Consider the following 55,852-nt stretch of genomic DNA (forward strand, 5'->3'; position numbering starts at 1 on the left):
CTGCGGCAGCTCCTACACGGTCATGTAGGAGCTGCCGCAGGCTGCGATCTTTTGATCTTAACCGCGAGACTTTTCGATCAGCTCGATGTATTCCGGGGCATTGCGCTGATCGGCGATCAGCTCAACGAAGGTCTTGCCCTGCTCGTCTTTGCCATCAACGTCATAACCGGCCTCAACGAAGAAGCCCAGAAAGCGTTCGAAGTCGTCGATGCGCAGGCCACGGTATGCCTTGATCAGTTTGTGCAGCGACGGCGAAGTGGCGTCGACCGGCTCAAAATCGAGGAACAGCTTGATCTGCTCATCGCCGATCTCGTCACCAATCACTTGTTTCTTATCTTTACGCATTGCCGACTCCAGCTCGCAGACATTACACGGGGCCGGCAGTTTACCCCTGCCCGGCCGCCCGGCTCAACGCGATCGCACCGCCCCGGTGTGCAAATCGGCCCAGATATGGCCGTTGGCGTAACTGAGGAACTGCACATACACCGTGTCATTGCGCAGCAGATCAATGATCACGCGGTATTGGGCCTGTGGATAAAACAACGTCAAGGTTTTGCTCTTGTCGTCGTAGATCGGCTTTTTCAGGCTTTTGCTTTCGCCGTCGAAATTCACCAGCACTTGGGTGATGGTTGCGCCCTTGTTCAAGGATTTGCCCTTGAGGCGGATCAGCAGCGGCGAGGTGACCGGGATCGGTTGCTGGTTGGATTGGCGTTGCGCGCCGACGACCACGGAATAATCGGTGACCTGCAGCAGTTGCTGCTGTTCGGGCTCGGCATCGCGCACGGTCAGATCGTCCGGCGGCAGGAACTGGCTGTGCATCGGCGCGGCGGACAGGGGCATGCTGAGGGTCAGCAACAGGGCGGCAAAGCTGCGGATCAAGAGGCGCATGACAGGCTCCGGAGGCGGGGCCGAGCACTCTAGCATGGGATTAAAAGCAAAAGATCGCAGCGTTCCGCAGCTCCTACATTGAACCTGTAGGAGCTGCCGAAGGCTGCGATCTTTTGATCTTGCTTACATGCCTTTAACGGCAAAGATCCCGTTGGCGTTGCGCCAGTAGCCTTTGTAGTCCATGCCGTAACCGAAGATGTAGCGGTCGATGCACGGCAGGCCGACGAAATCGGCTTTCAGGTCAGGACGCGCCTTGCGGTCGTGATCCTTGTCGATCAGCACGGCGGTGTGCACTTTGCGCGCGCCGGCGTGTTTGCAGAAGTCGATGATCGCGCCGAGGGTGTGACCTTCGTCGAGGATGTCGTCGATGATCAGCACGTCGCGGTCGATGAACGAAACTTCCGGCTTGGCTTTCCAGAACAGATCGCCGCCGCTGGTTTCGTTGCGATAACGGGTCGCGTGCAGGTACGACGCTTCCAGCGGGAAGTGCAGATGAGTCAGCAGCTTGCCGGAGAAAATCAGGCCGCCGTTCATCACGCAGAACACCACCGGGTTGCTGTCAGCCAGTTGTTCGTTGATGTGTGCACCGACACGGGCGATGGCCGCTTCGACTTCAGCTTCGGTGTACAGGCAGTCAGCCTCTCGCATGACTTGACGGATATGCTCGAGATCAGCGGACATGGCGCTCTCCAGGGGTGGCGGAATTGGAAAAGCGGGCAAAGGTACGCATCCATTGAGGCCGAATCAAGCCTTTATGGACTAACGTACAGAATGTCCTATAGGACATCACCCTCGGATAGATTAATCTAGGCCGGTTTTTTTGCCCGCCGCCGGAGTTTTTCCATGCCCATCCTCGAGATCCGCCATCCGCTGATCCGTCATAAACTCGGCCTGATGCGCCGCGCCGATATCAGCACCAAGAATTTCCGTGAGCTCGCTCAGGAAGTCGGCGCCCTGTTGACCTATGAAGCTACAAAAGATTTGCCGCTGGAGTCCTACGATATTGCAGGCTGGTGCGGCACCGTGTCGGTCGAGAAGATCGCCGGCAAAAAGATCACCGTCGTGCCGATCCTGCGCGCCGGCATCGGCATGCTTGAAGGCGTGCTGAGCCTGATCCCGGGTGCCAAGGTTTCCGCTGTGGGCGTCGCCCGCAACGAAGAAACCCTGCAAGCGCACACTTATCTGGAAAAACTGGTTCCGGAAATCGACGAACGGTTGGCGATGATCATCGACCCGATGCTTGCCACTGGCAGTTCGATGGTTGCGACCATCGACCTGCTGAAGAAAGCCGGCTGCAAAGACATCCGCGCGATGGTGCTGGTTGCCGCGCCGGAAGGCATTGCTGCCGTAGAAAAAGCTCACCCGGACGTGACCATCTACACCGCGTCCATCGATGAGCGTTTGAACGAACACGGTTACATCATCCCTGGACTTGGCGACGCCGGTGACAAGATCTTCGGCACCAAGCAGAAGGACGCGTAACCATGCAGCAAGAGTTCAACGATCCGCTCTGGCGCACGGTGCTGTCCGGCGCCCAGATGCTGTTCGTGGCTTTCGGCGCTTTGGTGCTGATGCCGCTGATCACGGGCCTGGACCCGAACGTGGCACTGTTTACCGCAGGTCTTGGGACGATTCTGTTCCAGATCGTCACCGGGCGTCAGGTGCCGGTGTTTCTGGCGTCGAGCTTCGCTTTCATCACCCCGATCATTCTCGCCAAGGGCCAGTTCGGCCTCGCCGCGACCATGGGCGGCGTGATGGCAGCCGGTTTCGTCTATACCTTCCTCGGCCTTGCCGTGAAGATCAAAGGCACTGGCTTCATCGACCGTCTGCTGCCGCCGGTGGTGATTGGTCCGGTGATCATTTCCATCGGCCTGGCCATGGCGCCGATTGCCGCGAACATGGCGATGGGCAAGGCTGGCGATGGTTCGGAACTGATCCACTACCAGACCGCGATGCTGATCTCGATGCCGGCGCTGCTGACCACGTTGATCATGGCGGTGTTCGGCAAAGGCATCTTCCGCCTGGTGCCGATCATCTCCGGCGTGCTGGTCGGTTTTGCCATGTCGTTCTATTTCGGCGTAGTTGATACGGCGAAGATTGCCGCCGCACCCTGGTTTGCGATCCCGCATTTCACCGCGCCGGAATTCAACTGGCAGGCGATCCTGTTCATCGTTCCGGTGGCGCTGGCCCCGGCCATTGAACACATCGGCGGCGTGATTGCCGTGGGTAGCGTGACCGGTCGTGACTATCTGAAGAAGCCAGGTCTGCATCGCACCTTGCTCGGTGACGGCATTGCCACCACCGCAGCCGGTCTGTTCGGCGGTCCGCCGAACACCACCTACGCCGAAGTGACGGGCGCCGTGATGCTGACCAAGAACTACAACCCGAAAATCATGACCTGGGCGGCGGTTTTCGCCATCACCCTGGCATTCATCGGCAAGTTCGGCGCGCTGCTGCAGAGCATTCCGGTGCCGGTGATGGGCGGGATTCTGTGCCTGTTGTTCGGTTCGATTGCGGCGGTGGGGATGAACACCCTGATCCGTCACAAGATCGATCTGGGCGAAGCACGCAATCTGGTGATCGTCTCGGTGACATTGGTGTTCGGGATTGGCGGTGTGCTGGTCGGCACCGGCACCGGTCCAGACGACTTCGGCCTCAAAGGCATCGCGCTGTGCGCGGTGGTGGCGATTGCGCTGAACCTGATTCTGCCGGGCAATGATGGCTGGAAGAACAAGAAGGCGGATGAGCCGCTGATCTAAACCTTTAGATCGTCATCGCCGGACAGATAGCTATCGCGAGCAGGCTCACTCCTACAAGGTTAACGCAATGCCTGTAGGAGTGAGCCTGCTCGCAATTTGCTTTTAGAGGGCCAGCGGTGCCCGCTCGCAGAGGGTCGCCAGCGCCTTCGCCCATTGCGGGTCATCATTGAGGCACGGCACCAACACCAACTCCTCGCCCCCCGCTTCGCGGAACTGTTCCTTGCCGCGATCGCCAATCTCTTCCAGCGTCTCGATGCAGTCGGCAACAAACGCCGGGCACATCACCAGCAACTTCTTCACACCGCTTTTACCCAGCTCATCCAGCCGCGCTTCGGTGTACGGCTCGATCCACTTCGCCCGCCCCAGACGGGACTGAAACGATACCGACCATTTGCCCTCCGGCAGGCCCATGCGCTCAGCAAACAGCGCCGCCGTGCGCAGGCATTGCGCGCGATAACAGGTCGCCATGACCGCAGGCGAGGCGTTCTTGCAGCAGTCGTCATTCTTGAAGCAGTGATTGCCGGTCGGATCGAGTTTGGTCAGATGCCGCTCGGGCAAGCCGTGGAAGCTCAGCAACAAGTGATCGTAGTCCTGCTGCAGATGCGGTTTGGCGCTTTCGACCAGCGCGTCGAGGTATTCGGGCTGATCGTAGAACGGTTGCAGTACCGACAGGTTCACATCGAGTTTCTTCTCGCGAATCACCCGTTTGGCTTCTTCGATCACCGTGGTGGTGGTGCTGTCGGCGAACTGTGGATACAGCGGCGCCAGCGTGATGCGCTTGTGCCCCGCCGCGACCAGTTTCAGCAGGCAGGTTTCAATCGATGGCTCGCCGTAACGCATCGCCAGTTCCACCGGGCCTTGGGTCCACTGCATGGTCATCTGCTGTTGCAAGCGACGGCTGAGCACCACCAGCGGCGAGCCCTCCTCCCACCAGATCGACGCATAGGCGTGGGCCGACTGCTCCGGACGTTTGATCAGGATCAGCGACACCAGCAGACGCCGCACCGGCCACGGCAGGTCGATCACGTACGGGTCCATCAGGAATTGATTGAGGTAGCTGCGCACATCGGCCACCGAGGTGGAGGCCGGGGAACCCAGATTGACCAGAAGCAAAGCGTGATCGGTCATGCAACGTCCTATTTCAGAGGCGGCTGGAGAGGTCGTCCAGAGCCGCGCGTAAATCCGTGAACTGGAAAGTGAAACCCGCTTCCAGCAAGCGTGCCGGCAAAGCCTTCTGACCGCCGAGCAACAACAAAGACATCTCGCCGAGACCGACCTTCAGAGCCAGGGTCGGCATCGGCATGAACGCCGGACGGTGCAGAACACTGCCCAGCGTCTTGGCAAATTCGCGATTGCGCACCGGTTGCGGCGCGCACGCATTATAAGGACCACTGGCCTGCTCGCGGTGCAGAAGAAAATCAATCAGGGCGATTTGGTCGTTGATATGAATCCACGGCATCCACTGCCGGCCATTACCCAAAGGCCCGCCGAGCCCGAGCTTGAACGGCAGCAACAGCCGCGACAAAAAGCCGCCGTCGGCCGACAGCACCAACCCGGTTCGCACCAGCACCACGCGGATGCCCTGCGCTTCGGCTCGCTGCGCGGTTTCTTCCCAGGCGATGCACAACTGGCTGGCGAAATCGTCGATCACCGGCGGCGACTCTTCGGTCAGTTCGCGTTCACCGCCGTCGCCATACCAGCCAATCGCCGATCCGGAAATCAGCAACGCCGGTTTCTGTGATCGGGTGTCCAGCCACGCCAACAGGCTTTCCGTCAGCGTTATGCGGCTGCTCCACAACAGCGCTTTGCGTCGATGGGTCCACGGCCGATCGGCAATCGGAGCGCCCGCCAGGTTGATGATGGCGTCCAGCGGCTCGTCGCCCAGGTCTTCGAGACGTGCGATGCCACGTACCTGCGCACCGCAGATTTTCGCGACTTTCTCCGGCTTGCGACTCCACACCGTCAGGCGATGGCCCTGCCCCAACCAGTGTCGGCAGAGCTGACGTCCGATCAAACCAGTACCGCCGGTCAGCAATATGTGCATGACATCTTCCTCGCGTGGCGTTTAACCCGGATCACTAGTCTATTTTTAAAAGCAGGGATCTTTTCTATCGGGCAGGCTCTATTGTTTAACCATAGGCCAAGCTGTCAGAACGAGAACGCTAGAAGTTATACCAAAAAACAAAATTGTACAGGTTTCATCCACGGCGTAGTCTGTACAGAAAGGTAAACGAGGCCCCTATGACTGTACCTATCGCAATCATCGGCACCGGCATCGCCGGACTCTCCGCCGCCCAGGCTCTGACAGAGACCGGGCATACCGTGCAACTGTTCGATAAAAGCCGCGGCAGCGGTGGGCGCATGTCGAGCAAACGCAGCGACGCCGGTTCGCTGGACATGGGCGCGCAATATTTCACCGCCCGCGACCGCCGCTTCGTCACCGAAGTGCAGCGTTGGCAAAGCCAGGGCTGGGCCGCCGAGTGGACGCCGCAGCTCTACACCTATCAGGGCGGGCAACTGAACCTGTCGCCGGACGAGCAGACCCGCTGGGTCGGCGCGCCGCGCATGAGCGCCATCACCCGTGGCTTGCTCGATGGCCTGGAAGTGCATTTCGCCTGCCGCATCACCGAAGTGTTTCGCGGTGAAGAGCACTGGCATTTGCAGGATTCCGAGGGCTTCACCCACGGCCCCTTCAGCCATGTGGTGATCGCCACGCCGGCACCGCAAGCCACCGCATTGCTGGCTGCCGCACCGAAACTCGCCGGTGCCGCCGCCGGGGTGAAAATGGACCCGACCTGGGCCGTCGCTCTCGCCTTCGAAACACCACTGGATACGCCGATCGAAGGCTGCTTTGTGCAGGACAGCCCGCTCGACTGGCTGGCGCGCAACCGCAGCAAACCGGGGCGCGACACCACCCTCGACACTTGGGTGCTGCATGCGACCAGTGCGTGGAGCCGGCAACACATCGATCTGTCCAAGGAAGCGGTGATCGAGCAACTGCACGGCGCCTTCGCCGAACTGTTGCACAGCGCGATGCCAGCGCCGACGTTCAGCCTCGCCCATCGCTGGCTCTATGCACGCCCGGCGACGGGGCATGAATGGGGCACGCTGGCCGATGCCGATCTGGGCCTGTACGCCTGCGGCGACTGGTGCCTGTCGGGGCGTGTGGAGGGTGCGTGGTTGAGTGGTCAGGAGGCTGCGCGCCGCTTGCACGAGCACCTGCAATGAACCGCATCAATCCGCGCAAATTGCTGCTGTCGAAATGGACAGCAGCCCACCCGCAGAACCGTGAAAAGCATTTTCTGGTGACCGAGTTGTTCCGTGATGAGGAAGGCACGGTGCTGGAAGTTGAATTGCAGGCGGTGTTGACCCAGCGTGCTGAACGGCTTGATTGGCAGATTCTCAAGAACAGCGAGCATTGGTTATTGGGTTGGCAATAGACCCTGTAGGAGTGAGCCTGCTCGCGATAGCGGTGGGTCAGCCACATCTGTGCTCACTGACACAACGCTATCGCGAGCAGGCTCACTCCTACAGGGATCGCATTCCAATTCAAAAAGTTATACAAACAATTTGACTTGTACACCTTTGAATCTATGCTAAGTCAATGTTGTACAGAGATTGCACTCTGTACAGGTTTAGATTCGAGGTGCTTATGCTCGCCCTTCCCGCCGTCAAACCGAAAATCGCCATCAGCGCTTGCCTGCTGGGCGCAGAGGTGCGCTACAACGGCGGGCACAAGGAATCGCGCCTGTGCAGCCGCACCCTCACGGAATATTTCGATTTCGCCCCGGTATGCCCGGAAGTCGCGATTGGCCTGGGCATTCCGCGCGAACCCATCCGCCTCGTCGGTGATCCCGACCATCCGCAAGCCATCGGCACGGTCAATGCGTCGATCAACGTCACCCAGCCACTGGCCGCGTACGGCGAACAAATGGCCGGCGAACTTGATGACATCTGCGGCTATATCTTCATGCAGCAATCGCCGTCCTGCGGGCTGGAACGGGTCAAGGTCTACCACGCCAACGGCGCCCCGGTGAACGGTGGCGGGCGCGGTATTTACGCTCAAGCCTTCTGCGCACAACACCCGGATTTGCCGGTGGAAGAAGCCGGGCGCCTGAACGATCCGGTGCTGCGGGAAAACTTCATCACCCGCGTATTCGCCTACAGCGCCTGGCAGCAAGTGCTCGCCGATGGCCTCAGCCGCCGCGCCCTCACCGAATTCCACTCACGCTACAAATACCAACTGATGGCTCACAACCCGCTGCAATACAAAGCACTGGGCAAACTGCTGGGCAACATGGCCCATAGCGATCCCGCCGAACTCGGCCCGCGCTACTTCAGCGAGCTTATGGCGGCGCTGAAAAAATGCGCCACACGCGGCACGCACTGCAACGTGCTGCTGCACATCAGCGGTTACCTGAAACAAGTCCTCAGCGCCGAAGACAAACAGGAAATGGTCCACGTCATCGGCCAGTACCGCCAAGGCATCGTGCCGCTGGTGGTGCCGTTGACGCTGCTCAAACATCACTTTCGCCAACACCCCGATCCGTACATAGCGCAACAGGTTTACCTGCAACCGCACCCGGAAAACCTCAGCCTGCGAAACGCCATCTGATGAACGACAAACTCGACTCCAGCGCCCAGGAAGACCTCGGCGCCGACTTCAAGAAAGCCCTCGACGAAGGCTGGCTGCCGATCCGCGAAGTCGCGCGGCAGACCGGCGTCAACGCGATCACCCTGCGTGCGTGGGAACGCCGTTACGGGCTGATCGTGCCGCAACGCACACCCAAGGGCCACCGGCTGTATTCGGCGGAACATGTGCAGCGGATTCTGGCCATTCTCACTTGGCTCAACCGTGGCGTGGCGGTCAGTCAGGTCAAGCCGCTGCTCGACACCCCGCAAGCCTTCAACGAAATCGTGGAAAACGACTGGCAGCGCCTGCGCCAGACATTGCTCGCCGCCGTCAGCCAACTCAACGAGCGCAACCTCGACGACAGCGTCAACCAAGCGATGGCGCTCTACCCGCCGCGCACCCTGTGCGAGCAATTGCTCATGCCGCTGCTGGCCGATCTTGAGCAGCGCTGGCAGGGGCAATTCGGCGCGCAGATGGAGCGCACGTTCTTTTTTTCCTGGTTACGCAGCAAATTCGGTGCGCGCATCTACCATAACAATCGTCAGTTGCACGCTGCGCCCTTGTTATTGATCAACCATTCCGACCTGACACTGGAACCTCACCTGTGGCTGTGCGCGTGGCTGATCAGCAGCACCGATTGCCCGGTGCAAGTGTTCGACTGGCCGCTGCCGGCCGGTGAACTGGCGCTGACCGTCGAACACCTGCAAGCCCGTGGCGTACTGCTGTATTCCAGCAAAGCCATGAACCTTGCGCAGTTGCCAAAGTTATTGAGTGGCGTCACCTGTACGAAACTGATTGTCGGACCAACGGTATGCATCCACCACGCCGAGTTGTCCGTAAGAACTTCCGAGATCGCTGATGTTTACCTGGCCGAAGATCTGCTTTCAGCACACCAGGTACTCGTTCAGCGTGGGCTGATTTAATGATGGGTTCAAAGTCATGCAATTGATCTGGCTGCGCAGCGACTTGCGCCAACACGACAACACCGCCCTCGCGGCCGCCGCAGCACGCGGCCCGACCGTGGCCGTGTACCTGTTGAGCCCGCAGCAGTGGCTGGAACACGACGACGCCGCGTGCAAGGTCGACTTCTGGTTGCGCAATCTCAAAGAGCTGAGCGAAAGGCTCGGTGAACTGCACATTCCTTTGTTGATCCGCACTGCAACGCATTGGGACAAAGCCCCGGCGGAACTGCTCAAGCTGTGCCGGCAACTGAAGATCGAAGCGGTCCACGTCAACGAAGAGTACGGCGTCCACGAAAGCCGTCGCGATGCCGCAGTGGCCGAAACCCTGCAAGCTGAAGGCATCGACTTTCACAGCTACCTCGATCAGTTGCTGTTCAAACCGGGCACGGTGCTGACCAAGACTGACACCTACTTCAAAGTATTCAGCCAGTTCCGAAAGGTTTGCTACGAGCGCCTGCATCGTTCGATGCCGGCGTTGGTCAAAGCCCCCGGCAAACAGGCCAAACTCAAGCTCGACAGCGACCCGATTCCCAATTCCGTGAAAGGCTTCGCCACCCCGAGCGAATCCCTTCAAGCGCTTTGGCCGGCCGGTGAAAAAGAAGCCCGACGCCGCCTCGACACCTTCACCGACGTGCAAATCGATTACTACCAAAGCGAACGCGACTTCCCGGCCAAACCCGGCACCAGTCAGCTCTCGGCATATCTGGCAGCGGGCGTGATTTCGCCGCGCCAATGCCTGCACGCCGCATTGCAAAGCAATCAGGGTGAATTCGAAAGCGGCAAGGTCGGCGCCGTTACCTGGATCAACGAACTGCTGTGGCGCGAGTTCTACAAGCACATTCTGGTCGGCTATCCGCGGGTCTCGCGTCACCGAGCGTTCCGCCCGGAAACCGAAGCGCTGGCCTGGCGTGATGCACCGGACGATCTCGCTGCCTGGCAAGAGGCGCGCACCGGCCTGCCAATCATCGACGCCGCCATGCGTCAACTGCTCGACACCGGCTGGATGCATAACCGCCTGCGCATGGTGGTGGCAATGTTCCTGACCAAGAATTTGCTGATCGATTGGCGTGAAGGCGAGCGCTTTTTCATGCGTCACCTGATCGATGGCGACCTGGCCGCGAACAATGGCGGCTGGCAGTGGAGCTCTTCGACCGGCACCGACTCCGCGCCGTACTTCCGCATTTTCAACCCGCTAAGCCAGTCGGAGAAATTCGACAGCGAAGGCCTGTTCATCAAGCACTGGCTGCCGGAACTGGCCGGGCTGAACAAGAAGGAAATACACAACCCGGCCAAGCTCGGCGGGCTGTTCGGCGTCGCCGATTATCCGTCGCCGATCGTCAACCTCAGCGCCTCACGCGAACGGGCACTGGCCGCGTTCAAGAACCTGCCATCGCGCACCTCGATGGGAGGTGAAGATGAGTGAATTCCTGCGCCGCTTCGCCCGTCAATTCTGCGAGTTGAACAAAGACAACCTGCACCGACTGGGCGAGCTGTACAGCGATGACATTCACTTCACCGACCCGCTGCACGAGGTGCAAGGGCTGGGGCAATTGAACGACTATTTCAAAGAGCTGTACGCCAACGTCAGCGAGTTGCGCTTTGACTTTCACGGTTTCGACCAGATTAGCGACGGCGAAGGTTACCTGCGTTGGGTCATGAGTTGTCGCCATCCGCGCCTGGCGGGCGGCAAAGTGATTCGCGTCAGCGGTTGCTCGCATCTGCTCTGGCGCGACAAGGTTTATCGCCACCGGGATTACTTCGATGCCGGGGCGTTGTTGTATGAGCATTTACCCGTATTGGGCCGGGTGATCGCCTGGCTAAAAAGGAGAATGGGATGAGTCGTACACCTCCACGGCGCTATTGGTTGACCGGGGCCAGCAGTGGCATCGGCGCGGCGCTGGCTGAAGAGATTCTGAAATCCGGTGCGCATCTGGCGGTCAGTTCGCGCTCGGTTCCGGCGCTGAAAGTCTTGTCACAGCGTTATCCCGGCCAGGTATTGGTCGTGCCGGGTGATCTGACCAACAGCCAGACCGTCCGTGAAATCGGCGAACAGATTACCGAGCAATGGGGCTCGCTGGACTCGGTGATTCTCAACGCCGGCACCTGTGAATACGTTGATGCCAAGCAGTTCGATGCGTCGATCATCGAGCACGTGGTGCGCACCAATTTGCTCGCCAGCAGCTACTGCATCGAAGCCGCCCTGCCGTTGTTGCGCAAAGGCACCGCACCGCATCTGATCGGCGTGGCCAGTTCGGTGACCTACCTGCCGTTGCCACGGGCCGAAGCCTACGGTGCATCCAAGGCCGGGCTGCGCTACCTGTTCGAATCGCTGCGCATCGATCTGGCGGATGAAGGCATTGAAGTCACCATCGTCAGCCCCGGTTTCGTCGAAACACCGCTGACCGCCAAGAACGATTTTCCCATGCCGCTCAGTTGGCCTGTGGATAAAGCTGCGCGGCACATCTTCGCCAAACTCAAGGATCGTCCCCTGGAAATTGCCTTTCCGGCGCTGTTCATGGCGGCGTTGTGGCCGCTGTCGAAACTTCCCGCCAGTCTGCAACTGGCGATCGGCAAACGCATGGTGCGCAAGTCACCGCCGCTGCGGGATCCGGCATGAAAATCGCTATCGTCGGCAGCGGGATCGCCGGGCTCACCTGCGCCCACCTGCTCAATCGCCGACATGACGTGCACGTGTTCGAGGCCAGCGACTGGGTCGGTGGCCACACGCACACGGTCGATGTAACGGTCGCCGGTCGTCAGTACGCGGTGGACACCGGCTTCATCGTGTTCAACGACTGGACCTATCCAAACTTCATTCGCCTGCTCGGCCAACTCGGCGTGCCCTTCAAAGCCACCGAAATGAGTTTTTCCGTGACGGATCCCGACACCGGTCTGGAATACAACGGCAACAACCTCAACAGCCTGTTTGCCCAGCGCAGCAATCTGTTGTCGCCGGGGTTCTGGGGCATGTTGCGCGACATTCTGCGCTTCAATAAAGAAGCCCAGCGTGACCTTGCCGAACTGCGCATTTCCAGCGACATGACCCTCGACGATTACCTGAAGGCAGGGAATTACGGCGAGCGCTTCATCCTGCATTACATCGTGCCGATGGGCGCGGCGATCTGGTCGATGCCGATGGCCGAGATGCTCAATTTTCCGCTGCAGTTCTTCGTACGCTTCTTCAAGAATCACGGGCTATTGTCGGTCAGTGATCGTCCGCAATGGCAAGTCATCGAAGGCGGATCCAGTGCCTACGTGGCGCCGCTGACCGCTTCGTTCAAAGACAGGATTCGCCTCAACTGCCCAGTGGCGCGGGTGGATCGCGATGAACACGGCGTAGTTATCCACAGCCCGGCCGGCATCGAGCATTTCGACAAAGTGGTGTTCGCCTGTCACAGCGATCAGGCGCTGAAATTGCTCGCCAGCCCGAGCGGTGCCGAACGGGAAATCCTCGCTGCCCTGCCCTACGCCGACAACGAAGTGGTGCTGCACACCGACACGCGTCTATTGCCGACGCGCAAACTGGCGTGGGCCAGCTGGAATTATCGTCTCAGCGGCGCCGGCCATACCCACGCCGCCGTCACCTACGACATGAACATCCTGCAAGGCATTCAGAGCGACACCACGTTCTGCGTCAGCCTCAATCAAAGCGCCGGCATCAGCCCGGACAAAGTGCTCGCCAAATACACCTACGCCCATCCGCAATACAGCCTCGCGGCGGTGGCGGCGCAGAATCGCTGGGCAGAACTCGACGGCGCGCAACACACCCACTATTGCGGTGCCTATTGGGCCAATGGTTTCCATGAAGACGGCGTGGTCAGCGCCTTGCGTGTGGCGTCGGCGTTTGGGGAAACCCTATGAACAGCGCCCTCTACAGCGGCTGGATCGGTCATCGGCGTTTCTCGCCGCGCGCGCATGCCTTCCGCTACAGGATCGGTTTGCTCTATCTCGATCTTAGCGAACAGGACGCCGTGCTCGCCCTGTCGCCGCTGGCGGGGCGCAGTCGTTTTGCGCCGTTCTCGTTTCGCGAAACCGATTACCTGAAGAGCTTTACCGGTCGCGGTGTGCGCCTGATCGATGCAGTGCGCCAGCAGGTCGGCATTGCCATTGGCCATGAGCCGCAAGGCTCGGTGTGTCTGCTGACCCAAGCGCGCAGTTGGGGCTTGTCGTTCAACCCGGTGAGTTTCTTTTATTGCCATGAGGCCGACGGCCAACTGGCGGCGATTGTCTGTGAAGTCACCAACACACCGTGGCGCGAGCGTTATCACTATGTGTTGCCGGCGCGTACGCCGAGCAATCTGCAGGATTTTCATCAGCATTTTGCGGTGGCCAAGGCCTTTCACGTTTCGCCGTTTCTGCCGCGTGATCTCGAATACCGCATGAGCTTCAGCCCCGCCGCGCAAACCCTCGGCGTGCACATGGCCGACTGGCAGGGCGAAGAAAAACTGTTCGACGCGACGCTGAACTTGCAACGCGAAAGCCTCGACCGTCACAGCCTGCATCGTTACTTGCGGCGCTTTCCGTGGATGACCGCGAAAACCGCCTTGGCGATTTACTGGCAAGCGCTACGACTGCTGCTCAAGCGCGCACCGATCTTTGCTCATCAGGCTGCCGACGGCAGCTTTCAAACCGCCACTGTGCCTCCCAAGGAGCACCGCCATGAAATCCTCTAGCCTGTCGGTCAATCGGCTCAGCACTAACGGTTTGACCGGTTCGCTGCTGCGCCGTGGCGTATTGCGTCAATTGGGTCAGCTCAAACACGGGCAACTGCTGGTCGTCGAAGACGGCGAACGCTTGATGTTCGGCACGCCTGGCGGTGCCTTGCTCGGGGAAATCCATGTGCTGGATTCGGCGGTCTGGGGCTTGGTCGCCGGCAACGGTTCAATCGGCGCGGGCGAGGCGTTTATCCATGGTTACTGGAGCTCGCCAGACCTGACGGCGGTGGTGCGCGTGTTCGTCAGCAACCTCGATGTGCTCGATGCGATGGAGGGTGGCCTGGCCCGAATCAGCCGGCCATTGGTGCAAGGCCTGCACTGGCTCAATCGCAATACACGCAAGGGTTCGCAGAAAAACATCGCCGCGCATTACGACCTCGGCAACGATCTGTTCGAACAGTTTCTCGACCCGACGATGATGTATTCGGCAGCGCAGTTCCTCACGCCCGAAGACACCCTTGAGCAGGCGCAACTGAACAAACTCGAACGGATTTGCCAGAAACTCGCGCTCAAGCCCAGTGACCATTTGCTCGAGATCGGCACCGGTTGGGGCAGCATGGCGCTTTATGCGGCGCAGAATTACGGCTGCCGCGTCACCACCACAACCCTGTCGAAAGAGCAGTACGCGTTTACCGCGCAGCGCATCGAACAACTCGGCTTGCAGGATCAAGTGACGCTGCTGCTCAAGGACTATCGCGACCTCACCGGCGAGTACGACAAACTGGTGTCGATCGAGATGATCGAGGCAGTCGGTCATCGCTTTCTGCCGACCTACTTCAAACAGTGCGCGCACCTGCTCAAGAGCAACGGCCTGATGCTGATCCAGGCGATCACCATTCGCGAGCAACGCTATGAACAGGCCAAGCGCGGCGTCGATTTCATTCAGCGCTACATTTTCCCCGGTGGCGCCCTGCCCTGCGTGCAGAAGATGCTCGAAGTGGTCGGCCGCGACACCGACATGAACCTGCTGCACATGGAAGATTTCGGCCTGCATTACGCGAAAACCCTGCGGCTGTGGCACGAGAACTTCCGCCGCGCTCATGGCCGCTTGAGCGAGTTGGGTTACGACGATTACTTCCTGCGCTTGTGGGAGTTTTACCTGTGCTACTGCGAGGGCGGTTTCCTCGAACGCACCATCGGCACCGCGCAATTGCTGCTGGCCAAACCGGCCGCAATGACTGCGCCGCTGCTTGGCCGCTTCGATGCCTGAGCGTATCGCCAATGCCGTGCTGTTCCAGATCGGCTGGCTGACCTGTGTGCTCGGCGGCAATAGTTTGTGGTTGTTATTGGCGCTGGCGGTACTGGTGATTCATCTTTGCTGGATCAGCAGTTGGGCGGCTGAGGGCCGCTTGATTCTCAGCGTAGTGATTGTCGGCACGGCGGTGGACAGCGTTTTGCGTGGTTTAGGCGTGTTCGAATTCCGCGATCAGTCACCGCTGATTCCGCTCTGGCTGATGCTGTTGTGGGCGCTGCTCGCGACCACGCTGCGTCACTGTCTGCAATGGAGCGCTCGGCCGTGGTGGCTGGCGAGTGTGCTGGGCGCGGTCGGCGGTGCGTTGTCGTATTACGGCGGTGGACATCTGGCCGGCGTGCGATTTCCCTACGGCGAATTACCCACGCTGATCGGCATCGGCCTGCTCTGGGCGCTGTTGTTTCCGCTGTTGCACACAATGGCTCGACGTCTGGCGCACTGAGCGTCTGTCAGAGCTTTCACACGCAACTCGGCGACTGCCTTACACTGCCGCCATGAAAACCATTCCCCACCAGCAAATCAGCGAGCCTGCGGTCACGTGTTCGACCTGCGCGGCGTGCTGCTGCCAGCTCGAAGTGATGCTGATCACCGACACCGGTGTGCCGGATCGCTTTATCGATACCGATGACTGGGGCGGCGAAGTGATGCTGCGTCTGGACGACGGTTGGTGCGCGGCGCTGGACCGCGACACGATGATGTGCACGATTTACGAAAAACGTCCGCTGATCTGCCGCGAGTTCGAGATGGGTGCACCGGAGTGCATTGAAGAGCGCCAGGGCATCAGCACTGCCTACCGCTGATCCCAAAAACAAAAGATCGCAGCCTTCGGCAGCTCCTACAGGTGAAACGCGATCCCATGTAGGAGCTGCCGAAGGCTGCGATCTTTTGATCTGGCTTACAACGGCATGGTGTAGTGCAGCGCGTAACTTTCTACGCCGTCGTTATCACTGGCCAGGCCGGCGTTGGAATAGTGCGTCGCACGAATCCCGACTTCATGCCCGCCATTGAAGCGCAGACCGAAACCGAGACGGTCTTCGAACTGGAAGGAACCGCCGATGTTATTACTTTCATACTTGGTGTTGGAGAACGCAGCCACACCAATACCCGCTTCGATATACGGTTTGACCGACTGACCGGCAAACTCGTAAACAAACACCGGCGAGAACGACAGGCTGTTGTTGCTGGAGGTCTTGTCACCTTCCCAATAGGTGTAGGCACCGCTCCAGTAACCGGTCAGGCGACCGACGTCGCTCTGCAGCCAGCTCTTGTCCCAATCGAAATTCATGCCCAAGCGGTAAGTCATGGTCGAATCGCTGGTTGCACCCACTGCAAATTCAACACCTGCAGCTTGCGCGGTAATACTTTGCCCCATCAGTGCGGCCGCAATCGCGGCCAAGCAGAATAGTCGCTTCACTTTGAAACTTCCTTTTCCGGAACGATCGTTTGGTTTTCTAGATAACTCATCGCTATAGAAGCTAGCGCTTGCTCAGAAGTTCAGCTCATTTTTTAGTTATTTCACATTTTTTTTACAAGCTGAATTTTTGCACTTCGCCTGCTGTTTGCCCAAGTAGCGGCAGGATGTTCTTAAAGTACTGCGGATCGGCACTGGTCCAGAATCTGACCGACTGGTTCGGGCCGCCAGCGAGCAAATCGCGCTCCGCCAACAAACGCTGAAGTTGCCGCGCCACGGCGGCCCCGGTATCGATCAGGCTGATGTCCTCGGCGATCATCGACTTGAGCATCGGCTTGAGAAACGGATAGTGGGTACAGCCGAGAATGATCGTGTCGCAACCGCTGGCCAACAGCGGGTCGACATAACTTTGCAGCAACGCGCGCAACTCGGCGCTGTGCAGATCGCCACTCTCAATCAATTCGACCAGACCGGGACAGGGCTGGGTGATCACTCGCACGTCAGTGGCGAAGCGATCAAGCAGCGCGGCGAACTTGGCGCTCTGCAAAGTCCCGGTGGTGGCGAGCACGCCGACCACACCGCTGCGCGTCGCGGCCGCTGCGGGTTTGACCGCCGGTTCCATGCCGACCAGCGGCCAGTCGGGAAAATCACGGCGCAAATCAGCCACACCGGCAACGGTCGCGGTATTGCACGCCAGCACCAACGCTTTGGCGCCCTGTTCACGGAAAAATCCGGCCATCACGCTGCAGCGCTGACGGATGAATTCCGGGGTTTTCTCACCGTAGGGGATGTGGCCGCAATCGGCGACGTACAGCAGCGATTCATTGGGCAGCAAGCGCTGGATTTCTGCCAGGACCGACAAACCGCCGACGCCGGAATCGAATACGCCGATGGGCGCTTCACGCATGGCGCGGGCCACAGACGCTGCAACCCGGATCACGCTTGACCCGCAGCTCACGGAAACGCGAACCCAAGGCATCGATCAGCAACAAGCGACCGACCAGAGGTTCGCCAAAACCGACCAACACTTTCATCGCTTCCAAGGCCTGAAGGCTGCCGACCAGCCCCACCAGCGGCCCGACTACACCGGCCTCGCTACACGTCAGTTCAGCTTCGCTGCCGTGCCCATATAAACAGTGGTAGCACGGGCTCTCGTAGCGGCGCGGGTCGAACACCGACAACTGTCCTTCAAGGCGAATCGCCGCGCCGCTGACCAGTGGCTTTTGCGCAGCCACGCACGCGGCGTTGACCGCTTCGCGGGTGGAGAAATTATCGGAACAGTCGAGCACCAGATCCACCGCTGCCACGGCTGCGGCGAGAGAGTCCTCGTCCAATGCCTGACGATGGGCCACCAGTTGAATCTCGGGGTTGATCGCGCCGAGACGCTTGAGCGCCGAGTCGACCTTGCTCATGCCGACGCTGTCGGTGTCATGAATGATCTGGCGTTGCAGGTTGGTCAGGTCGACTGTGTCGAAATCCGCCAAGTGCAGCTCACCGACTCCCGCCGCCGCCAGATACAACGCCACCGGCGCACCGAGACCGCCGAGACCGACGATCAGCACGCGACTGTCCTTGAGCTTCAACTGCCCATCGATGTCGATGTGTTGCAGCAGAATCTGCCGGCTGTAGCGCAGCAACTCCTGATCATTCAGCACGGCAAGCGCCCCAGACTGATGCGTTGATGGCCGCCCAGATCGGTGCGGCTGTGGACTTCTTCGAAACCGCGCGCCAGCAGCAGATCGCGCACGGCTTCGGCTTGATCATAGCCATGTTCGAGCATCAGCCAGCCACCGGCCTCCAGATAATCCGGGGCCTGGGCGACGATCAGACGCAGATCGTCGAGCCCGTCTTCACCGGCAACCAACGCACTGGCCGGTTCGAAGCGCACATCGCCTTCGACCAGATGTGGATCGGCGGCGGCAATGTACGGCGGGTTGCTGATGATCAACTGAAAACGCTGACCTTCCAGCGCACTGAACCAATGGCTGCTCAGCACCGTGGCGTTGTTCAAATGCAGGCGCTGGCGATTGCGCTCAGCGAGTGCCACGGCTTCGAGCACGCGATCCACGGCGGTGACTTTCCACGCTGGGCGCTCGCTGGCCAACGCCAAGGCAATCGCGCCGCTGCCGGTGCCGAGATCGAGCACCTTGGCCGGAGTCGCGGGGAGCAATTCCAGCGCCGCTTCCACCAACAGTTCGGTGTCCGGGCGCGGGATCAGCGTGTGCGGCGCGACTTCCAGATCGAGTTTCCAGAAACCCTGCTGACCGAGAATGTAGGCCACCGGCTCACCGCCACGACGACGTTGCAGGTAGTCGGCAAAGGTCAGCGCCGCTTCACTCGGCACGATGCGCTCGGGCCAGGTGTGCAGAAAGCTGCGCGATTTGCCCAACGCAGCCGCCAGAAGCAATTCGGCGTCCAGACGCGCGGTGGGCGAGTCCGGCAGTTCAGCGGCGCGCAGCAGGCTGGCGATGATGGTCATTTATTCACCTATCGCGGCGAGTTGGTCCGCCTGGTATTCGGCCAGCAACGGCTCGATCACTGCTTCAACGCCACCGGCGAGAATTTCATCCAGCGAGTACAGGGTCAGGTTGACGCGATGGTCGGTGACCCGGCCCTGAGCAAAGTTGTAGGTGCGGATGCGCTCGGAACGGTCGCCGGAACCGACCAGCAATTTACGTTCGCTGGCGATGGCATTCGCCGCCGCTGCGGTCTGCTGATCATTGAGCTTGGCCGACAGCCAGGCCATCGCCCGCGCCCGGTTCTTGTGCTGGGAACGTTCTTCCTGGCACTCGACGACGGTGCCGGTCGGTATGTGGGTGATGCGGATTGCCGAGTCGGTGGTATTGACGTGCTGACCACCCGCCCCGGAGGAGCGGAACGTGTCGACGCGCAAATCCGCCGGGTTGATCTCGATGGCTTCGCGCTCGTCCGGCTCGGGCAACACCGCCACGGTGCACGCCGAGGTGTGGATACGGCCTTGGGATTCGGTGGCGGGTACGCGCTGTACGCGGTGCGCACCGGATTCGAACTTCAGCTTGCCGTAGACGTTGTCGCCTTCAATGCGCGCGATGACTTCTTTATAGCCACCGTGTTCGCCTTCGTTTTCCGAAAGGATTTCCACGCGCCAGCCGCGACGCTCGGCATAACGCGAGTACATACGGAACAGGTCGCCGGAGAAGATCGCCGCCTCATCGCCACCGGTGCCGGCGCGGATTTCGAGAAAGACGTTGCGCCCGTCATTCGGATCCTTGGGCAGCAACATGCGCTGCAGATCGGATTCCAGGGTGATCAGCAATTCCTTGGCTTCGCGGACTTCTTCCACGGCCATTTCACGCATGTCCGGGTCGCTGTCCTTGAGCAGCGCCTGCGCGCCTTCAAGATCGCTTTGTACGCCGAGCAGCTTTTTATAGCCTTGCACGACCGGCTCAAGTTCAGCGTATTCCTTGGAATAGGCGCGGAACTTGGTTTGATCGGAAATGACTTCGCCGTCGCCGAGCAACGCGGTCAGTTCCTCGAAACGGTCCTGGAGGACATCCAGCTTATTGAGCAGTGACGCTTTCATTGCGGTTTTTTATCCGAAAAGCTATCCGGTGAGCCCTCAAGGGCAAAGAGTTCCTGAGCCATGGCCAGCGCATCGAGGCGGCCTTCGGCAGAAAGCTTTTTCAGTTGCACGCTGGGCGCATGCAACAGTTTATTGGTCAGGCCACGGGCCAGTTGCCCGAGTACGTCTTCGGCATTACCGCCGTTGGCCAGCAGGCGCAGGGCTTTTTGCAGCTCCTCGTCGCGCAGGCGTTCGCTCTGTTGACGATAGGCCTTGAGCACATCGACCGCCGCCAGCTCGCGCAGGCGCACCATGAAATCATCGGCGCCGACCGAGACCATCTCTTCCGCCGCCTGGGCTGCACCCTGACGGCTCTTGAGGTTTTCGGCGACCACTTCATGCAGATCGTCAACGCTATAGAGGTAAACGTCGTCCAACTCGCCGACTTCTGGCTCGATGTCGCGCGGAACGGCGATGTCGACCATGAAGATCGGTTTGTGCTTGCGCAGCTTCAGCGCGCTTTCCACCGCGCCCTTGCCCAGAATCGGCAACTGACTAGCGGTCGAACTGATGACGATGTCGCTGCGCACCAGTTCGGCCGGAATGTCCGACAGCAAAACTGCGTGGGCGCCGAACTGCTCGGCCAACAGGCTGGCGCGCTCGAGCGTACGGTTGGCAACGACGATGCGCTTGACGCCCAGCTCATGTAAATGGCGGGCGACCAGAGTAATGGTCTCGCCGGCGCCGATCAGCAAGGCCTGACTGCGTTGCAAATCACTGAAAATCTGTTTCGCCAGGCTGACGGCAGCAAATGCCACGGACACCGGGTTTTCACCGATCGCGGTGTCGGTGCGCACCTGCTTGGCGGCGTTGAACGTCGCTTGAAACAGTCGCCCCAACAACGGGCCGATGGTGCCGGCCTCGCGCGCCACGGCGTAGGCCGATTTCATCTGACCGAGAATCTGCGGTTCGCCCAGCACCAGCGAGTCGAGCCCGGAGGCGACGCGCATCATGTGACGAACTGCCGCATCATCTTCATGCACATAAGCACTTGCGCGCAGCTCATCGAGGCTTAAATGGTGGTAGTCGGCCAGCCAGCGCAGCACGATATCCGCCGACAGCTGATCCTGTTCTATATAAAGCTCACTGCGATTGCAGGTGGAGAGGATCGCAGCCTCGCGGCTGTCGGTCAGTCGGCAGAGCTGCTGCAAGGCTTCCACCAGTTGCTCAGGCGTAAAGGCCACGCGCTCGCGGACGTCTACTGAAGCAGTCTTGTGGTTGATACCGAGTGCGAGGAAGGCCATTCAAGGTCGCTGATGGTGACGTGAAGCCGGCAATTGTCCTACTTCGAAAGATTCAGAACAACTACCGCTGACTATTGTCCCAATCGTCAGCCCCTATAATGGGCACAATTTGGCTCATTGCAGGAGCTGCCGCAGGCTGCGATCTTTTGATTGTGGTTTTTCGAATCACCAGCAAGATCAAAAGATCGCAGCCTTCGGCAGCTCCTACGGTTATGTTTGGCCGAAGGCTTGTGTCATGATGATCCGACCGCAGGTTAGTCGTCCTTCTCCTATATGAATAGATCTTCCGCGTTGCTCCTCGCTTTTGTCTTCCTCAGCGGCTGCCAGGCCTTGGCACCCGTGTCGCCGGACGGTACGCCGTCGGTTGAAGACACCACGCCCGCGCCTGAAAAGCCCAAGGTTTACAGCTCGTTCAGCGAGGAAACCGTTTTCAGTCTGTTGAGCGCCGAACTCGCCGGCCAGCGCAATCGTTTCGACATTGCTCTGGATAACTACGTGACCCAGGCCATCAACACGCAGGATCCGGGCGTCTCCGAGCGCGCCTTCCGCATCGCCGAATATCTGGGCGCCGATCAACCGGCCCTCGATACCGCGCTGATCTGGGCGAAAAATGCCCCGGACGACCTCGAAGCGCAACGCGCCGCCGCCGTGCAACTGGCCCGCGCCGGGCGTTACGACGACTCGATGGTCTATATGGAGAAAGTCCTGCAGGGCAAGGGCGACACCCATTTCGACTTCCTCGCGCTGTCCGCGGCTGACACCGATCAGGAAACCCGCAACGGTCTGATGAAAAGTTTTGACCGGTTGTTGCAGCGCCACCCGAACAACAGTCAGCTGATTTTCGGCAAAGCCCTGCTGCTGCAACAGGACGGCGACAATAAAGCGGCGTTGACCTTACTCGAAGACCATCCGCCGGAAGACGGCGAGATCGCGCCGATCCTGCTGCGCGCCCGCCTGCTTCAGGTGCTGAACCGTGGCGACGAAGCGCTGCCGTTGCTGCAAAAAAGCATCAAAAAGTATCCGGACGACAAACGCCTGCGCCTGACTTACGCGCGCATGCTGGTCGAGCAAGACCGCATGGACGACGCCAAGGTCGAGTTCTCCAGCCTGGTTCAGCAATACCCGGAAGACGACGAGTTGCGTTACTCGCTGGCCCTCGTCTGCCTCGAAGCCAAGGCCTGGGATGAGGCCAAGGGCTATCTGGAAGACTTGATCGCCCGCGAAAGCCACGTCGATTCGGCGCACCTGAACCTCGGTCGCATCGCCGAAGAACGCAACGATCCGCAAGGCGCGCTCATCGAATACGCCCAAGTCGGCCCGGGCAACGATTATCTGCCAGCGCAATTGCGTCAGGCCGATATCCTGATGAACAACGGCAAGACCGCTGAAGCGCAGAGCAAACTTGCCGCCCAGCGTGACGAACAGCCGGATTACGCGATTCAGTTGTACCTGATCGAATCGGAAACCCTGTCGGCCAACAAACAGGACGACAAGGCCTGGAAAGTCTTGCAGCAAGCCTTGCTGCAATACCCGGATGATCTGAATCTGCTCTACACCCGGGCGATGCTCGCGGAAAAACGCAATGACCTCGGGCAGATGGAAAAAGACCTGCGCCTGATCATCAAGCGTGATCCGGACAATGCCATGGCGCTGAACGCTCTGGGCTACACCCTGTCCGACCGCACCACGCGCTACGCTGAAGCCAAAGCGCTGATCGAGCAGGCGCACCAGATCAACCCGGAAGACCCGGCGGTCCTCGACAGCCTTGGCTGGGTGAATTTCCGCATGGGCAATCTGGACGACGCCGAGAAATATCTGCGGCAGGCGCTGGAGCGTTTCCCTGATCACGAAGTCGCCGCTCACTTGGGCGAAGTACTGTGGGTCAAGGGCAACCAGCGCGAAGCCAAACAAGTCTGGGGCAAATTCCTCAAGGATCAGCCCGACAGCACCATTCTGCGCAGCACCATCAAGCGCCTGACCGGATCCGAGACTCTTTAACCCATGTTTTTGCGCCACGTTATTGTTTTCAGCTTCATCGCCCTGCTCGCCGGCTGCTCGGGTTTCGGCACTCGCGAATCGGTCGAGGGCCATGGCAGCCCGGCTCAATGGGCCGCGAACAAACAGCAACTGACCGGCCTCGACGGCTGGCAGATCGACGGCAAGATCGGCATCCGCGCACCGAAAGATTCCGGTAGCGGCACGCTGTTCTGGCTGCAACGTCAGGACTATTACGACATTCGTCTGTCCGGCCCGTTGGGTCGTGGCGCGGCGCGTTTGACCGGGCGTCCGGGCAAGGTCTCGCTGGAAGTCGCCAACCAGGGTCGCTATGAATCGCAATCGCCGGAAGCCTTGCTCGAAGAGCAGCTTGGCTGGAAATTGCCGGTGTCGAATCTGGCCTGGTGGGTACGTGGTTTGCCGGCTCCGGACACTAAAAGCCGCCTGAACCTCGACGCCGACAGCCGTCTGGCTAGCCTGGAACAGGATGGCTGGAAAGTTGAATACACCGCGTACACCGAGCAAAACGGTTACTGGTTGCCCGAGCGCATCAAGCTGCACGGCACCGACCTAGATGTGACGCTGGTGATCAAGACCTGGCAACCGCGCAAGTTGGGGCAATAAAGCATGACCGCTGCACGCCTGACCCTGCCCTCGCCGGCCAAACTCAACCTGATGCTGCACATTCTTGGCCGCCGTGAAGACGGTTACCACGAGTTGCAGACACTGTTTCAGTTTGTCGATTACGGCGACGAAATCACGTTTGCCGTACGTGATGACGGCGTGATTCAGTTGCACACCGAATTCGCCGGCGTGCCGCATGACAGCAACCTGATCGTGCGCGCAGCGAAAATGCTTCAGCAACAGTCCGGTTGCGCGCTCGGCATCGACATCTGGATCGATAAAGTGCTGCCCATGGGCGGCGGCATCGGTGGCGGCAGTTCGAATGCGGCGACCACATTGCTCGGCCTGAATCATTTGTGGCAACTGGGTTGGGACGAAGATCGCCTGGCCGCACTGGGCCTTTCGCTGGGTGCCGACGTACCGGTTTTCGTCCGTGGTCACGCGGCTTTCGCCGAGGGTGTAGGCGAGAAACTCACCCCGGTCGATCCCGAAGAACCGTGGTATCTGGTGCTCGTGCCGCAAGTCTCTGTTAGTACGGCAGAAATTTTTTCAGATCCTTTGTTGACACGTAACACGCCGCCCATTAAAGTGCGCCCCGTTCCCGAGGGAAACAGTCGAAATGACTGCTTGCCGGTGGTTGCAAGGCGTTATCCAGAAGTACGTAACGCATTGGATTTGTTAGGTAAATTTACCGAAGCAAAGCTCACCGGAACTGGAAGTTGTGTGTTTGGGGGCTTCCCAAGCAAAGCTGAAGCTGATAAAGTCTCGGCCCTTCTGACAGAGACCCTTACAGGGTTTGTAGCCAAAGGCAGCAACGTTTCGATGTTGCACCGCAAGTTGCAAATTCTGCTCTAGAGGAACCAAGTGCACGGCACTTGATGCAACAGATACAGGGGCGTCGCCAAGCGGTAAGGCAGCAGGTTTTGATCCTGCCATGCGTTGGTTCGAATCCAGCCGCCCCTGCCATTTTCTATACTCATCCAGGTTACCCTCAGCCTCTAGGTACTGCGCGTGTCCAAGATGATGGTCTTTACGGGGAACGCTAACCCCGATCTGGCTCGGCGTGTTGTACGTCAGCTGCATATCCCTCTCGGTGACATCTCTGTCGGTAAATTCTCCGACGGCGAAATTACAGCCGAGATCAATGAAAACGTTCGCGGTAAAGACGTTTTCATTATTCAGCCGACTTGCGCCCCGACCAACGATAACCTGATGGAACTGGTAGTGATGGCTGATGCCTTCCGCCGCTCCTCGGCTACTCGTATCACTGCTGTTATTCCTTATTTTGGTTATGCCCGTCAGGATCGCCGTCCGCGTTCCGCACGTGTGGCTATCAGCGCGAAAGTCGTTGCTGACATGCTTACCGTAGTCGGCATCGACCGTGTTCTCACGGTTGATCTGCATGCTGACCAGATTCAGGGTTTCTTCGATATTCCGGTAGATAACATCTACGGCTCCCCGGTTCTGGTGGATGACATTGAAGATCAGCGCTTCGAAAACCTGATGATCGTGTCCCCGGACATTGGTGGCGTCGTGCGTGCACGTGCCGTTGCCAAATCCCTGGGCGTGGACCTCGGGATCATCGACAAACGCCGTGAGAAAGCCAATCACTCTGAAGTGATGCATATCATCGGTGATGTCGAAGGGCGTACCTGCATTCTGGTCGATGACATGGTCGATACCGCCGGCACTCTGTGCCACGCGGCCAAGGCCCTGAAAGAGCATGGCGCAGCCAAGGTCTTTGCCTACTGCACACACCCTGTGCTGTCGGGTCGGGCCATCGAGAATATCGAAAATTCCGTGCTGGACGAGCTGGTGGTGACTAACACCATCCCGCTGTCCGCTGCAGCACAAGCCTGTGCACGTATCCGTCAACTGGATATCGCACCGGTAGTTGCCGAAGCGGTTCGCCGCATCAGCAATGAAGAATCGATCAGCGCGATGTTCCGTTAAGGGCCCTGCCCTTCTCGAAATGTCTCGTTGACGAAAAGCGCCCCGCCCCGGCATTCCTGCCGGGGCGGGGCTTTTTTGCCCATACCGTGTTCGGCGCTGGTCGCAAACGCCACTCGGTCATGGCTATTTTGGAGATACAAAATGAACGATTTTACTCTGAATGCTGAAGTGCGTTCCGACCTGGGGAAAGGTGCGAGCCGCCGCCTGCGTCGTCTCGCCGCTCTGGTTCCAGCTGTTGTTTACGGTGGCGAAAAAGCCCCTGAATCCATCAGCATGCTGGCCAAAGAAGTTGCCAAACTGCTCGAAAACGATGCTGCCTACAGCCACGTTATCGAACTGAACGTTGGCGGCAAAAAGCAGAACGTCATCATCAAAGCTCTGCAACGTCACCCGTCCAAGGGTCACGTCCTGCACGCTGACTTCGTACGCGTCGTAGCCGGCCAGAAACTGACCGCTATCGTGCCTGTGCACTTTGTTGGTGAAGAAGCTCCGATCAAGAAAGGCGGCGAGATCTCGCACGTCCTGAACGAAATCGAAGTAACTTGCCTGCCGAAAGATCTGCCTGAGTTCATCGAAGTCGACCTGTCGGCTCTGGAAATCGGCGCAATCGTTCACCTGTCCGACCTCAAAGCCCCTAAAGGCGTTGAGTTCGTTGCACTGGCTCACGGTGACGACAAAGCTGTTGCAAACGTACACGCTCCACGCGTTGCTCCAGAAGCTGAAGAAGGCGCAGCAGAGTAATTCACTCTGTTCAGCCTGAGTGAGCAAGTAACATCGCGGACTGGAACGTAGCGAGAAAGCGGGCGAGAACGCGGAGTTTACATCCATGGTAAATGAGCATTTTTCGTCCACTTTCGCCGCTTTTCCTGATCGCGGCGATGTTACTCACCACTCTAAGGAAGGGCCCCTATCGTGACTGCCATCAAACTGATCGTTGGCCTGGGAAATCCAGGCGCCGAATACGACCAGACCCGGCATAACGCAGGGGCCCTTTTTGTTGAGCGCATCGCCCACGCACAGAACGTGAATCTTGTGGCCGATCGCAAATATTTCGGCCTGACCGGGCGCTATTCGCACCAGGGTCAGGATGTTCGTCTGCTGATTCCCACCACCTACATGAACCGCAGCGGCCAGGCCGTGGCGGCACTCGCCGGTTTCTTCCGCATCAAGCCTGAAGAAATCCTCGTGGCGCATGACGAACTCGACTTGCCTCCGGGCGTTGCCAAGCTCAAGCAGGGCGGCGGCCATGGCGGTCACAACGGGTTGCGCGACATCATTGCGCAACTGGGCAATCAGAATACGTTCTACCGCCTGCGGCTTGGCATCGGCCACCCGGGCGTCGCCAGTATGGTTTCAAATTTCGTCCTGGGTCGTGCGCCACGCGCCGAACAGGAAAAACTCGATGCCAGCATCGACTTTGCCCTCGGCGTGCTGCCGGATATCCTCGCCGGTGAATGGAACCGCGCGATGAAAAACCTGCACAGCCAGAAGGCCTGACTCTACTCCGAGGGGAAACACCATGGGATTCAATTGCGGCATCGTCGGCCTGCCTAACGTCGGCAAGTCCACCCTGTTCAACGCCCTGACCAAATCCGGTATCGCGGCCGAGAACTTCCCCTTCTGCACCATCGAGCCGAACAGCGGCATCGTGCCGATGCCGGATCCACGCCTCGAAGCATTGGCGGCCATCGTCAATCCAAAGCGCATCCTGCCGACCACCATGGAATTCGTCGACATCGCAGGCCTGGTGGCCGGCGCCTCGAAAGGTGAAGGCCTGGGCAACAAGTTCCTCGCCAACATCCGCGAAACCGACGCGATCGCCCACGTCGTGCGCTGCTTCGAAGACGAAAACGTGATCCACGTTTCCAACAGCGTTGACCCGAAACGCGACATCGAAATCATCGATCTGGAACTGATCTTCGCCGACCTCGACAGCTGCGAGAAGCAACTGCAGAAAGTCGCGCGCAACGCCAAGGGCGGTGACAAGGACGCCGTGGTTCAGAAGGCTCTGCTGGAGCAACTGATCGCACACTTCACCGAAGCCAAGCCGGCACGCAGCCTGATGAAAAACATGAGCGCTGACGAAAAAGCAGTGATCAAGGGTTTCCACCTGCTGACCACCAAACCGGTCATGTACATCGCCAACGTCGCTGAAGACGGTTTCGAGAACAACCCGCACCTGGACGTGGTTCGCGCCATCGCCGAAGAAGAAGGCGCCATGGTTGTTCCGGTCTGCAACAAGATCGAAGCAGAAATCGCCGAGCTCGATGACGGCGAAGAAAAGGACATGTTCCTCGAGGCTCTGGGCCTGGAAGAGCCTGGCCTGAACCGCGTGATCCGCGCTGGCTACGAAATGCTGCACCTTCAGACCTACTTCACCGCCGGTGTCGAGGAAGTCCGCGCCTGGACCGTCAAAGTCGGTGCCACCGCACCTCAGGCTGCCGGCGTGATCCACACTGACTTCGAAAAAGGCTTCATCCGCGCCGAAGTGATCGCCTACAACGACTTCATCCAGTACAAGGGCGAAGCCGGTACCAAAGAAGCCGGTAAATGGCGTCTGGAAGGCAAGGATTACATCGTCAAAGACGGCGACGTGATGCACTTCCGCTTCAACGTGTAAGCGACACGCCCAAGAAAAAGCCGCGTTTGATACGCGGCTTTTTTGTGCCTGAAATTTACTGTTGTAGATAGTTCCCCTGTGGGAGCGAGCTTGCTCGCGAAGAGGGAGTGCCAGTCACATCTCTGCGGATGACACACCGCATTCGCGAGCAAGCTCGCTCCCACAGTTTGAGTCGTGTGACGTCAGGCCTTTTTGGTCCGCGGCAGGAAAATCGCCAACACGCCAAACAACGGCAAGAACGAACACAGGAAATACACGTACTCAATCCCGTGAATATCCGCCAGATGCCCCAGCAGCGCCGCGCCAATCCCGCCGAAACCAAACATCAAACCGAAGAACACCCCGGCAATCATTCCGACATTGCCCGGCACCAGTTCCTGCGCGTAAACCACGATCGCCGAGAACGCCGAAGCCAGAATGAAGCCAATTACCACGCTGAGGACAGTGGTCCAGAACAGATCGACGTGAGGCATCAGCAATGTGAACGGCGCCACGCCGAGGATCGAGAACCAGATCACCGCCTTACGCCCGATCTTGTCGCCAATCGGCCCGCCGAAGAAGGTCCCCGCCGCTACCGCACCGAGGAACAGGAACAAGTGCAGCTGCGAACTGGCGACCGACAGGTCGAACTTCTCGATCAGATAGAACGTGAAGTAACTGGTCAGGCTGGCCATGTAGAAATACTTGGAAAACACCAACAGCCCCAGCACCACCAACGCACTGATCACCCTACCCTTCGACAGCCCGTGAGTCGCTGCCTGACCGGCCTTGAGCTTGAACAGATTCAAGTGATGGGCATACCAGCGGCTGATGCGGTACAGCACGAATAGCGCAAACACCGCGAACAAACCGAACCACGCCACGTTGCCCTGGCCGAACGGAATGATGATCGCCGCTGCCAGCAACGGGCCGAACGCGGAGCCGGCGTTACCACCGACCTGGAAGGTCGACTGCGCCAGACCAAAGCGTCCACCGGAAGCCAGCCGCGCAATCCGCGAAGCCTCGGGGTGGAACGTCGAGGAGCCGATACCGATCAGCGCCGCCGCCAGCAAAATCATCGGGAAACTGCCGACCATCGACATCATCACGATGCCAATCAGCGTGCAAATGGAACCGGCCGGCAACAGCCACGGTTTCGGATGACGATCAGTGTGATAACCGACCCATGGCTGCAACAGCGATGCGGTCAGTTGGAAGGTCAAAGTGATCAGGCCGACCTGAGTGAATGTCAGGCCGTAGTTGGCCTTGAGCATCGGATAGATCGATGGCAAAACCGACTGGATCAGGTCGTTGATCAAATGCGCCAGCGCGACCGCGCCGATGATACGCATCACCAATGGGCTGCTTTGAGGAGCAGTCGACGCCGAGGCAGCGGCGGTCTGAACGTTGCTGATAGCCATGGAAGTTTCCGGACAGCAGATGGGTGCACGCAGGCAGGTGCGTCAATGTGCCATTTTTCAGTGCGCCTGCGCCATCCCCTTAGCCAGCTAACTAACCAACTGAATCACCGATCAATCCCTGTAGGAGCTGCCGAAGGCTGCGATCTTTTGATCTTGATCCTAAAAACAAAGATCAAAAGATCGCAGCCTGCGGCAGCTCCTACATGGGATAGGTGATAGCGCAACGCCATGGTCTGAATCTTGCCTTGCTACTTCCCTTGAACGCGGCGCCCTTACAAAGGGCACCGACAATGGGAAGTTTCGCTACAGAGCCGGCCTACAGAGCGGGCGAGAGGGAACTTTCGAGGCCTTTTAGCAGGGCACAACATCAACGTCGAACGACCGCGATGCACGCCAATGGTGCGTGGTGTCCAGAGGAGTCATGGGGCATGCAGGCTTTCCTTTCACCGGGGATCAAATTGCTGGGGCGGTTTGGCTTCGCGGGTAAATTCCAGTTGTTGTTTCTGTTGTTCATCCTGCCGTTGGCCGGCAGCCTGTTGATGATCGGCCAGGACTATCGCGACAAGCTCAATCTGATTTCCGGCGAACGTGCCGGCGTGCGTCAATTGCTCGCGCTGGATGCGCTGGACAACCTGCTCGCTGCGCAACGTGATCGCGCCGCCCGCTGGCGCGCCACCGAAACCAATCGTCAGCCGACGCCCGCGACCCTCGCCGCCATGGGCGCGTTCGACGCGGTGCAACCGGCGGCGGTGCAAGCCACCGCGGATTTGGGCAACGCCCTGAAAAACGAAGGCGCGGAAGGCGAAACCCTCACCCGCTATCAGGCGCTGCAAACTGCACTGAACGGATTGGATTCGAAAAGCCTCAGCAGTGTCGGTTGGTGGCCGGACGGCTACGACCGCTTCACCAACGCCCTCAGCGCCCTGCAAGCGTTGCGCGAGCAGATCGTCATGGACAACCGCCTGACCCTCGCGCCGTGGCTGGAAACCTACCTGCTGACACAGATCTCGACACAGCACGCACCCGACCTGATCGAGCGGGTCGGACGCCTCGCTGCGGTCGGCCAGGCCTCGGTGGTCTCCGGTCAATTCACCCTGCAAAGCCGTTTGCAGTTGCGCGACTTGCGCAGCCGCATTGGCGATGCCCGCGAGCAACTGGTGAAAACCGCCACGCTGCTCGAAGCACGCCTGCCGAAAGATCAGCAGAGCTGGGCGAGCCAATACCACGACAGCCTGAAACGCCTCGACAGCGGCTTGAAGGTGCTCGACGACGGCGTGTTCGGCGGCAGCATCACGCTCAAGCCGGACGACTTTGAACGCAATCTCGACGCCTTATTGACCGACCTCGCCGCCCTGCGCCAGCAATCGCTGGTATCGCTGGATCAGCGCCTCGACGCCTACCACAGCTCGGCGATCCGTCAGTTCATCCTCGTCGCGGCGATCTTCGGTTGCCTGCTGCTCGCAGCGCTGTATCTGTTTGTCTGCCTGCAAGCCTCGATCCGCCGCAGTGCCAGCGGCATCACCTTGCTGGCGGAAGCCCTGCGCGACGGCAACCTGAGTCTGCAAGTGCCGGTGGTGGGCCGCGATGAGTTGGCGGCGATCAGCACCGCACTCAACGTTGCCGTGGTGCAACTGCGCAGCAGCATGCTCGGTGTCGATCACGAGACCTCGCAACTGAGCAACGCCGTGCGCAGCCTCAACGAACATTCCAGCGGCGCCCTCGGCGAAGTCGAGGCGCAGCAGTTGCAGATCAGCCAGATCGCCGCAGCCGCCACGCAATTGGCCGCGACTTCGCAAGGCGTCGCGCAGAGTTGCGAGCAGGCCTCGGGCAGCGCTCAGCACACCCGACGCATCGCCGCCGACAGCAGCCGTGACAGCCAACGCACCACGGCGAGCATTCAGCAGCTCAATCAGCGCTTGAACGACACAGCAGCGGCACTCGGTCGAGTCAGCGAGCAAGGCCAGCAGATTCAATTGGTGGTCGACACCATTCGCGGGGTCGCCGAACAGACCAATCTGCTCGCGCTCAACGCGGCCATCGAAGCGGCACGCGCTGGTGAACAGGGACGCGGTTTTGCCGTGGTCGCTGATGAGGTGCGCAGCCTGTCGCAACGTACGCAGTCGTCCACCGCGCAGATTGCCGGCACAGTCGACAGCTTGCGCGCGACGGTCAACGAAGCCGTCAGTCTGATGGAAGCCGCGTGCGGTCAGGCGCAAACCGATGCCGACTCAGTCACCGGTCTCGGTGAACGCCTCGGTGAAATCGCCAGCGCTGTGCAGAGTGTCACCGACACCCTGGCGCAGATCGCCACGGCAGTTGAAGAGCAAGCGAGCACCGCCGACGAAGTCAGCGGCAATATCCAACAGGTCGATCAGGCCGCCGTACGTTTGCTTGAAGGCGCACGGGCGGTAAATCTGGCGGCAGACACCCTCAGCCAGGGCAGCAAGGCACTGAGCGACAACACCGCGCGGTTCCGTCTCAGTTGATCACGGCCTCGGGGAAGTCCGCTTCCAGCTCAGCCTTGAGCCATTGAATAAACCACGCCACATCCGCCGAGAGCTCGGCGGACGGCGTCAGCACCCGATAGCTCTCCAGCTTCACTTGCGCGTCAACCGCGCGCACCAGTTTGCCGCTGGCCAGTTCATGGCGCACCAGCACCTCGTTGGCCAGTGCGATGCCCTGCCCGCTCTCGGCGACTGACAGCGCGTGGTCATTGTTGACGTAGAGCATGTCGGAATTGAGGTGGATATCGAGGTCGTGCGCGGCGAACCACAGGTTCCACCATTCGCCGTCATCGACGTGGATCAAGTCGTGCCTGACCAGATCAGCCGGGCCGTTGATCGGTGCGATGCTGGCCAGATACGCCGGCGTGCAGATCGGAAAAACCCGAGGGCAAATCAGCGCTTCCCGCGAGTCGGCATATTGCCCGTCGAGGCCGTAGACGATGCCCAGATCCGCGCTCTTGCCATCGACTTCGGTAAAGGTCGAATTCGGCTCGATCGCCAGTTTCAATCCCGGACGCAGATGCCGCAGTGCTTCGATCCGAGGCATCAACCAGCGCTTGGCGAAACCGGGCACCACCATGATCCGCAACCACCGTTCGGCGTCCTTGGGCTGCGCCTCTTTGCCCGCTTCGATGATCAACTGCAAAGCGGCGCTGATCTTGCGGTGGTACTTCTCCCCCGCCGGCGTCAGATTGACCCCGCGCGAGGTACGCTCGAACAGTTGAATGCCCAACCAGTCCTCGAGCAATTTCACATGGCGGCCAATCGCAGGCTGGGTCACGTGCAGGGCTTTCGAGGCTTCGACATAGCTGCCCAAACGGGCGGCGGCATCAAAGGCACGCACCGCGTTGAGCGGCGGCAAACGGTGGTCGGGCATGATTCCTGGCACCTTCGGCTGTTAAATTAACTAACACCTGCCATGTTTAAATTGAAGTGTCGCGGCGCGCAAGCCCTGGCTGATAATCGAGCCACAGCAGAATAAAAAAACAGCTGGTTTCACACCCGAACGCAATCTCGATCCTGCCCAAAAAAATAATATCCATGGCCCGCCGACCACGCTTTTCACAGCGAGTCGCAGGCGATGGGGGAATCGGAGGTAACGCATGAATGCCCTGCATTCGCTGCAAACGCTGGCGGTCTCGATCCGCTCAGTGCGCAAGGTTTACGGTGATCCGCACACAGGCCCGGTGGCGCTGAAAAGCATCGATCTGGACATCCGCGACAACGAATTCTTCACCCTTCTCGGCCCTTCCGGCTGCGGCAAGACCACGCTGCTGCGGATGATCGCCGGTTTCGAATTTCCCACCGAAGGCGAAATCCTCCTCTACGGCGAAAACATCGCTGACCGCCCGCCGTTCCAGCGCCCGGTCAATACGGTGTTTCAGCATTACGCGTTGTTCCCGCACATGACCATCGCCGAGAACCTGGCCTTCGGCCTCGAATCGCATCCGATGGGCAAAGTCCTGACCAAGGCGCAAATCGCCGAGCGTGTGCGCGAGATGTTGGCGCTGGTGCAGATGGAACGCTTTGCCAACCGCAAACCGGCGCAATTATCTGGCGGTCAGCAACAACGTGTCGCCCTCGCCCGCGCGTTGGCGCCGCATCCGAAAGTGCTGTTGCTCGATGAACCGCTTTCCGCGCTTGATCTCAAGCTGCGCCAGGCCATGCGCGAAGAGTTGAAAACCATCCAGGCCAAGACCGGCATCACCTTCATCTTCGTCACCCACGACCAGGAAGAAGCGCTGACCATGTCCGACCGCATCGCCGTACTTTCCGAAGGCGAAGTGCAGCAGGTCGGCCGGCCTGAAGATATCTACGAACGCCCGCGTAATCGCTTCGTTGCTGATTTCATCGGCGAAACCAATTTCATTGAAGGCACCGTCACTCGTGTAGAGGACGGGAAGGCTTGGTTCGCCGGGCCTGCCGGGCATCCGCTGCCCGCGCAACCGTGCAGCGATCTGCAGGTCGGCGCCAACGTGACCTTGTCGGTACGTCCCGAGCGTTTGCATCTGGTGCCAGCGGCTACCGAAACCGCGCTGCCGTGTCGGATCGAAGCGCAGATCTATCTGGGCACCGATCTGCAATATCAGGTCAGCCTCAGCGACGGTTCGCGCCTCACCGTGCGTACGCCCAACTGCGTCGACCAGAGCCAGCGCTTTGCCGTCGGCTCCCAGGCCGGTCTGTTGTTCGACCAGGGCAGCGCCAGCGTCCTGCACGATTGAGCCGGAGGAATTGCCATGCACGCCTTACCGATTGCCAACACGCTGGAGCGGCGCAAAGCCTTCCAGAGTTTCCTCGGGGTCAGCCCGGCGCTGATCGCTATCTGTTTGTTTCTGGTGGTGCCGATTCTGATCGTCATCGGGTATTCGCTGATGGAAGCCAACCCCTACGGCGGGGTCAATAAAGTCTTCAGCAGCGACGCCTACACCTCGCTGCTGTTCGAACGGCAACTGGATGACAGCCTCGCGTTTGCCGACTCGTATCTGATCATCGCCCTGCGCTCGATCGGCATCGCCGGGCTGACCACCATCATCACCTTGCTGATCGGTTTTCCGGTGGCGGTGTGGCTGGCGATGCAGCCGGCGCATCGTCGCGGCTTGCTGATCTTTCTGATCACCGTGCCGTTCTGGGCCAACCTGCTGATCCGCACTTACGCGTGGATTCTGCTGCTGCGTAACACCGGAGTGATCAACAACAGCCTGATGGGCATGGGCGTTATCCACGAACCATTGCAGTTGTTGTACACCGACGGCGCTGTGCTGCTGGGGCTGGTTTACACCTACGCGCCGTTCGTGGTGTTGCCGATTTACGCGACGCTGGAAAAGATGGACATCCGCCTGCTCGAAGCCGCGCAGGATCTCTACGCTGGGCGTGTGCGCACGTTGCGCAAAGTGGTTTTGCCGATCGCCAAACCGGGGATTCTCGCCGGCGCGATCCTCACTTTCGTGCCGTGCCTGGGCGCAATGATCGCCCCTGAACTGCTCGGTGGCGGCACACGAATGATGCTCGGCAACCTGATCTTCCGGCAATTCAGCGATGCGCGTAACTGGCCGTTTGGTGCAGCGCTGTCGCTGGTGCTGATGGCGGCCGTAATGCTGGTGCTGACCGTTTATGCCTTGCGCGCCGAGCGCCAGCGCATCGCCAAAGGAGGTGCGTGATGATCGGCCTATTCAAACGCAAAGGGCTGGGCGTGCAGGACTTCCCTGGCTTCGGCGGCTTCAGTTTTCTGTTCTACCTGTACCTCTACGCGCCGATCGTGGTGCTGGTGGTGTTCTCCTTCAATGCCAACCAATCGGCGACGGTGTGGACCGGTTTCAGCCTCGATTGGTATCGCGCCGCGTTCGCCAATCAGGCCTTGCGCCAGGCCGCCGGCAACAGCCTGTTGATCGCCGTCTGCGCAAGCATGATCGCCACGGCGATTGCCACCCTCGCCGCTCTCGGCACCTCGCGCGGCGCCAAGTTCAAGGGCCTGCACTTGTCGATGGGCGCGATCATGTTGCCGCTGGTGTTGCCGGAAATTGTCGTCGGTGTGGCGACGCTGGCGCTGTTCTCGACCATCGGTCTGTCGCTGGGCTACGGCAACCTGATCATCGCCCATACGGTGTTCTGCATTCCCTTCGCCTACCTGCCGATTCGCGCAAGGCTGAACGACATGGACCTGTCGCTGGAACAAGCCTCGGCCGACCTCTACGCCGGCCCGTGGCGGACCTTTCGCAAGGTCACTCTGCCGCTGCTGATGCCGGGGATTTTCTCCGGGCTGATGCTGGCCTTCATCGTCTCGCTGGATAACTTCGTGATCTCGATGATGGTCTCGCAGGCCGGCACCACGACCCTGCCGATCTTCATTTTCGGCCTGCTGCGCATGGGCGTGACACCTGACGTCAACGCCGTGTCGACGCTGATCCTCGGCGTCTCGGTGCTGTTCGTCAGCCTCTCTTACCTGTTGGGCAAAAAGAACGCCTGAACCTTTTACGACCTGTGGGGAAATAGCATGAGCAAGTGGATAAAAAGCGTTGGCACTTCGTTGTTTCTGACTCTGCCGCTGAGCATGGCCGCGAGTGTTCAGGCTGCCGAAAAACTCAACGTGGTGAGCTGGAGCGGCTACTTTTCGCCGGAGATTCTCGCCAAGTTCCAGAAGCAGACCGGCATCGAAGTCACGGTCGATTCCTACGATTCCAACGAGACCTTGTTGGCGAAATTGAAACAGGGCGGTGCCGGTTATGACGTGGCGATTCCGTCGCACCAGTTCGTGCCGATCCTGATCAAGGAAAACCTGCTGGAACGCTTCGACCCGGTCAAAGAGCCCTACTACGCCAGCGTTGTGGATAACTTGAAAAAACCGAGTTGGGACCCGGAGGGCGCGTATTCGGTGCCATTCATTTGGGGCACCACCAGTGTCGTACTCGATTCCGCACGCTACAAAGGCCCGGCCGACACCTACAAGGTTTTGTATGAGCCGCCAGCCGAATTGCAGGGGCGCATCAACATGTTCGATTCGGTCAGCGACATGGTCGACATGGCCAGCCTCTATCTGAACATTCCGCTGTGCAGCGAAGACCCGAAACAGATGCAGCAGGTGCTGACACTGCTCAAGGCGCAGAAGCCGTTCGTGAAAACCTACAGCTCCAAGGCCGGCTCGATTCGCGAGAACCTCGCCTCCGGTGAAATCGACATGTCGATGTTCTGGGGCGGCTCGTCGATGCGTGCTCGCGAGATGAAGCCGACGCTGAAATACCTCTACCCGAAAGAAGGCGTACTGGCCTGGGTCGATAACATGGTCATCCCTGCCGGCAGCAAGAATCCGGCGAATGCCAAGGCGTTCATCGCCTTCCTCAGCCAACCGGAAAACTCGGCGATGACGCAGAACTTCCTCAAGCACCAGAGCCCGATCAAAGGCGTCGAACCGTTCCTCGACGCGGCGCTCAAGGACGCGCCGGAACTGCACATTCCCGAGGGCACTAACGTGGTGTTCAGCAAGACTTGCGGCGAAGGCGCGATCCGCCTCGCCGACCGTCTCTGGACCAACCTGATGCGTTGACCTCTACCGCCCCGTCACACTGGCGGGGCGTTTTTCCAGCCGTCTGAAAGGCGCTTGCAATGAACTCTAATAACATCAGCGAACTGGTCCTGTTGCAGGCCCATGAGCTCGCCGAACGCATCCGCCTGCGTCAGGTTTCCTGCCGGGAAGTGATGCAGACTTACCTTGCTCATATCGATCGTTTCAACCCGTTGGTCAATGCGCTGATCAGCCTGCAGTCGCCGGAACATCTGCTGGCGCAGGCCGATGAGCGCGACGCCGAACTGGCGCGCGGCGAGTACCGTGGCTGGATGCACGGCTTGCCCCACGCGATCAAGGATCTGTCGCTGACCCAGGGCATCCGCACCACGCTGGGTTCGCCGCTATACAAGGATTTTGTGCCTGAGCATGACGGCATCATGGTCGAGCGAATCAAAGCGGCCGGCGCAATCATCATCGGCAAGACCAACACCCCGGAATTCGGTCTCGGTTCGCAAAGCTACAACCCGTTGTTTGGCGCGACTGCTTGCGCGTATGACCCGAGCAAGACGGCGGGCGGCAGCAGTGGTGGCGCGGCGGCGGCACTGGCGATGCATCTGGTGCCGGTGGCCGATGGCAGCGACATGATGGGCTCGCTGCGTAATCCGGCGGCGTTCAACAACATCTTTGGGTTTCGTCCATCGCAGGGGCGCGTGCCGTTCGATGACAGTGCCGATCTGTTTTTTGATCAGCTCGGTTATGAGGGGCCAATGGCGCGCAGTGTGAGGGATGCGGCGTTGCTGTTGTCGGTGCAGGCCGGGGGCGATGCGCGGGCGCCGCTGTCGATCGCGGAATCCGGTGAGGCGTTTGCGGCACCGCTGGAACGTGATTTCAAAGGCACGCGATTGGGTTGGCTGGGCGATTTCGGTGGGTATCTGCCGATGGAGCAAGGCGTGCTGTCGCTGTGCGAGAAGACCTTTGCCGACTTTGAAAGCCTCGGCTGCCACGTCGAGTCGGTTGAACCGGGTTTCGCGCCTGAGCGGCTGTGGAGCAGTTGGCGGACGTTGCGGCATTGGATGGTCGCGGGGTCGTTGGGCGCGACCTATGCCGATCCGCAGAAACGCGCCTTGTTGAAACCGGAAGCGATCTGGGAAGTGGAAAATGGCTTGAAGCTGTCGGCCAGCGAAGTGTTTGCAGCCTCGGTGGTGCGTAGCGATTGGTATCGGGCTATCTCTCGTCTGTTCGAAAAATACGATTACCTGCTGCTGCCGAGTGCCCAAGTGTTCCCGTTCGACAAAAGCCAACCGTGGCCGACGTCTATCGAAGGCGTGAGCATGGACACCTATCACCGCTGGATGGAGGTGGTCATCCCCGGCACGTTGTCCGGTTGCCCGGTGGCCAACGTCCAGGCCGGATTCAATTCGCAGGGTTTACCGATGGGCCTGCAAATCATCGGCAAGCACCAGGCCGACTTCGCTGTTCTGCAACTGGCGCACGCGTATGAGCAGGCCAGCCGCTGGTTCCAACGCTGTCCTTCGCCGCTGCTGAGTCAGTGATTTTGATAAACGGTTGAAAGCGTAGAAAAATTTTTTAAATTTACGCTTGACGCTTTTCCATTTCAGGGGAATAATGCGCGCCACTTGGCTACATAGCTCAGTTGGTTAGAGCATAGCATTCATAATGCTGGGGTCCGGGGTTCAAGTCCCTGTGTAGCCACCAAGTACTAAAAACGGCTTACCGAAAGGTAGGCCGTTTTTTTATGCCTCGAGAAAAGTCTCGGTATCTGTTATTCCGCCGTGATCACCAGACACCCTTTCATCACACGCACTTTGACGTTCTCGTTCACCTCGAATCCTGCCTGCCGTAACCACAGTCCGCGAAGCCTGATCCAGGGCACCGGTTTGGCGGGGCTGTAGGTTTTTTCCTTGGTGTGGACCGGGTAAAAATCAGCGGCGATTTTCAACCGACGTTCAGTGATGGGGGTTGATGACGTATGATTGGTTTTAGCCATGATTAGCTCCTGTTTAGCTGCTTGTGGTTAGCGGGGCCAAGGTGTTGGTGCACCTTGGTTCCGCGTTCTTTGGGTTACTTCAAACTTCTTTTTCTTCGTCGCTCGCTTTGGTCGCTGCCTGTGCGATCAGGGCGTCGAGCATCTGCGCAATAACCTTCTGTTGAACCTTCGAAAGCTCATTGATCGACTGCAACCGTCGATACCACGTCGAGGTCAAGCTGCGTCTGGGCGTCTCCTTGTACGAGGGAACGCCGAGCAAGTCTTCAACGGGCACGCGAAGCGCAAATGCCATCTTCACCAGTGTCGTGACCGGCATACTGCGCGTGCCCTCCTCGTAGCCCTGAAAGGTTTGCCGGGAAAGACCTAAAGCTCGTGCAAACCGCGTCTGTGTGATTTCGTGAACTGTGCGTAAGTGCGCAATGCGACTGCCCATCGCCACCAGAAAATCGCGATCCTCATTGGAAACACTCATGACAATGGCCGACTGAAAATAGAGTTGAATAACAACGGACTCATCCTTTTCATCTGAAATCCATCCTGGAAAAAACGATAGAAACCATCCTCAGGTAAAGGCGCGTAGGTTGTCGACCTGAAAGGTTTGTAGGAGAAATGCGGAGCAACCGCCAATTTGCGGCGAGGTACTACAGGCGCGAAATGCGTTTTCATTCGACTGAATCGGTACCGAGCGATCAGATTGAAAAAGCGCTGTAGGAAACGGGTCCGATCCAGGTATGAATTAGATCGCGCAGCACAAATACAAAAAAACGGCTTACCGCAAAGTGAGCCGTTTTTTGTGTTTGGAGGAAAGTATCGGCAGCAAAGACACTGATAATTTACTGCGACCAGTTCTCCAACGCCGACAACCCTTTCGCCCAAATCTGCCGAGTCCGCAGCCCCACCATCGCCCGCCAATCCGGATCGGCCGGATAAAACTGCTCAAGCAAATTCACTTTGATCCCCCGCCCCGTCGCGTCCAGCGGATCGCCGTGCAAATGCAACCAATGGTCATCGCGCAAATGCCGATGTACATCCGGCCCCGGATAAGTCCCGCACTCGATCACGAACGGCATCAACTGCACGTCCGGTAAAGCATTGAGCAACGCCTGCGAGGTGTACCCGGTAGCTGTCGCCGCGACACCGGTTTCGCTCAAGGTGTTGGCGCCGGTGTGCAGCGTGTAAAGCCATGGGCCATAAATCGCCTGGGCTTGCGCGAGCGCCGGATAAGGCGACTGGGTAATCGTCAGCAACATCGGATGGCCGTATTCGCCAGCGCCAGTGTGCAGGTCAAAGCACATCACGGTTTCAGCGCCAGCCAGATGCGCTTCGATGATTTGATGCAGCGTACGATTCGACCAGCTCGGCGCGCGACCGCCGTAAAACAATCCATCTGGACGGCTGTGCTGACCGCCCTCGACAATCGACATTACCGCGGGCCAGCCGTGCTCGTTGATCTGCGCATCGAGCAGGGTATCGGCGCGTTGGCGCTCGGGGCCGTTCAAATCAGGACAGGCGTAAATTTCATGCAGTGCGGCGTAGGCGCGGTTGTCCGGCAACGACCCGGTGAAGTCCAGATGATTGCGGTTGAGGTCGATGTTGTCTTCGTTGACCCGGCGCAACCACGCCGTGCCCCATGGGTTGATCAGGTGAACCATGACCACCGCGACATCCTTGGGTAGCGAGCCCGGTACGAAGGTTTTCAGCCATTCGATCTGACAGTCCGAGCCGTAATAACCCTCGACCCCGTGCGTACCGCTGAGCGCTACCAGTCGGCGTTTGGCCTGTGGATCACCGAGCACGGCGACGTCGGTGCTCAGGGGTTCGCCGAAGGGGCCGCAACGTGGATGTGCGTAGGCGGTGAGTGTGGCGCAGGCGGCATTGGCGGCTGCCAGAAACTGTTCGCGTTGATCGCGGTAGCTGGATTCGGTGGGGAACTTGCTGTGCATATCGGTCTCTTGTTGATCTTGTAATTGTAGGCCTTCGCCTGCTCGCGATAGCGTCATCACATCCAACATCATTGCTGACTGACCCACCGCTATCGCGAGCAGGCTCACTCCTACAGGGGATGTTGGTGCTCCATAAATTTGCAGTTGACCCTAGCGAACATCCGCCCTGAAAAGAAAGACAAAAATGCCCACCGGTTTGCGTCATGACCGAGCGGTCGATAAAGTCCCTCAGACTTTTATCCCACGGACGGAGAGCCCGCGTGTTTTCAGCCTCGCCCTTGAGCCGCTTTCGCCTGCCTGCCCTGACGCTGATCGTCAGCGCCCTGACCCTCACCGCGTGCAACGCCCCGCCCTCTTCGACCCTGCCGATGGCACCGGAAGCCGCGTCCGGTTTCCGCACTGATCTGCAAACCCGTCACGCCAGCCAACACATGGCAGCGGCGGCCAATCCACTGGCGGCTGAAGCCGGTCGCGAGATGCTGCGTCAGGGCGGTTCGGCGATTGATGCGGCGATTGCGATGCAAGCGGTACTGACTTTGGTTGAGCCGCAATCGTCCGGGATTGGTGGCGGCGCGATGATCGTGTTGTGGGATGGCAAACAGGTGCGCACGTATGACGGTCGCGAAACCGCACCGGCCGGCGCCACCGAGAAGCTGTTCCTGCGCGCCGACGGCCAACCGATGTCGTTCCCACAGGCGCAGATTGGCGGTCGGTCGGTGGGTACGCCGGGTGTGTTGCGTGCGCTGGAAATGGCGCACAAGCAACACGGTCGCCTGCCCTGGGCGAAGCTGTTTGAACCGGCGATCAAACTGTCCGAGCAAGGCTTTGCAATCTCCCCGCGTTTGCACTCGCTGCTGGAATCAGACCCGGCGATCCGCCAGTCGCCGGACATGGCCAGGTATTTCCTCAACGCCGACGGCAGCGTCAAAGCCATCGGCACCCGCCTGCAAAACCCGGCGCTGGCGGCAGTCCTCAAACGCATCGCCAATGAAGGCGCGGACGCCTTGTACAAAGGCCCGATCGCTGAAGAAATCGTCGCCAAGGTGCAGGGCCACGCCAATCCGGGCAGCCTGTCGCTGAACGATCTGCAGCGCTATCAGGCCAAGGAACGTGCGCCGCTGTGCACCGATTACAAACGTTGGCAGGTCTGCGGCATGCCGCCACCGTCGTCGGGAGGGATCGCCGTGGCGCAGATTCTCGGTACGTTGCAGGCGCTGGAAACCCGCGACCCGCGCCTTTCCCTGACACCGCTCAAACCGGTTAAAACCGACAAACCGGCCGGCATTGAACCAGATCCCCAAGCCGTGCATTTGATCGCTGAAGCCGAACGCCTGGCCTACGCCGACCGTGCGCAATACGTCGCCGACACCGACTTCGTGACGGTGCCGGTCAAAGGTCTGGTCGACCCGGGTTATCTCGCCAGCCGCGCCAGCCTGATCGGCGAACGCAGCATGGGCAGCGCCAAACCGGGCACCCCGCCCGGCGTGCAAGTGGCCTACGCGCCGGATCGCTCGCCACTGCGCATTTCCACCTCGCAAGTGGTCGCGGTGGATGATCTGGGCGGTGCCGTGTCGATGACCACCACCATCGAAGCCGCGTTCGGTTCGCACCTGATGGTTCAGGGCTTTCTGCTCAATAACCAGATGACCGACTTCTCGTTCATCCCTGAAGAGAACGGGCAGAAAGTCGCCAACCGCGTCGAACCGGGCAAACGCCCACGCTCGTCGATGGCGCCAACGCTGATCTTTGATCGCAACAGTGGCGAATTCGTCGCCACGGTCGGCTCGCCGGGCGGTTCGCAAATCATCGAATACGTGGCGAAAACCACCGTCGGCCTGCTCGACTGGAATCTCGACCCGCAAAGCGCCATCAGCCTGCCCAACTTCGGCAGCCGTAACGGCCCCACCGAACTGGAACAAGGCCAATTCAGCCCGGCGCTGATTCAGGCGCTGAAAGACAAAGGCCACGCCGTCAATGAAATCGACATGACCAGCGGCACCCAGGCCATCGTGCGGGTCAAGGATGCGCAAGGGAAGGCGTCGCTGAAAGGTGGCGCGGATCCAAGGCGTGAAGGCGAAGCGTTGGGGGATTGAGGCTACGAGGCAAAAAGAAAAGGCTTACCGCGGGGTAGGCCTTTTTTTATATAAGCCGGTCCGCCCTTCAAACCGACAACGTCTTGCCATCCACCGCATCACCAATCGTCAGGAAATGCCCACCCGCCACGTGGTGCAGCGTGCGTAAACCGTCATGCCCTTCGAAATGCCAGCGTCCATCGCTGAACACGCGTTCATCGGCGTGGGCGGCGATGACTTCGGCGAGGAACAGATCGTATTGCTCGTGATTGCGCGGCTCTGGCAGCAAACGGCATTCGAGCCAGGCGACGCAGCCTTCGAGCAGTGGCGCTTCGACTTGTTCGCCATTGAAGGTTTGCAGGCCGTACGCCTGGAATTTGTCCTGTCCCTGACTTTGGCTGATCTCCAGACCCGACGTGTTACCGACGGTTTGCACGATGTCCGCCTGATTGACGCAGGGGACGTTGAGCACGAAGGTGCCGGACGCTTCTAGCAGTTGGCGGGTCCAGGTGGATTTATCGAGGACGACGGCGACTTTCGGCGGTTCGAAATCCAGCGGCATCGCCCAGGCGGCGGCCATGATGTTGCGCTGGCCGTCGTGAGCGGCGCTGACCAATACGGTCGGCCCGTGATTGAGCAAACGGTAGGCTTTGTTCAGGGGCACCGGACGGCGGTGGGCATCGCTCATGAGGGTCTGCTCCGGGAAGAAAAAGGAGCCGATTGTAGCGCCAACATTGAAATACAGGCAGGTGAAACTCTGTAGGAGCTGCGGCACGCTGCGATCTCTTGATCTTGATGTTGATCCTCGGAATCAAGATCAAAAGATCGCAGCGTGCCGCAGCTCCTACAGGGGTTTCGTGCAGGTCAGTTAGAGAGTTGATTGGCGAACTGCCCTACTGCGTTCACGACTTTCTGCGCACCGTCCTGAATCTCGACGATCACCGTGCCCGCCTCGGCCGCCAGCGCCAGGCCTTGTTCGGCCTGGAGTTTGCCGTCGGTCATCAGGGCCACGGCATTACGCGCCATTTCCTGGTTCTGCCGCACCACGCCAACGATCTCGTCTGTCGCCTGACTGGTGCGCGATGCCAACTGGCGCACTTCGTCCGCCACCACCGCAAAGCCCCGACCTTGTTCGCCGGCACGCGCCGCTTCAATGGCGGCGTTGAGCGCCAGCAGGTTGGTCTGTTCGGCAATGCCGCTAATGGTTTTGACGATAGTGCCGATCACCAGCGATTGCTCGTTCAGCGCTTCGATACCTTCGCCAGCGGTTTGCATGTGCTTGGACAGATCACGCATCACATTGACCGCCTCGGTCACCACCGTGGTGCCACGCTGTGCGGTACTGTCGGTTTGCTGGGAGGTGCTGTAGGCAATGTTGGCGGCGTCGGCAACGGCTTGTTCGCGATTGACCTGATCGGTGATCACCGTGGCGAACTTCACCACTTTGTACAGTTTGTCGTTGGCATCGACCACCGGGTTGTAGGACGCCTCCAGCCACACCGTACGACCATGGCTGTCGACCCGTTTGAAGCGATCAGCAACGAACTCGCCGTTGTTCAAGCGACGCCAGAAATGCTGGTACTCGGCGCTGTTGTATTCCTCCGGAGCGCAGAACAGGCGGTGATGTTTGCCCTTGATCTGCGCCAGGCTGTAACCCATGCCGCTGAGAAAACGGTCATTGGCGGTGAGCACATTGCCATTGAGGTCGAATTCGATCACGGCAGTGGAACGCACCAGAGCGCCGATCAGGTTTTCATGCTCGCGTGAGGCCTCGATGGTGCGGGTCAGGTCGCTGGCGTAGATCGAAATGTGCCTGACTCGCCCATCCGACGAGCGCACTGGCTGCACGATTGAACGCAACCAAGCTTCCTCGCCGTTGCTACGCAGCAAGCGAATGGCCCCGGCGAAATGCTCGCCACGGTTCATGGCGTTCTTGAAGCGCTGGTGGAATTCGTCGGACTTCACGTGAGCCGGAACGATATCGTCGATCGCCCGGCCGATCAGGTCGTGGTTTTTGTAGAGCATCTCGCTCAGGAAGTTCTGGTTGACCGACTGCACCCGGCCGTCAGGCTCAAGGGTCAGCACCAGCATCTCGCTTTCCAGGCTTTCCTTTACTTGCACAAGGCTGGAGAGTTCTTCACGAAGAGCGGCCAGCTCTTGTTTCAAGCGTTTGTTGAACATGGGGAAGTACCGATGGGCAGGATAGAAAGCGGGATGCAGCCTAGCCATCGGCCTTGAAAATCTTTTCTGAAGAGCGCTTGCGACCCGTCGGTCAAATATAGTTCCGAGCCACCGAGTCAGGCAGTTCCCGCCACCTGACACGGTCCTGTGCGCGGCATCCGCGAACCGAAATACGCCGCCGTCAGGAGGCCCACAACCCCCATCACCGCGCAGAAAATCACGCAGATCCATGGGCTCCATGGCATCAGACCGATCAGCAGCAGTGGTGTGATACTTGCCCATGCGGCGTAGGCAATGTTGTAGGTGAAGGAAATGCCTGACACCCGAATACGCGCTGGGAACAAGCCGACCATCACCGACGGCACCGCGCCGACCACGCCGCACGCCAGACCGGCCACGGCATAAGCCAGGCCGACCCAATCGCCGCCCATGATCAGGCAGCCATACAACACGCCGATACCCAGCGGCAGCAGCAGGCTATACAGCATGACCGTGCGCCAGGCACCGAGACGATCAACCAGCAATCCGGCAATCACACAGCCGATATTAAGAAACACGATACCCAACGCGCTGAGGGCGAAGGTGTGGCTGGCAGTCATGCCGAAGGTTTTCTGCATCATGGTCGGGGTGATCACGACGAACACCACCACCGCCGAGGTCAACACGCAGGTCAGCAGCATCGCCGGTAACATCGCCAAACGATGTTCGCGCAGCACCGTGCGCAACGGCAGTTCGACCCGTGCTTCGCGTTGCGCTTCCATGGCCATGAACACCGGGGTTTCGCTCAGCCAGCGCCGCAGATAAACGCCAATCACACCGAACACGCCACCGAGCAGGAATGGATAGCGCCAGGCGTAATCGAGGATTTCCGCCGGGGTGAACACTTGTGCGAGGAACGTCGCGGTCAACGCGCCGATCAAGTAACCAAACGTCAGCCCGGCCTGCAAAAAGCCCAAGGCGTAACCGCGATGGCCGGTCGGCGCATGTTCGGCAACGAACACCCAGGCACTCGGCACTTCACCGCCAACCGCCGCACCTTGCAGAATGCGCAGCGCCAGCAACAGCAGCGGCGCGAAATAACCGATCTGCGCGTAGGTCGGCATGATCCCGATCAGCAGGCACGGCAGCGCCATCATCAGGATGCTCAGGCTGAAGACTTTCTTGCGCCCGAGTTTGTCGGCGAAATGCGCCATCAGGATTCCGCCCAGCGGCCGCGCCAGATAACCGGTGACAAAGATCCCGAAGCTTTGCAGCAGACGCAGCCATTCGGGCATTTCCGGCGGGAAAAACAACTGGCTGAGGGTCAGGGCGAAGAACACGAAAATGATGAAATCGTAGATTTCCAGCGCGCCGCCAAGGGCCGCAAGGCCGAGGGTCTTGTAGTCGGAGCGGCTGAACGGCGCAGGTTTGGCCGTGGGTTGGGCAGTCATGGCAAAGAACTCTGGATCAGGCAAAAAACCAAGGCGCCCATGGTCTACGCAAATGCGCGGATGGACAACCCGTTAGACCATAGTCCCGATTTTGCAAAAGCTGCTCACAAAGCACCGGCAGTTGAATTACTGTTAATGCCTGTCCGGCGGGTTAGCCCCTGTCTCCGACAAACGAAGAAATCCCTGTGGGAGCGAGCTTGCTCGCGAAGAGGCCGGTACATCCAGAATCACTGTCGACTGAACCGCCGCCTTCGCGAGCAAGCTCGCTCCCACAGGGATCTCTGTGTGACGGAGGTGGGCGAGCGTTCCTGGGGACCACAATAACCATAAAAATCCGAGGTACTTCCTGTGGCCGTTGATATCGAAGATAGCCGCTCCGCACGCTTTGCCCTGCGCTGTTCAAGCTTTGCCGAACGCTGGTTTCCCGACTCCTGGGTGTTCGCCGCGCTGGCCGTGATCATTGTTGCATTGGCCACTTTGGCCATGGGCGCCAAACCCACCGATGCCGCCATGGCGTTCGGTGACGGGTTCTGGAGTTTGATTCCGTTCACCATGCAGATGGCCTTCGTGGTGATTGGCGGCTACGTGGTCGCCAGTTCGCCGCCCGCCGTGAAACTGATCGACCGCCTCGCGCGCATCCCGAAAAACGGTCGCTCCGCCGTGGCCTGGGTCGCGTTGATCTCGATGGTCGCCTCGTTACTCAACTGGGGTTTGTCGCTGGTGTTCGGCGGTTTGCTGGTGCGCGCCCTCGCCCGCCGCACGGATCTGAAAATGGATTACCGCGCCGCCGGCGCTGCGGCCTATCTGGGCCTCGGCGCGGTGTGGGCGCTGGGCCTGTCGTCGTCGGCTGCACAATTGCAGGCCAACCCCGCCAGCCTGCCGCCGTCGATCCTGTCGATTACCGGAGTGATTCCGTTCACCGAAACCATCTTCCTTTGGCAATCAGGCGTGATGCTGCTGGCGCTGATCGTGATCTCGATCATCATCGCCTACGCTACCGCTCCCGGCCCGAACTCGGCGCGGGACGCCAAGGCCTGCGGCATCGACCCGGCCTTCAACCTGCCACCGCTGCAACCGCGCACGCGACCGGGTGAATGGCTGGAACACAGCCCGCTGCTGATTATCGTGCTGGTGTTGCTGGCGGCGGGATGGCTGTTCCACGAGTTTTCGACCAAACCGGCGATCACCGCGATTTCCGGGCTGAACACCTACAACTTCCTGTTCATCATGCTCGGTGCGTTGCTGCACTGGCGGCCGCGCAGTTTCCTCGATGCCGTGGCGCGCGCGGTGCCGACCACCACCGGCGTGCTGATCCAGTTCCCGTTGTACGGTTCGATTGCTGCATTGATGACCACGGTCAAAGGCACCGATGCACAAACCCTGGCGCACCACATCTCGACGTTCTTCGTCAGCATCGCCTCGCACGACACCTATGCGCTGCTGATGGGCGTGTACTCGGCGATTCTCGGCTTCTTCATTCCGTCCGGCGGCGGCAAATGGATCATCGAAGCGCCGTACGTGATGCAGGTCGCCAATGACCTGCAATACCACCTCGGCTGGGCGGTGCAGATCTACAACGCGGCGGAAGCGTTGCCGAACCTGATCAACCCGTTCTACATGCTGCCATTGCTAGGCGTACTCGGGCTGAAGGCGCGGGATCTGATCGGATTTTCGTTCGTGCAGCTGCTGGTGCACACGCCGCTGGTGCTGGTTTTGCTGTGGGCGCTGGGGACGACATTGGCGTATACGCCGCCGGTGATGCCGTAATTTGAAGGGGTTGCACCTGCCTTGGGGGCGGGTGCGATCAGCTCCAGGCAATCACCGAGTCGAGTTTCGATCACTGTGTAACTCAATGGCTTTTCTGTCGATCACCGCTGATCCACTATGAGGCGCCCCCGATCACCGGGAAACCACGCTGAAAAGGATCTGAGCATGTTCAAACTCGCAGGACTTATCCCCACAACACTGACCCTCGCCGCGCTCACACTGAGCGCAGCCGCCCACGCCGACGTCGAGCTGAAACTGGGCAGCACCGAACGCGTCACCCGCCTCTTCGCCTATCCCAACAACTGCAGCGTGATCTGCTTCCGCAACTGGACACTGGAGCAGACCGTCGCCCATTACCTGAACCAAAGCGTCCAGCGCGACGGTTACAGCGATGCCAAGGTGCTGGTGAAAACCGACAACGGGCAGCTCTATGCCGAGATCAGCGGTGTGCCGAAGGATTACGACAAACCGCTGGCAGCGCTACTCGATGCCGGAGATCTGGCCTACAGCGGCGCCAGCAAGCTGAATGCCGACGGTAAATGGGCGTACAGCTGGTATCTGTTCCTGCCGCTGGGCATGGCCCTGGAAAACCGTAAAAGCGTCGAACTGCTGCACTTTCCGCCTGACTATTCGTTGACCCAAGCACAGGATTATCTGCGCTCGAACACCACCGATCGCTGGGCCGAACTGCTGACCGACAACGGTATCCCCGCCGAGCAAACGCCGGCCTACCAGACCATCGTGGACATCGCGCCGATTGCCGCGCCGTCGAATGCCGGTAAGGACCTGGAAGGCGTCTACGACTACTTCAAGGATTATCAGACCAGCATGGTCAAGCAGGTCAGCCAGAACGCCAGCGGTGCCGCGTTGCCGATGGTCGCGTTCGGTGCGCCGGTGCGTAACTGGATCAAACAGCAATACGGGCCGACCGTGAACGTGCTGGGCCTGGCGAGCATCAGCCCGAGTCAGGGCGTGAAAGTGTCGGTGCTCGGTTCCAATCATCCGAGTTACATCTGGTACGCCGCCGACCCGGCCAGCTACGATGGCGATCAGGCCAAAGCCGATGCGGCGGGCCTGAAGGTCATGGGCCAGGATTTGAGTGCCGCCTGCTGGCAGGCCGGGATGGGCAGCAAACCGGGTAGCGATGCGCAGAAAACCCTCAGCGACTGCACACAGACCTGGCAAGTGACGCAGAAGGTCAAAACCTGCGAGCTGTTCTACACCTCGATTCGTGACCTGCCGCCGGAACAGGCAGCGGCCAAGTGCGCGACGGCGCCGATCAAGACGCAGCTGCAACAGCTCAAGGCGCCGCTGCCAGTGCCGACCGTTGCGGCCCCTCACATTTAGTCGTGCCGATCCGCTTCCCGTGTCAGTAATGGCTGACGCGGGAAAACGGCTATTTCGACTGTCAGATCTGACAGTAGACCAAATGTTTCAAATGAGAGACGCTTGGATCCAATCTTGGCGTCGCCAGACTTTGGGTCAGCATTTGGGGGCAATACCGAACAAACAAGGATCGTTATGAACAATCAGGTTTTTCATGAGTTCTCACAACACGATACGGAAGGGATCTATCCGTTCGCTGGGCTCCCCGTCCGCTTGGGTTTCCCCTCCAGCGCAGACTTTCGCATCGTCCTCGATGACCAGGGCAACGCTGCGGCCGTGGAAGCTCGCCGGGAGTTCATGCGCACCAGTCGAATGTGCCGCGTTTCTGGGCAATTGCTGCCCTACCGCTGTCGACAGACCCGACAAATGCAAACCGGCATTCACATCTATGACCCACGTTTTGCCGGTTTGCTGGAACACTCCTGCGACCCGAACGTGTTTCTCGACATGAGTGAGTTGTGGCTGTGGGCATTGAAAGATATCCACAGCGGCGAACGCCTGACCATGGATTACGCCACCACCGAGGACAAACTGTTACGCCAGTTCGCCTGCGGTTGTGGTTCACCGAGCTGCCGTGGGTGGATCACCGGATACGACGAACCACCCACTATCGAAGGTCAGTGCTTTTTCCAGCGCTGGCGCTACTCGGGCCGGCGCTGAAGAAACGCTTGTTACACGGCACCGACCGGACGCAAACGGTATTGCGGCGGCAGTTGCTCGAAACCACTGATGGTGGTGTTCAGGCTTTTCCAGCGACCGTCCTTGATGCCGTAAATGCAACCGTGGATCGACAGGCTCTGCCCGCGATGCCAGGCGTTCTGGATGATGCTGGTGTGGGCGACGTTGGCCACTTGCTGGATCACGTTGAGTTCGCACATGCGATCGACCTGTTCCTCTTCGGTCGGCAGCTTGGCCAGCTCTTCGCGTTTTTCGTAGTACAGATCGCGGATCGAACGCAGCCAGCCGTCGATCAGGCCGAACTGCCGGTCCTGCATCGACGCGCGTACACCGCCGCAGCCGTAGTGGCCGGTGACGAGGATGTGTTTGACCTTGAGCACGTCGACCGCGTACTGGATTACCGACAGGCAGTTCAGGTCAGTGTGCAGCACCACGTTGGCGACGTTGCGGTGTACGAACAGATCGCCCGGCAGCATGCCGACGATTTCGTTGGCCGGGACGCGTGCGTCGGAACAGCCGATCCACAGATATTCCGGCGTTTGCTGGCGCGCCAGCTTGGCGAAGAAATCCGGGTCTTCCTTGGTGATCGCGTCAGCCCAACGCTCGTTGTTATCAATCAGGTCTTGTAAGTCGTGCATGCTGTAAGGCCTCAAGAAAGATGCGCTGCTTTGACAGACGACCGCCCGTCGCGGTCACGCCAGAACCGCAAGTGATTTCGTTGGAATTCTCGTGTGCCCGGTGAGTCCACCTAAGTAAGGCCCACAGTATGAGGATTTGCCATGACTGATTCACGACGCCCTTACGATGCGGTGCAACCGGAACCCATCGATGATAACGAAGACCGCATGGGTTCGGTGCATGAGCTGGATTTCGATGAAGACGAGCCCAGCGCGAAAATCGGTGATGAGATCCCGGAGCGCGAACGCGAGCAATTGATGCCCGATGAGCGCGTACGTGAGGCCGGGATGACCGGGGCCTCGGTCAGCGATCATCAGCCGACCGACGATGACATGAGCCCGGAGACACTGATTCACGAAGACGGCGCGCGGGATGCCGAAGAGGCTGGTGAAGGCAATCCGGCGGATTGGGATCTGAGCCTGGTCGATGAAGACGACATTGGGGGCGGCGATGGTCTGGATGAAGCAGAGCTGGCGCAGCGCGATCCGCTGGATGGCAAGCGCTAACAGCCCCAATCCCCTGTAGGAGCTGTCGAAGGCTGCGATCTTTTGATCTGTGTTGCGTGATCAGGAACAAGATCAAAAGATCGCAGCCTGCGGCAGCTCCTACAGAGCAGTGTCAGTCAACCAAGGTGCAGGCCATGACCACGGCATCTTCACGCCCACCCACCGCCGGATAATAATCCCGACGCCGGCCAATCTCGTTGAAGCCATAGCGCTCGTACAAGCGGAACGCCGAGCGATTGCTGTCACGCACTTCGAGAAAACACTCCCGCGCCTCAGCCGCGTAGGCCCGCGACATCAGGTGCTCAAGCAAGGTCAGCCCCAGACCGCGCCCCTGATTTTCCGGTTTGACGGTGATATTGAGCAGGTGCGCTTCATCAAGAATGATCTGCACCACGCCGTGACCGACCTGTTGCTGGCCTTCGAACATCAGCCAGATCTGGTATTTGCCCAGGCCGTCGAGAAAAATCCCGCGGGTCCACGGATGGCTGTACGCGGCGAACTCAATCTTCAGCACAGCGTCCAGATCCGCCTCGGTCATCGGGCGGAACGATACAGCGTCACTCATTCGATTCTTTCCAGCGCGCCATCAGCCGACGCATGGCTTGCCACACAGCGGCTTTGCGCTGTGGCTCTTCCATTAACAATTCCAGACCGGGAATGGCCCAGGCCAGGCCCAGCCCTTCGATCTGCAATTCACGATTGAAGGCTTCAGCGTCCGCTTCACCGGCAAAGCGCACCGCCGGCAGGCCGATCAGCCACAGACAGGCGCATGGCGCCGCTTCCATTTGTACCGACAGGAAACCCTGGACGAAGTCGCGCGCCGCCTCCGGGCCTTGATCCATGTTGCCGCGATTGAGCCACGGCCAGCGTACCGGCTCGCCAACAATTTGCGGCGCATCCGGCAGACCGGCGGCGCGCAGCATGTCTTTGAGCAACAGGTAGGCCGGATCGCGGCTCTGGAAGGCTTCGCCTGTGGGTAACTCGACCAACAGCAGACAGCGGCCGGCGCGCAGCAATTGCAGGGCGAAACGCGGTGGTGGCACCGGGGCCGGTTTGGCGATCACTGGCGTGTCTTCGACCACTTCCACCGGTTTGGCCCCGGTGCGGGTACTCGCCAGAGAGGGGCGCGGCACTTCGATTTTCGACCGTTCGCTCGGACGCGCAACAGGCTGCACCGGCGCTTCGGCCTGTGGCGCGGGCACCAGCGGGGCCTCCACCTCGGGCTCGGGCATGTCCAGCAGCTCGGGCCGCGATGGCGCGGCAAAGGGCAATTCGGTGCGCGGCAGCCAGTTGACCACCTGCATGGCGTTCAAATAGGCGCGGCGGCGAGACTCGATAAGCAAAGGGTCGGCCACTTGTGGATAACTGAAGTGGGCTGATTCTACCGCCCTTCGCTCAAGATCGCTTGCTGTTGATCGATAGCCTTTATCTTAGAAAATGCGACAGCCCGTCCCGAGAGTGAATCGCATCCTTCATGATGCAGTACAATCGCGTCTTTTTATTGCCAACCAGCCGGGCATTCCGATGATCGAACCCAAGCGCGTCTTGCGCGCCCTCGCTGAACACTGGGCGCTTCTGGAGCCTTTGTGCGAGCACTTCGACCAAGGCACATTGAGCCTCAACGAACTGCGCGCGCAACTGGCCGCCCAACAACTGGACAGCACGCCGCAGGACATCACCAGCCTGCTCGACGTGTGGATTCGTCTCGATATTCTGATTCCGGTGGCGAAAAGCCCGAACCGTTTCGAGCTGAACGCGCAGATTCACGACTTCCTCGCTTACCTGCGTCGCGAACACCGCTTGGGCCTGTGCCTGGAAATCGAAGCCTATCTGCGTCACCTCGAACGTCTGGCCGGTTACATTCAGGACGCGTTCGAAGTCCGTGACGGCCACGATCTCGCCCGCCAGTTGCGCTTGCTCGACATGCGCGTGCGCGACGTGTTGAAGAAGCTCGACAACGACGAACAGGCCTTGGTGGCCGTCGCTGAACGGGCGAAGACCAGCGACCGGCAGATTCCGCTGCGTCAGCGTTACGCCGAAGTGTTGGCGACGTGGGACGAATACGTCGAGCCGATGATCGATCTGGTGAACGCCGACGGCGCCTTCGAACAAGGCGTGCGCAAAGTTGAAACCGTCTTGCTGAAAATGCTCAGCGAGCAACAGCGCCTCGGCCATCTGGTCGACGACGACATGCTCCTGCGCACCCACGCGCGCATCCTCGAAATGCAGACCAGCGCGCAACTGACTTTGCGTCACGCTCGCGAACTGTTGCTGCCCCTGCGTGAAGAAGCCCGCCGGCACAACGCCGTGACCCGTGGCGCCGCATTGGCACTGGCGGCGATCCGCCGTAAAGGCATCGATGCCGTGCCGCAAGCCGCGATGCCGCTGTTCACCCGCCCGCAAAGCACCTTCCTCGGCAGCGCCAGTCAGGTCGAAGCCTACGTCTACGCCTTGGCGCGATTCGAGCCGAAACCGGCGCGCTTCCCCAAGGCGCACAAGACCCAAAAAGGCGAAGCCCCGCGTGCCCCGCGCACCGTGCGCGAGATGGTCGACCGCTGCGAAGAAGCCCTGCCGATGCCGGATCTGATGACCTGGCTGCTGGAGCAGGAACCGGACGGCGCCACTGACGAATTGCTCTACTGGTTCTCGCGCCTGTCGCGGGAAAAACGCTTCAAGCGCGAGCGTCTGGAACGCCGCGAATACCATACTCACGAGCACCAGGTCAGCCTGCGCTCCTTCGCCCTGCTCTCGGCCAGCAACACCGCCGCCGAGGATTCTGCGAGCGCCCTCCCTGCAGGTACTTCAAATGCATCTTGATCTTTCCGAACTGTCGCAACTCGCGCCGATCTTCCGCGAGCTGTTCAAGGGTTACCACGTCAGCCGCCGCGATCCGGAGCTGTACGCGCAACTGTCGAACTTCCAGGATCAGTACCGCACGCTGTTCAAGGCCCTGGGCTTTGAGCTGGTCTGCGACACCCGTGGTTTCTACTACTTCGTGCCGGACATGGCCGCTGCAGCGGTGAACAAGACTGCGCAACGTCTGGCGCTGTTCACCTTCATCCTCGTCGAGCATCTGGCCGATCAGGGCCGCGACCCGATCGCCGTGCTCGATGGCGGCAGCCTCGGCCGCGAAGAGTTGCCGTCGCTGCTGGAGAAATACCGCGACCTGTTCATTCAGGCCGAAGTGCAGACCGTTGAAGAACTCGAAGAAAAGATCATGCGCCGCATGACTCAACTCGGTTTCGCCGGCGAAGAAAACGGCGTGTACCGCTTTCTGCCGCCGATGCACCGTTTCCTCGACGTGTGCCTGTCGGTGCAACAAGACCGCGACTTGGCGGCCAGCGTGCACAGCGTATTGCCGCTGCCAGCGCCGGTGCTGATCGACGAAGCGGCGGAAGCCAAATTCCTCGAAACCGACGACCCGCTCGATCTCACAGAGTTTGACGAAGAAAGCGAAGAAGACGCACTGGCCCGCGCCATTGCCGAAGAACAGGAGTCCGACGCATGAGCCAGGAACGCTACGGCATCCGCCGCTTTGCTCTTTTGAACACTGCCGGTTATAGCCTCGGCCTGTTCCCGCTGGAGGAACCGTTGTCGGTTTACGGCGCGAACAACCTCGGTAAATCGGCGTCGATCAACGCGC

At 59.8% G+C, this 55,852-nt stretch carries 57 protein-coding genes, 2 tRNA genes and 1 pseudogene (1 of these 60 cut by a window edge); 37 read left to right on the plus strand and 23 right to left on the minus strand.

Going from position 1 to position 55,852, the window contains the following annotated elements; genetic code table 11:
- Positions 1-57: 57 nt before the first annotated feature.
- From EJA71_RS24515 to EJA71_RS24525, 3 genes are all read right to left on the minus strand, one after another.
- A complete protein-coding gene (locus tag EJA71_RS24515; protein ID WP_141127554.1) occupies positions 58-345 on the minus strand; it encodes a PA4642 family protein in 288 nt (95 codons plus the stop codon).
- A 63-nt stretch (positions 346-408) separates the two neighbouring features.
- The gene (locus EJA71_RS24520; protein ID WP_158960170.1) at positions 409-888 is read right to left on the minus strand and encodes a hypothetical protein; all 480 of its coding nucleotides are present in this window, start codon (positions 886-888) and stop codon (positions 409-411) included.
- Positions 889-1,011: 123 nt separating this feature from the next.
- Positions 1,012-1,569 (minus strand): hypoxanthine-guanine phosphoribosyltransferase, encoded by a 558-nt coding sequence (locus EJA71_RS24525; protein WP_122595453.1) that lies wholly within the window; start codon positions 1,567-1,569, stop codon positions 1,012-1,014.
- Between the two features lie 162 nt (positions 1,570-1,731).
- On the opposite strand from EJA71_RS24525, the gene upp reads away from it, so the two are divergent.
- Complete coding sequence (gene upp, locus EJA71_RS24530; RefSeq protein WP_007912842.1) at positions 1,732-2,370, plus strand: uracil phosphoribosyltransferase; 639 nt, start codon at positions 1,732-1,734, stop codon at positions 2,368-2,370.
- Positions 2,371-2,372: 2 nt separating this feature from the next.
- Positions 2,373-3,647 (plus strand): uracil-xanthine permease family protein, encoded by a 1,275-nt coding sequence (locus EJA71_RS24535; protein ID WP_158960172.1) that lies wholly within the window; start codon positions 2,373-2,375, stop codon positions 3,645-3,647.
- Positions 3,648-3,749: 102 nt separating this feature from the next.
- On the opposite strand, the gene hemH is transcribed toward EJA71_RS24535, so the two are convergent.
- Entirely contained in the window at positions 3,750-4,775 is a 1,026-nt protein-coding gene (gene hemH, locus EJA71_RS24540) for a ferrochelatase (protein ID WP_158960174.1), read from the minus strand.
- A 13-nt stretch (positions 4,776-4,788) separates the two neighbouring features.
- Complete coding sequence (locus EJA71_RS24545; RefSeq protein WP_158960176.1) at positions 4,789-5,691, minus strand: TIGR01777 family oxidoreductase; 903 nt, start codon at positions 5,689-5,691, stop codon at positions 4,789-4,791.
- Between the two features lie 197 nt (positions 5,692-5,888).
- Here EJA71_RS24545 and EJA71_RS24550 point away from each other — a divergent pair, with 197 nt between their 5' ends.
- The 12 genes from EJA71_RS24550 to EJA71_RS24605 all read left to right on the plus strand — a co-directional run bounded on the left by EJA71_RS24550 (position 5,889) and on the right by EJA71_RS24605 (position 16,009).
- Positions 5,889-6,875 carry an NAD(P)/FAD-dependent oxidoreductase gene (locus EJA71_RS24550; RefSeq protein WP_158960177.1) on the plus strand — a complete coding sequence of 329 codons (987 nt, stop codon included), beginning with the start codon at positions 5,889-5,891 and terminating at the stop codon, positions 6,873-6,875.
- Positions 6,872-7,087, plus strand: coding sequence for a TIGR02450 family Trp-rich protein (locus tag EJA71_RS24555; RefSeq protein ID WP_158960179.1), 216 nt, complete (start codon positions 6,872-6,874; stop codon positions 7,085-7,087). Before EJA71_RS24550 ends, EJA71_RS24555 begins: the two co-directional genes overlap by 4 nt.
- A 212-nt stretch (positions 7,088-7,299) precedes the next feature.
- On the plus strand, positions 7,300-8,262 hold the full coding sequence (locus EJA71_RS24560; RefSeq protein WP_158960181.1) for a DUF523 and DUF1722 domain-containing protein: 963 nt from the start codon (positions 7,300-7,302) through the stop codon (positions 8,260-8,262).
- A complete protein-coding gene (locus EJA71_RS24565; RefSeq protein WP_158960183.1) occupies positions 8,262-9,203 on the plus strand; it encodes a MerR family transcriptional regulator in 942 nt (313 codons plus the stop codon). The genes EJA71_RS24560 and EJA71_RS24565 overlap by 1 nt, the downstream gene beginning before the upstream one ends.
- A 16-nt stretch (positions 9,204-9,219) precedes the next feature.
- A complete protein-coding gene (gene phrB / locus EJA71_RS24570) occupies positions 9,220-10,665 on the plus strand; it encodes a deoxyribodipyrimidine photo-lyase (RefSeq protein WP_158960185.1) in 1,446 nt (481 codons plus the stop codon).
- Positions 10,658-11,080, plus strand: coding sequence for a nuclear transport factor 2 family protein (locus tag EJA71_RS24575; protein WP_158960187.1), 423 nt, complete (start codon positions 10,658-10,660; stop codon positions 11,078-11,080). The genes phrB and EJA71_RS24575 overlap by 8 nt, the downstream gene beginning before the upstream one ends.
- Entirely contained in the window at positions 11,077-11,859 is a 783-nt protein-coding gene (locus EJA71_RS24580) for an SDR family oxidoreductase (protein ID WP_158960189.1), read from the plus strand. The genes EJA71_RS24575 and EJA71_RS24580 overlap by 4 nt, the downstream gene beginning before the upstream one ends.
- The gene (locus EJA71_RS24585) at positions 11,856-13,103 is read left to right on the plus strand and encodes an NAD(P)/FAD-dependent oxidoreductase (protein ID WP_158960191.1); all 1,248 of its coding nucleotides are present in this window, start codon (positions 11,856-11,858) and stop codon (positions 13,101-13,103) included. Before EJA71_RS24580 ends, EJA71_RS24585 begins: the two co-directional genes overlap by 4 nt.
- Positions 13,100-13,915: a DUF1365 domain-containing protein gene (locus EJA71_RS24590; protein ID WP_158960193.1), complete on the plus strand. Its 816-nt coding sequence runs from the start codon at positions 13,100-13,102 to the stop codon at positions 13,913-13,915. The genes EJA71_RS24585 and EJA71_RS24590 overlap by 4 nt, the downstream gene beginning before the upstream one ends.
- Positions 13,902-15,167, plus strand: a complete 1,266-nt coding sequence (locus tag EJA71_RS24595; protein WP_158960195.1) for a cyclopropane-fatty-acyl-phospholipid synthase family protein — start codon at positions 13,902-13,904, stop codon at positions 15,165-15,167. Before EJA71_RS24590 ends, EJA71_RS24595 begins: the two co-directional genes overlap by 14 nt.
- The gene (locus EJA71_RS24600; RefSeq protein WP_158960197.1) at positions 15,160-15,651 is read left to right on the plus strand and encodes a DUF2878 domain-containing protein; all 492 of its coding nucleotides are present in this window, start codon (positions 15,160-15,162) and stop codon (positions 15,649-15,651) included. The genes EJA71_RS24595 and EJA71_RS24600 overlap by 8 nt, the downstream gene beginning before the upstream one ends.
- Before the next feature lie 52 nt (positions 15,652-15,703).
- Positions 15,704-16,009, plus strand: a complete 306-nt coding sequence (locus EJA71_RS24605) for a YkgJ family cysteine cluster protein (protein WP_158960199.1) — start codon at positions 15,704-15,706, stop codon at positions 16,007-16,009.
- Positions 16,010-16,104: 95 nt separating this feature from the next.
- Here the strand turns inward: EJA71_RS24605 and EJA71_RS24610 are convergent, their stop codons facing one another.
- From EJA71_RS24610 to hemA, 6 genes are all read right to left on the minus strand, one after another.
- Positions 16,105-16,623 (minus strand): acyloxyacyl hydrolase, encoded by a 519-nt coding sequence (locus EJA71_RS24610; protein WP_158960201.1) that lies wholly within the window; start codon positions 16,621-16,623, stop codon positions 16,105-16,107.
- Positions 16,624-16,735: 112 nt separating this feature from the next.
- On the minus strand, positions 16,736-17,527 hold the full coding sequence (gene murI, locus EJA71_RS24615; protein WP_158960202.1) for a glutamate racemase: 792 nt from the start codon (positions 17,525-17,527) through the stop codon (positions 16,736-16,738).
- Positions 17,520-18,275: a molybdopterin-synthase adenylyltransferase MoeB gene (locus EJA71_RS24620; RefSeq protein ID WP_158960204.1), complete on the minus strand. Its 756-nt coding sequence runs from the start codon at positions 18,273-18,275 to the stop codon at positions 17,520-17,522. The genes murI and EJA71_RS24620 overlap by 8 nt, the downstream gene beginning before the upstream one ends.
- Complete coding sequence (gene prmC / locus EJA71_RS24625) at positions 18,269-19,099, minus strand: peptide chain release factor N(5)-glutamine methyltransferase (RefSeq protein WP_158960206.1); 831 nt, start codon at positions 19,097-19,099, stop codon at positions 18,269-18,271. Before prmC ends, EJA71_RS24620 begins: the two co-directional genes overlap by 7 nt.
- The gene (prfA, locus tag EJA71_RS24630) at positions 19,100-20,182 is read right to left on the minus strand and encodes a peptide chain release factor 1 (protein ID WP_158960208.1); all 1,083 of its coding nucleotides are present in this window, start codon (positions 20,180-20,182) and stop codon (positions 19,100-19,102) included.
- Positions 20,179-21,465: a glutamyl-tRNA reductase gene (gene hemA / locus EJA71_RS24635; protein WP_007951716.1), complete on the minus strand. Its 1,287-nt coding sequence runs from the start codon at positions 21,463-21,465 to the stop codon at positions 20,179-20,181. Before hemA ends, prfA begins: the two co-directional genes overlap by 4 nt.
- Positions 21,466-21,738: 273 nt before the next feature.
- Between hemA and EJA71_RS24640 the strand changes: the two genes are divergently transcribed.
- The 8 genes from EJA71_RS24640 to ychF all read left to right on the plus strand — a co-directional run bounded on the left by EJA71_RS24640 (position 21,739) and on the right by ychF (position 28,657).
- Positions 21,739-23,463 carry a tetratricopeptide repeat protein gene (locus EJA71_RS24640; protein WP_158960210.1) on the plus strand — a complete coding sequence of 575 codons (1,725 nt, stop codon included), beginning with the start codon at positions 21,739-21,741 and terminating at the stop codon, positions 23,461-23,463.
- Positions 23,464-23,466: 3 nt separating this feature from the next.
- Positions 23,467-24,084: a lipoprotein insertase outer membrane protein LolB gene (lolB, locus tag EJA71_RS24645; protein ID WP_053123767.1), complete on the plus strand. Its 618-nt coding sequence runs from the start codon at positions 23,467-23,469 to the stop codon at positions 24,082-24,084.
- 3 nt (positions 24,085-24,087) lie between these two features.
- Positions 24,088-24,939, plus strand: a complete 852-nt coding sequence (gene ispE, locus EJA71_RS24650; protein ID WP_158960212.1) for a 4-(cytidine 5'-diphospho)-2-C-methyl-D-erythritol kinase — start codon at positions 24,088-24,090, stop codon at positions 24,937-24,939.
- 36 nt (positions 24,940-24,975) lie between these two features.
- A tRNA-Gln gene (locus EJA71_RS24655) sits at positions 24,976-25,050 on the plus strand.
- A 45-nt stretch (positions 25,051-25,095) separates the two neighbouring features.
- Entirely contained in the window at positions 25,096-26,037 is a 942-nt protein-coding gene (locus EJA71_RS24660; RefSeq protein ID WP_003171603.1) for a ribose-phosphate pyrophosphokinase, read from the plus strand.
- A 141-nt stretch (positions 26,038-26,178) separates the two neighbouring features.
- The gene (locus EJA71_RS24665; protein WP_064387646.1) at positions 26,179-26,778 is read left to right on the plus strand and encodes a 50S ribosomal protein L25/general stress protein Ctc; all 600 of its coding nucleotides are present in this window, start codon (positions 26,179-26,181) and stop codon (positions 26,776-26,778) included.
- Between the two features lie 171 nt (positions 26,779-26,949).
- Positions 26,950-27,534, plus strand: a complete 585-nt coding sequence (gene pth, locus EJA71_RS24670) for an aminoacyl-tRNA hydrolase (RefSeq protein ID WP_008079560.1) — start codon at positions 26,950-26,952, stop codon at positions 27,532-27,534.
- Positions 27,535-27,556: 22 nt separating this feature from the next.
- Entirely contained in the window at positions 27,557-28,657 is a 1,101-nt protein-coding gene (gene ychF / locus EJA71_RS24675; protein WP_007912904.1) for a redox-regulated ATPase YchF, read from the plus strand.
- A gap of 182 nt (positions 28,658-28,839) precedes the next feature.
- Here ychF and EJA71_RS24680 read toward each other — a convergent pair whose 3' ends face one another.
- On the minus strand, positions 28,840-30,057 hold the full coding sequence (locus EJA71_RS24680) for an MFS transporter (protein ID WP_158960214.1): 1,218 nt from the start codon (positions 30,055-30,057) through the stop codon (positions 28,840-28,842).
- Positions 30,058-30,485: 428 nt separating this feature from the next.
- Between EJA71_RS24680 and EJA71_RS24685 the strand changes: the two genes are divergently transcribed.
- The gene (locus EJA71_RS24685) at positions 30,486-32,543 is read left to right on the plus strand and encodes a methyl-accepting chemotaxis protein (RefSeq protein WP_158960215.1); all 2,058 of its coding nucleotides are present in this window, start codon (positions 30,486-30,488) and stop codon (positions 32,541-32,543) included.
- Here EJA71_RS24685 and EJA71_RS24690 read toward each other — a convergent pair.
- A complete protein-coding gene (locus tag EJA71_RS24690) occupies positions 32,536-33,438 on the minus strand; it encodes a LysR substrate-binding domain-containing protein (RefSeq protein WP_158960217.1) in 903 nt (300 codons plus the stop codon). The two genes, EJA71_RS24685 and EJA71_RS24690, sit on opposite strands and share 8 nt — an antisense overlap.
- Positions 33,439-33,664: 226 nt before the next feature.
- Here EJA71_RS24690 and EJA71_RS24695 point away from each other — a divergent pair, with 226 nt between their 5' ends.
- The 6 genes from EJA71_RS24695 to EJA71_RS24720 all read left to right on the plus strand — a co-directional run bounded on the left by EJA71_RS24695 (position 33,665) and on the right by EJA71_RS24720 (position 39,276).
- Complete coding sequence (locus EJA71_RS24695; protein ID WP_158960219.1) at positions 33,665-34,783, plus strand: ABC transporter ATP-binding protein; 1,119 nt, start codon at positions 33,665-33,667, stop codon at positions 34,781-34,783.
- Between the two features lie 15 nt (positions 34,784-34,798).
- Positions 34,799-35,719 carry an ABC transporter permease gene (locus EJA71_RS24700; RefSeq protein ID WP_158960221.1) on the plus strand — a complete coding sequence of 307 codons (921 nt, stop codon included), beginning with the start codon at positions 34,799-34,801 and terminating at the stop codon, positions 35,717-35,719.
- Positions 35,719-36,525, plus strand: a complete 807-nt coding sequence (locus EJA71_RS24705; protein ID WP_158960223.1) for an ABC transporter permease — start codon at positions 35,719-35,721, stop codon at positions 36,523-36,525. The genes EJA71_RS24700 and EJA71_RS24705 overlap by 1 nt, the downstream gene beginning before the upstream one ends.
- 27 nt (positions 36,526-36,552) lie before the next feature.
- Positions 36,553-37,599 (plus strand): extracellular solute-binding protein, encoded by a 1,047-nt coding sequence (locus EJA71_RS24710; protein ID WP_158960225.1) that lies wholly within the window; start codon positions 36,553-36,555, stop codon positions 37,597-37,599.
- Positions 37,600-37,658: 59 nt separating this feature from the next.
- On the plus strand, positions 37,659-39,113 hold the full coding sequence (locus tag EJA71_RS24715) for an amidase (RefSeq protein ID WP_158960226.1): 1,455 nt from the start codon (positions 37,659-37,661) through the stop codon (positions 39,111-39,113).
- Between the two features lie 86 nt (positions 39,114-39,199).
- Positions 39,200-39,276: transfer RNA gene (locus tag EJA71_RS24720), tRNA-Met, on the plus strand.
- 67 nt (positions 39,277-39,343) lie between these two features.
- On the opposite strand, the gene EJA71_RS24725 is transcribed toward EJA71_RS24720, so the two are convergent.
- From EJA71_RS24725 to EJA71_RS24735, 3 genes are all read right to left on the minus strand, one after another.
- The gene (locus EJA71_RS24725) at positions 39,344-39,568 is read right to left on the minus strand and encodes a SymE family type I addiction module toxin (protein WP_123535560.1); all 225 of its coding nucleotides are present in this window, start codon (positions 39,566-39,568) and stop codon (positions 39,344-39,346) included.
- A gap of 79 nt (positions 39,569-39,647) precedes the next feature.
- On the minus strand, positions 39,648-40,040 hold the full coding sequence (locus EJA71_RS24730) for a helix-turn-helix domain-containing protein (RefSeq protein ID WP_256671801.1): 393 nt from the start codon (positions 40,038-40,040) through the stop codon (positions 39,648-39,650).
- A 361-nt stretch (positions 40,041-40,401) separates the two neighbouring features.
- A complete protein-coding gene (locus tag EJA71_RS24735; RefSeq protein ID WP_158960228.1) occupies positions 40,402-41,511 on the minus strand; it encodes a DUF2817 domain-containing protein in 1,110 nt (369 codons plus the stop codon).
- A gap of 260 nt (positions 41,512-41,771) precedes the next feature.
- Between EJA71_RS24735 and ggt the strand changes: the two genes are divergently transcribed.
- Positions 41,772-43,604 carry a gamma-glutamyltransferase gene (gene ggt, locus EJA71_RS24740; RefSeq protein WP_158960230.1) on the plus strand — a complete coding sequence of 611 codons (1,833 nt, stop codon included), beginning with the start codon at positions 41,772-41,774 and terminating at the stop codon, positions 43,602-43,604.
- Between the two features lie 67 nt (positions 43,605-43,671).
- Here ggt and EJA71_RS24745 read toward each other — a convergent pair whose 3' ends face one another.
- The 4 genes and pseudogenes from EJA71_RS24745 to EJA71_RS24755 form a co-directional block, all read right to left on the minus strand.
- Positions 43,672-44,271, minus strand: coding sequence for a flavin reductase family protein (locus tag EJA71_RS24745; protein ID WP_158960232.1), 600 nt, complete (start codon positions 44,269-44,271; stop codon positions 43,672-43,674).
- Between the two features lie 176 nt (positions 44,272-44,447).
- Positions 44,448-45,008 carry a methyl-accepting chemotaxis protein gene (locus EJA71_RS27885; protein ID WP_256671804.1) on the minus strand — a complete coding sequence of 187 codons (561 nt, stop codon included), beginning with the start codon at positions 45,006-45,008 and terminating at the stop codon, positions 44,448-44,450.
- Positions 44,988-45,995: pseudogene (locus EJA71_RS27890) on the minus strand (PAS domain-containing protein); the annotation flags it as partial. The gene EJA71_RS27885 and the pseudogene EJA71_RS27890, both read right to left, overlap by 21 nt.
- Complete coding sequence (locus tag EJA71_RS24755) at positions 45,881-47,194, minus strand: MFS transporter (protein ID WP_158960236.1); 1,314 nt, start codon at positions 47,192-47,194, stop codon at positions 45,881-45,883. The pseudogene EJA71_RS27890 and the gene EJA71_RS24755, both read right to left, overlap by 115 nt.
- A 348-nt stretch (positions 47,195-47,542) precedes the next feature.
- Here EJA71_RS24755 and EJA71_RS24760 point away from each other — a divergent pair, with 348 nt between their 5' ends.
- The 3 genes from EJA71_RS24760 to EJA71_RS24770 all read left to right on the plus strand — a co-directional run bounded on the left by EJA71_RS24760 (position 47,543) and on the right by EJA71_RS24770 (position 51,007).
- Positions 47,543-48,961, plus strand: coding sequence for a short-chain fatty acid transporter (locus tag EJA71_RS24760; protein ID WP_158960238.1), 1,419 nt, complete (start codon positions 47,543-47,545; stop codon positions 48,959-48,961).
- Positions 48,962-49,126: 165 nt separating this feature from the next.
- Positions 49,127-50,308 (plus strand): hypothetical protein, encoded by a 1,182-nt coding sequence (locus EJA71_RS24765; RefSeq protein ID WP_158960240.1) that lies wholly within the window; start codon positions 49,127-49,129, stop codon positions 50,306-50,308.
- Between the two features lie 174 nt (positions 50,309-50,482).
- Positions 50,483-51,007 carry an SET domain-containing protein-lysine N-methyltransferase gene (locus EJA71_RS24770; RefSeq protein ID WP_158960242.1) on the plus strand — a complete coding sequence of 175 codons (525 nt, stop codon included), beginning with the start codon at positions 50,483-50,485 and terminating at the stop codon, positions 51,005-51,007.
- An 11-nt stretch (positions 51,008-51,018) separates the two neighbouring features.
- On the opposite strand, the gene can is transcribed toward EJA71_RS24770, so the two are convergent.
- Complete coding sequence (gene can / locus EJA71_RS24775; protein ID WP_064120416.1) at positions 51,019-51,663, minus strand: carbonate dehydratase; 645 nt, start codon at positions 51,661-51,663, stop codon at positions 51,019-51,021.
- 141 nt (positions 51,664-51,804) lie between these two features.
- On the opposite strand from can, the gene EJA71_RS24780 reads away from it, so the two are divergent.
- Positions 51,805-52,209 (plus strand): serine kinase/phosphatase, encoded by a 405-nt coding sequence (locus tag EJA71_RS24780; RefSeq protein WP_158960244.1) that lies wholly within the window; start codon positions 51,805-51,807, stop codon positions 52,207-52,209.
- A gap of 112 nt (positions 52,210-52,321) precedes the next feature.
- On the opposite strand, the gene rimI is transcribed toward EJA71_RS24780, so the two are convergent.
- Complete coding sequence (gene rimI / locus EJA71_RS24785; RefSeq protein WP_158960245.1) at positions 52,322-52,774, minus strand: ribosomal protein S18-alanine N-acetyltransferase; 453 nt, start codon at positions 52,772-52,774, stop codon at positions 52,322-52,324.
- Positions 52,767-53,513, minus strand: a complete 747-nt coding sequence (locus tag EJA71_RS24790; protein WP_158960259.1) for an energy transducer TonB — start codon at positions 53,511-53,513, stop codon at positions 52,767-52,769. Before EJA71_RS24790 ends, rimI begins: the two co-directional genes overlap by 8 nt.
- A gap of 220 nt (positions 53,514-53,733) precedes the next feature.
- On the opposite strand from EJA71_RS24790, the gene mksB reads away from it, so the two are divergent.
- The 3 genes in view from mksB to mksF are tightly spaced (each overlapping or abutting the next) and all read left to right on the plus strand, a layout consistent with a single transcriptional unit that may run on beyond the window.
- A complete protein-coding gene (mksB, locus tag EJA71_RS24795; RefSeq protein ID WP_178113744.1) occupies positions 53,734-55,026 on the plus strand; it encodes an Mks condensin complex protein MksB in 1,293 nt (430 codons plus the stop codon).
- Complete coding sequence (gene mksE, locus EJA71_RS24800; RefSeq protein WP_034156067.1) at positions 55,016-55,717, plus strand: Mks condensin complex protein MksE; 702 nt, start codon at positions 55,016-55,018, stop codon at positions 55,715-55,717. The genes mksB and mksE overlap by 11 nt, the downstream gene beginning before the upstream one ends.
- Positions 55,714-55,852: the 5' end (the start) of an Mks condensin complex protein MksF gene (mksF, locus tag EJA71_RS24805; protein ID WP_158960249.1), read on the plus strand. 2,702 nt of this gene lie beyond the right edge of the window; only the first 139 of its 2,841 coding nucleotides appear in the window; the start codon lies at positions 55,714-55,716; its stop codon lies off the right edge, out of view. The genes mksE and mksF overlap by 4 nt, the downstream gene beginning before the upstream one ends.

The sequence above is a fragment of the Pseudomonas sp. PB106 genome, assembly GCF_009764645.1.
Taxonomy (GTDB): domain Bacteria; phylum Pseudomonadota; class Gammaproteobacteria; order Pseudomonadales; family Pseudomonadaceae; genus Aquipseudomonas.

Coding starts and splice junctions, on each gene's coding strand:
- EJA71_RS24770 (WP_158960242.1), top strand. CDS start 50,483: ATGAACAATCAGGTTTTTCATGAGTTCTCACAACACGATACGGAAGGG.
- can (WP_064120416.1), bottom strand. CDS start 51,663: ATGCACGACTTACAAGACCTGATTGATAACAACGAGCGTTGGGCTGAC.
- EJA71_RS24595 (WP_158960195.1), top strand. CDS start 13,902: ATGAAATCCTCTAGCCTGTCGGTCAATCGGCTCAGCACTAACGGTTTG.
- mksB (WP_178113744.1), top strand. CDS start 53,734: ATGATCGAACCCAAGCGCGTCTTGCGCGCCCTCGCTGAACACTGGGCG.
- ispE (WP_158960212.1), top strand. CDS start 24,088: ATGACCGCTGCACGCCTGACCCTGCCCTCGCCGGCCAAACTCAACCTG.
- EJA71_RS24565 (WP_158960183.1), top strand. CDS start 8,262: ATGAACGACAAACTCGACTCCAGCGCCCAGGAAGACCTCGGCGCCGAC.
- EJA71_RS24715 (WP_158960226.1), top strand. CDS start 37,659: ATGAACTCTAATAACATCAGCGAACTGGTCCTGTTGCAGGCCCATGAG.
- EJA71_RS24680 (WP_158960214.1), bottom strand. CDS start 30,057: ATGGCTATCAGCAACGTTCAGACCGCCGCTGCCTCGGCGTCGACTGCT.
- EJA71_RS24580 (WP_158960189.1), top strand. CDS start 11,077: ATGAGTCGTACACCTCCACGGCGCTATTGGTTGACCGGGGCCAGCAGT.
- EJA71_RS24780 (WP_158960244.1), top strand. CDS start 51,805: ATGACTGATTCACGACGCCCTTACGATGCGGTGCAACCGGAACCCATC.
- EJA71_RS24535 (WP_158960172.1), top strand. CDS start 2,373: ATGCAGCAAGAGTTCAACGATCCGCTCTGGCGCACGGTGCTGTCCGGC.
- hemH (WP_158960174.1), bottom strand. CDS start 4,775: ATGACCGATCACGCTTTGCTTCTGGTCAATCTGGGTTCCCCGGCCTCC.
- EJA71_RS24690 (WP_158960217.1), bottom strand. CDS start 33,438: ATGCCCGACCACCGTTTGCCGCCGCTCAACGCGGTGCGTGCCTTTGAT.
- prmC (WP_158960206.1), bottom strand. CDS start 19,099: ATGACCATCATCGCCAGCCTGCTGCGCGCCGCTGAACTGCCGGACTCG.
- upp (WP_007912842.1), top strand. CDS start 1,732: ATGCCCATCCTCGAGATCCGCCATCCGCTGATCCGTCATAAACTCGGC.
- EJA71_RS24605 (WP_158960199.1), top strand. CDS start 15,704: ATGAAAACCATTCCCCACCAGCAAATCAGCGAGCCTGCGGTCACGTGT.
- EJA71_RS24555 (WP_158960179.1), top strand. CDS start 6,872: ATGAACCGCATCAATCCGCGCAAATTGCTGCTGTCGAAATGGACAGCA.
- rimI (WP_158960245.1), bottom strand. CDS start 52,774: ATGAGTGACGCTGTATCGTTCCGCCCGATGACCGAGGCGGATCTGGAC.
- EJA71_RS24560 (WP_158960181.1), top strand. CDS start 7,300: ATGCTCGCCCTTCCCGCCGTCAAACCGAAAATCGCCATCAGCGCTTGC.
- EJA71_RS24745 (WP_158960232.1), bottom strand. CDS start 44,271: ATGAGCGATGCCCACCGCCGTCCGGTGCCCCTGAACAAAGCCTACCGT.
- EJA71_RS24590 (WP_158960193.1), top strand. CDS start 13,100: ATGAACAGCGCCCTCTACAGCGGCTGGATCGGTCATCGGCGTTTCTCG.
- EJA71_RS24695 (WP_158960219.1), top strand. CDS start 33,665: ATGAATGCCCTGCATTCGCTGCAAACGCTGGCGGTCTCGATCCGCTCA.
- EJA71_RS24550 (WP_158960177.1), top strand. CDS start 5,889: ATGACTGTACCTATCGCAATCATCGGCACCGGCATCGCCGGACTCTCC.
- EJA71_RS24705 (WP_158960223.1), top strand. CDS start 35,719: ATGATCGGCCTATTCAAACGCAAAGGGCTGGGCGTGCAGGACTTCCCT.
- EJA71_RS24790 (WP_158960259.1), bottom strand. CDS start 53,513: ATGCAGGTGGTCAACTGGCTGCCGCGCACCGAATTGCCCTTTGCCGCG.
- EJA71_RS24735 (WP_158960228.1), bottom strand. CDS start 41,511: ATGCACAGCAAGTTCCCCACCGAATCCAGCTACCGCGATCAACGCGAA.
- EJA71_RS24525 (WP_122595453.1), bottom strand. CDS start 1,569: ATGTCCGCTGATCTCGAGCATATCCGTCAAGTCATGCGAGAGGCTGAC.
- prfA (WP_158960208.1), bottom strand. CDS start 20,182: ATGAAAGCGTCACTGCTCAATAAGCTGGATGTCCTCCAGGACCGTTTC.
- EJA71_RS24765 (WP_158960240.1), top strand. CDS start 49,127: ATGTTCAAACTCGCAGGACTTATCCCCACAACACTGACCCTCGCCGCG.
- EJA71_RS24755 (WP_158960236.1), bottom strand. CDS start 47,194: ATGACTGCCCAACCCACGGCCAAACCTGCGCCGTTCAGCCGCTCCGAC.
- mksE (WP_034156067.1), top strand. CDS start 55,016: ATGCATCTTGATCTTTCCGAACTGTCGCAACTCGCGCCGATCTTCCGC.
- EJA71_RS24685 (WP_158960215.1), top strand. CDS start 30,486: ATGCAGGCTTTCCTTTCACCGGGGATCAAATTGCTGGGGCGGTTTGGC.
- EJA71_RS24730 (WP_256671801.1), bottom strand. CDS start 40,040: ATGAGTGTTTCCAATGAGGATCGCGATTTTCTGGTGGCGATGGGCAGT.
- hemA (WP_007951716.1), bottom strand. CDS start 21,465: ATGGCCTTCCTCGCACTCGGTATCAACCACAAGACTGCTTCAGTAGAC.
- EJA71_RS24710 (WP_158960225.1), top strand. CDS start 36,553: ATGAGCAAGTGGATAAAAAGCGTTGGCACTTCGTTGTTTCTGACTCTG.
- ychF (WP_007912904.1), top strand. CDS start 27,557: ATGGGATTCAATTGCGGCATCGTCGGCCTGCCTAACGTCGGCAAGTCC.
- phrB (WP_158960185.1), top strand. CDS start 9,220: ATGCAATTGATCTGGCTGCGCAGCGACTTGCGCCAACACGACAACACC.
- EJA71_RS24520 (WP_158960170.1), bottom strand. CDS start 888: ATGCGCCTCTTGATCCGCAGCTTTGCCGCCCTGTTGCTGACCCTCAGC.
- EJA71_RS24600 (WP_158960197.1), top strand. CDS start 15,160: ATGCCTGAGCGTATCGCCAATGCCGTGCTGTTCCAGATCGGCTGGCTG.
- murI (WP_158960202.1), bottom strand. CDS start 17,527: ATGCGTGAAGCGCCCATCGGCGTATTCGATTCCGGCGTCGGCGGTTTG.
- EJA71_RS24515 (WP_141127554.1), bottom strand. CDS start 345: ATGCGTAAAGATAAGAAACAAGTGATTGGTGACGAGATCGGCGATGAG.
- EJA71_RS24725 (WP_123535560.1), bottom strand. CDS start 39,568: ATGGCTAAAACCAATCATACGTCATCAACCCCCATCACTGAACGTCGG.
- EJA71_RS24700 (WP_158960221.1), top strand. CDS start 34,799: ATGCACGCCTTACCGATTGCCAACACGCTGGAGCGGCGCAAAGCCTTC.
- EJA71_RS24575 (WP_158960187.1), top strand. CDS start 10,658: ATGAGTGAATTCCTGCGCCGCTTCGCCCGTCAATTCTGCGAGTTGAAC.
- EJA71_RS24640 (WP_158960210.1), top strand. CDS start 21,739: ATGAATAGATCTTCCGCGTTGCTCCTCGCTTTTGTCTTCCTCAGCGGC.
- EJA71_RS24545 (WP_158960176.1), bottom strand. CDS start 5,691: ATGCACATATTGCTGACCGGCGGTACTGGTTTGATCGGACGTCAGCTC.
- EJA71_RS24665 (WP_064387646.1), top strand. CDS start 26,179: ATGAACGATTTTACTCTGAATGCTGAAGTGCGTTCCGACCTGGGGAAA.
- lolB (WP_053123767.1), top strand. CDS start 23,467: ATGTTTTTGCGCCACGTTATTGTTTTCAGCTTCATCGCCCTGCTCGCC.
- EJA71_RS24585 (WP_158960191.1), top strand. CDS start 11,856: ATGAAAATCGCTATCGTCGGCAGCGGGATCGCCGGGCTCACCTGCGCC.